50 protein-coding genes and 2 pseudogenes (1 of these 52 only partly in view) are annotated in these 56,934 nt (G+C 71.6%); 15 read left to right on the top strand and 37 right to left on the bottom strand.

The window, feature by feature from the left end:
• Positions 1–1,770 carry the 3' portion of a SpoIIE family protein phosphatase gene (locus QWM81_RS21965; protein WP_290113954.1) on the top strand. Its footprint begins 303 nt before the window's first position, so the window shows 1,770 of its 2,073 coding nt (coding positions 304–2,073); the start codon falls outside the window, past its left edge; it ends in the stop codon at positions 1,768–1,770.
• 115 nt (positions 1,771–1,885) lie between these two features.
• On the opposite strand, the gene QWM81_RS21960 is transcribed toward QWM81_RS21965, so the two are convergent.
• Complete coding sequence (locus tag QWM81_RS21960) at positions 1,886–4,141, bottom strand: transglycosylase domain-containing protein (protein ID WP_290113953.1); 2,256 nt, start codon at positions 4,139–4,141, stop codon at positions 1,886–1,888.
• 205 nt (positions 4,142–4,346) lie between these two features.
• On the opposite strand from QWM81_RS21960, the gene QWM81_RS21955 reads away from it, so the two are divergent.
• Entirely contained in the window at positions 4,347–5,294 is a 948-nt protein-coding gene (locus QWM81_RS21955) for an SPFH domain-containing protein (protein ID WP_290113951.1), read from the top strand.
• Positions 5,240–5,515 (top strand): type II toxin-antitoxin system antitoxin, encoded by a 276-nt coding sequence (locus tag QWM81_RS21950; RefSeq protein WP_435372417.1) that lies wholly within the window; start codon positions 5,240–5,242, stop codon positions 5,513–5,515. The genes QWM81_RS21955 and QWM81_RS21950 overlap by 55 nt, the downstream gene beginning before the upstream one ends.
• Before the next feature lie 100 nt (positions 5,516–5,615).
• Here the strand turns inward: QWM81_RS21950 and QWM81_RS21945 are convergent, their stop codons facing one another.
• On the bottom strand, positions 5,616–6,569 hold the full coding sequence (locus QWM81_RS21945; protein WP_290113948.1) for a hydrogen peroxide-inducible genes activator: 954 nt from the start codon (positions 6,567–6,569) through the stop codon (positions 5,616–5,618).
• A 129-nt stretch (positions 6,570–6,698) separates the two neighbouring features.
• Here QWM81_RS21945 and QWM81_RS21940 point away from each other — a divergent pair, with 129 nt between their 5' ends.
• Complete coding sequence (locus QWM81_RS21940) at positions 6,699–7,253, top strand: peroxiredoxin (protein WP_290113947.1); 555 nt, start codon at positions 6,699–6,701, stop codon at positions 7,251–7,253.
• Between the two features lie 18 nt (positions 7,254–7,271).
• The gene (locus tag QWM81_RS21935) at positions 7,272–7,805 is read left to right on the top strand and encodes an alkyl hydroperoxide reductase (RefSeq protein ID WP_290113946.1); all 534 of its coding nucleotides are present in this window, start codon (positions 7,272–7,274) and stop codon (positions 7,803–7,805) included.
• Between the two features lie 77 nt (positions 7,806–7,882).
• Here QWM81_RS21935 and QWM81_RS21930 read toward each other — a convergent pair whose 3' ends face one another.
• The 4 genes from QWM81_RS21930 to QWM81_RS21915 form a co-directional block, all read right to left on the bottom strand.
• On the bottom strand, positions 7,883–9,199 hold the full coding sequence (locus QWM81_RS21930; protein WP_290113945.1) for an AI-2E family transporter: 1,317 nt from the start codon (positions 9,197–9,199) through the stop codon (positions 7,883–7,885).
• Positions 9,200–9,317: 118 nt separating this feature from the next.
• Positions 9,318–10,025 carry an aggregation-promoting factor C-terminal-like domain-containing protein gene (locus tag QWM81_RS21925; RefSeq protein WP_290113943.1) on the bottom strand — a complete coding sequence of 236 codons (708 nt, stop codon included), beginning with the start codon at positions 10,023–10,025 and terminating at the stop codon, positions 9,318–9,320.
• A 393-nt stretch (positions 10,026–10,418) separates the two neighbouring features.
• Entirely contained in the window at positions 10,419–11,741 is a 1,323-nt protein-coding gene (gene phoH2 / locus QWM81_RS21920) for an RNA 5'-3' helicase PhoH2 (protein ID WP_290113941.1), read from the bottom strand.
• A 317-nt stretch (positions 11,742–12,058) separates the two neighbouring features.
• Entirely contained in the window at positions 12,059–12,820 is a 762-nt protein-coding gene (locus tag QWM81_RS21915) for an isoprenyl transferase (RefSeq protein WP_290113938.1), read from the bottom strand.
• A gap of 175 nt (positions 12,821–12,995) precedes the next feature.
• Here QWM81_RS21915 and mgrA point away from each other — a divergent pair, with 175 nt between their 5' ends.
• Positions 12,996–14,033, top strand: a complete 1,038-nt coding sequence (gene mgrA / locus QWM81_RS21910) for an L-glyceraldehyde 3-phosphate reductase (RefSeq protein WP_290113937.1) — start codon at positions 12,996–12,998, stop codon at positions 14,031–14,033.
• Between the two features lie 204 nt (positions 14,034–14,237).
• On the opposite strand, the gene QWM81_RS21905 is transcribed toward mgrA, so the two are convergent.
• The 3 genes from QWM81_RS21905 to QWM81_RS21895 all read right to left on the bottom strand — a co-directional run bounded on the left by QWM81_RS21905 (position 14,238) and on the right by QWM81_RS21895 (position 17,247).
• Positions 14,238–15,965, bottom strand: coding sequence for a DUF2079 domain-containing protein (locus QWM81_RS21905; RefSeq protein WP_290113935.1), 1,728 nt, complete (start codon positions 15,963–15,965; stop codon positions 14,238–14,240).
• 31 nt (positions 15,966–15,996) lie between these two features.
• On the bottom strand, positions 15,997–16,395 hold the full coding sequence (locus QWM81_RS21900) for a cupin domain-containing protein (RefSeq protein ID WP_290113934.1): 399 nt from the start codon (positions 16,393–16,395) through the stop codon (positions 15,997–15,999).
• A 75-nt stretch (positions 16,396–16,470) separates the two neighbouring features.
• On the bottom strand, positions 16,471–17,247 hold the full coding sequence (locus QWM81_RS21895; protein WP_290113933.1) for a prepilin peptidase: 777 nt from the start codon (positions 17,245–17,247) through the stop codon (positions 16,471–16,473).
• An 89-nt stretch (positions 17,248–17,336) separates the two neighbouring features.
• Between QWM81_RS21895 and QWM81_RS21890 the strand changes: the two genes are divergently transcribed.
• Positions 17,337–17,708: a DUF192 domain-containing protein gene (locus tag QWM81_RS21890; protein WP_290113931.1), complete on the top strand. Its 372-nt coding sequence runs from the start codon at positions 17,337–17,339 to the stop codon at positions 17,706–17,708.
• On the opposite strand, the gene QWM81_RS21885 is transcribed toward QWM81_RS21890, so the two are convergent.
• From QWM81_RS21885 to QWM81_RS21800, 18 genes are all read right to left on the bottom strand, one after another.
• Positions 17,680–18,795 carry a mannosyltransferase family protein gene (locus QWM81_RS21885; protein ID WP_290113928.1) on the bottom strand — a complete coding sequence of 372 codons (1,116 nt, stop codon included), beginning with the start codon at positions 18,793–18,795 and terminating at the stop codon, positions 17,680–17,682. The genes QWM81_RS21890 and QWM81_RS21885 overlap by 29 nt on opposite strands.
• Before the next feature lie 16 nt (positions 18,796–18,811).
• Entirely contained in the window at positions 18,812–19,357 is a 546-nt protein-coding gene (locus QWM81_RS21880) for a hypothetical protein (protein ID WP_290113926.1), read from the bottom strand.
• Entirely contained in the window at positions 19,354–20,112 is a 759-nt protein-coding gene (locus QWM81_RS21875; protein WP_290113924.1) for an Imm52 family immunity protein, read from the bottom strand. The genes QWM81_RS21880 and QWM81_RS21875 overlap by 4 nt, the downstream gene beginning before the upstream one ends.
• Positions 20,113–20,165: 53 nt before the next feature.
• On the bottom strand, positions 20,166–22,394 hold the full coding sequence (locus QWM81_RS21870; protein WP_353938333.1) for a Tox-REase-5 domain-containing protein: 2,229 nt from the start codon (positions 22,392–22,394) through the stop codon (positions 20,166–20,168).
• Positions 22,395–22,691: 297 nt separating this feature from the next.
• Complete coding sequence (locus QWM81_RS21865; protein ID WP_290113922.1) at positions 22,692–23,345, bottom strand: OmpA family protein; 654 nt, start codon at positions 23,343–23,345, stop codon at positions 22,692–22,694.
• Positions 23,345–23,974 carry a hypothetical protein gene (locus QWM81_RS21860; protein WP_353938332.1) on the bottom strand — a complete coding sequence of 210 codons (630 nt, stop codon included), beginning with the start codon at positions 23,972–23,974 and terminating at the stop codon, positions 23,345–23,347. The genes QWM81_RS21865 and QWM81_RS21860 overlap by 1 nt, the downstream gene beginning before the upstream one ends.
• A 2-nt stretch (positions 23,975–23,976) precedes the next feature.
• Positions 23,977–24,555, bottom strand: coding sequence for a pilus assembly protein TadG-related protein (locus QWM81_RS21855; RefSeq protein ID WP_290113976.1), 579 nt, complete (start codon positions 24,553–24,555; stop codon positions 23,977–23,979).
• Positions 24,552–24,788 (bottom strand): hypothetical protein, encoded by a 237-nt coding sequence (locus tag QWM81_RS21850; RefSeq protein ID WP_290113921.1) that lies wholly within the window; start codon positions 24,786–24,788, stop codon positions 24,552–24,554. Before QWM81_RS21850 ends, QWM81_RS21855 begins: the two co-directional genes overlap by 4 nt.
• Before the next feature lie 113 nt (positions 24,789–24,901).
• On the bottom strand, positions 24,902–25,609 hold the full coding sequence (locus tag QWM81_RS21845; RefSeq protein ID WP_435372416.1) for a response regulator: 708 nt from the start codon (positions 25,607–25,609) through the stop codon (positions 24,902–24,904).
• A 10-nt stretch (positions 25,610–25,619) separates the two neighbouring features.
• Complete coding sequence (locus QWM81_RS21840; protein ID WP_290113920.1) at positions 25,620–26,963, bottom strand: sensor histidine kinase; 1,344 nt, start codon at positions 26,961–26,963, stop codon at positions 25,620–25,622.
• Between the two features lie 4 nt (positions 26,964–26,967).
• Entirely contained in the window at positions 26,968–27,855 is an 888-nt protein-coding gene (locus QWM81_RS21835) for a DUF5936 domain-containing protein (RefSeq protein WP_290113918.1), read from the bottom strand.
• Positions 27,856–27,869: 14 nt separating this feature from the next.
• Positions 27,870–28,808: a type II secretion system F family protein gene (locus tag QWM81_RS21830; RefSeq protein WP_290113916.1), complete on the bottom strand. Its 939-nt coding sequence runs from the start codon at positions 28,806–28,808 to the stop codon at positions 27,870–27,872.
• Between the two features lies 1 nt (position 28,809).
• Positions 28,810–30,207 carry a TadA family conjugal transfer-associated ATPase gene (locus QWM81_RS21825; protein ID WP_290113915.1) on the bottom strand — a complete coding sequence of 466 codons (1,398 nt, stop codon included), beginning with the start codon at positions 30,205–30,207 and terminating at the stop codon, positions 28,810–28,812.
• Positions 30,208–30,244: 37 nt separating this feature from the next.
• A complete protein-coding gene (locus QWM81_RS21820) occupies positions 30,245–30,565 on the bottom strand; it encodes a TadE/TadG family type IV pilus assembly protein (RefSeq protein ID WP_290113914.1) in 321 nt (106 codons plus the stop codon).
• 305 nt (positions 30,566–30,870) lie between these two features.
• The gene (locus QWM81_RS21815) at positions 30,871–31,236 is read right to left on the bottom strand and encodes a TadE/TadG family type IV pilus assembly protein (protein ID WP_290113913.1); all 366 of its coding nucleotides are present in this window, start codon (positions 31,234–31,236) and stop codon (positions 30,871–30,873) included.
• Between the two features lie 29 nt (positions 31,237–31,265).
• On the bottom strand, positions 31,266–32,513 hold the full coding sequence (locus QWM81_RS21810; RefSeq protein WP_290113912.1) for a CpaE/TadZ family protein: 1,248 nt from the start codon (positions 32,511–32,513) through the stop codon (positions 31,266–31,268).
• Positions 32,514–32,520: 7 nt separating this feature from the next.
• A complete protein-coding gene (cpaB, locus tag QWM81_RS21805; protein WP_290113911.1) occupies positions 32,521–33,243 on the bottom strand; it encodes a Flp pilus assembly protein CpaB in 723 nt (240 codons plus the stop codon).
• Positions 33,244–33,331: 88 nt separating this feature from the next.
• Complete coding sequence (locus tag QWM81_RS21800) at positions 33,332–34,174, bottom strand: hypothetical protein (RefSeq protein ID WP_290113910.1); 843 nt, start codon at positions 34,172–34,174, stop codon at positions 33,332–33,334.
• A 422-nt stretch (positions 34,175–34,596) separates the two neighbouring features.
• Between QWM81_RS21800 and QWM81_RS21795 the strand changes: the two genes are divergently transcribed.
• A complete protein-coding gene (locus QWM81_RS21795; RefSeq protein WP_435372419.1) occupies positions 34,597–36,213 on the top strand; it encodes a chitinase in 1,617 nt (538 codons plus the stop codon).
• 418 nt (positions 36,214–36,631) lie between these two features.
• Here QWM81_RS21795 and QWM81_RS21790 read toward each other — a convergent pair whose 3' ends face one another.
• On the bottom strand, positions 36,632–37,930 hold the full coding sequence (locus QWM81_RS21790; protein ID WP_290113908.1) for an Nramp family divalent metal transporter: 1,299 nt from the start codon (positions 37,928–37,930) through the stop codon (positions 36,632–36,634).
• A 190-nt stretch (positions 37,931–38,120) separates the two neighbouring features.
• Here QWM81_RS21790 and QWM81_RS21785 point away from each other — a divergent pair, with 190 nt between their 5' ends.
• Positions 38,121–39,470 carry a M14 family metallopeptidase gene (locus QWM81_RS21785; protein ID WP_290113907.1) on the top strand — a complete coding sequence of 450 codons (1,350 nt, stop codon included), beginning with the start codon at positions 38,121–38,123 and terminating at the stop codon, positions 39,468–39,470.
• Positions 39,471–39,579: 109 nt separating this feature from the next.
• On the opposite strand, the gene QWM81_RS21780 is transcribed toward QWM81_RS21785, so the two are convergent.
• A complete protein-coding gene (locus QWM81_RS21780) occupies positions 39,580–40,341 on the bottom strand; it encodes an IclR family transcriptional regulator (RefSeq protein WP_290113905.1) in 762 nt (253 codons plus the stop codon).
• Positions 40,342–40,492: 151 nt separating this feature from the next.
• Positions 40,493–40,617 (bottom strand): annotated as a pseudogene (locus tag QWM81_RS29295) (sugar kinase); the annotation flags it as partial.
• 162 nt (positions 40,618–40,779) lie between these two features.
• Between QWM81_RS29295 and QWM81_RS21775 the strand changes: the two are divergent.
• Positions 40,780–42,045 (top strand): alanine racemase, encoded by a 1,266-nt coding sequence (locus QWM81_RS21775; RefSeq protein WP_290113904.1) that lies wholly within the window; start codon positions 40,780–40,782, stop codon positions 42,043–42,045.
• A gap of 15 nt (positions 42,046–42,060) precedes the next feature.
• On the top strand, positions 42,061–43,659 hold the full coding sequence (locus QWM81_RS21770; protein WP_290113903.1) for an N-acyl-D-amino-acid deacylase family protein: 1,599 nt from the start codon (positions 42,061–42,063) through the stop codon (positions 43,657–43,659).
• Here QWM81_RS21770 and mptB read toward each other — a convergent pair.
• The 3 genes from mptB to QWM81_RS21755 all read right to left on the bottom strand — a co-directional run bounded on the left by mptB (position 43,656) and on the right by QWM81_RS21755 (position 47,303).
• Positions 43,656–45,122, bottom strand: a complete 1,467-nt coding sequence (gene mptB, locus QWM81_RS21765) for a polyprenol phosphomannose-dependent alpha 1,6 mannosyltransferase MptB (RefSeq protein ID WP_290113902.1) — start codon at positions 45,120–45,122, stop codon at positions 43,656–43,658. The genes QWM81_RS21770 and mptB overlap by 4 nt on opposite strands.
• A 37-nt stretch (positions 45,123–45,159) precedes the next feature.
• Complete coding sequence (locus tag QWM81_RS21760; protein ID WP_290113900.1) at positions 45,160–46,008, bottom strand: S1 family peptidase; 849 nt, start codon at positions 46,006–46,008, stop codon at positions 45,160–45,162.
• Positions 46,009–46,520: 512 nt separating this feature from the next.
• Positions 46,521–47,303: an SDR family NAD(P)-dependent oxidoreductase gene (locus QWM81_RS21755; RefSeq protein ID WP_290113899.1), complete on the bottom strand. Its 783-nt coding sequence runs from the start codon at positions 47,301–47,303 to the stop codon at positions 46,521–46,523.
• A gap of 109 nt (positions 47,304–47,412) precedes the next feature.
• Here QWM81_RS21755 and QWM81_RS21750 point away from each other — a divergent pair, with 109 nt between their 5' ends.
• Together QWM81_RS21750 and QWM81_RS21745 are read left to right on the top strand one after the other, a co-directional pair.
• A complete protein-coding gene (locus QWM81_RS21750; protein WP_290113898.1) occupies positions 47,413–48,624 on the top strand; it encodes a pyridoxal phosphate-dependent aminotransferase in 1,212 nt (403 codons plus the stop codon).
• An 81-nt stretch (positions 48,625–48,705) separates the two neighbouring features.
• A complete protein-coding gene (locus tag QWM81_RS21745) occupies positions 48,706–49,116 on the top strand; it encodes an SCO4983 family protein (protein ID WP_290113897.1) in 411 nt (136 codons plus the stop codon).
• A gap of 222 nt (positions 49,117–49,338) precedes the next feature.
• Here the strand turns inward: QWM81_RS21745 and QWM81_RS21740 are convergent, their stop codons facing one another.
• Positions 49,339–51,165, bottom strand: coding sequence for a phosphoenolpyruvate carboxykinase (GTP) (locus QWM81_RS21740; RefSeq protein WP_290113896.1), 1,827 nt, complete (start codon positions 51,163–51,165; stop codon positions 49,339–49,341).
• A gap of 208 nt (positions 51,166–51,373) precedes the next feature.
• On the opposite strand from QWM81_RS21740, the gene trhA reads away from it, so the two are divergent.
• On the top strand, positions 51,374–52,051 hold the full coding sequence (trhA, locus tag QWM81_RS21735) for a PAQR family membrane homeostasis protein TrhA (RefSeq protein WP_290113894.1): 678 nt from the start codon (positions 51,374–51,376) through the stop codon (positions 52,049–52,051).
• A gap of 75 nt (positions 52,052–52,126) precedes the next feature.
• On the top strand, positions 52,127–52,747 hold the full coding sequence (locus QWM81_RS21730) for a TetR/AcrR family transcriptional regulator (RefSeq protein ID WP_290113892.1): 621 nt from the start codon (positions 52,127–52,129) through the stop codon (positions 52,745–52,747).
• Here QWM81_RS21730 and QWM81_RS21725 read toward each other — a convergent pair.
• From QWM81_RS21725 to QWM81_RS21715, 3 genes and pseudogenes are all read right to left on the bottom strand, one after another.
• Positions 52,725–55,124, bottom strand: a complete 2,400-nt coding sequence (locus tag QWM81_RS21725; RefSeq protein WP_290113975.1) for a galactose oxidase early set domain-containing protein — start codon at positions 55,122–55,124, stop codon at positions 52,725–52,727. The genes QWM81_RS21730 and QWM81_RS21725 overlap by 23 nt on opposite strands.
• 50 nt (positions 55,125–55,174) lie before the next feature.
• Positions 55,175–56,425: a glycosyltransferase gene (locus QWM81_RS21720; protein WP_435372415.1), complete on the bottom strand. Its 1,251-nt coding sequence runs from the start codon at positions 56,423–56,425 to the stop codon at positions 55,175–55,177.
• A pseudogene (locus QWM81_RS21715) lies at positions 56,422–56,934 on the bottom strand (glycosyltransferase); the annotation flags it as partial. The gene QWM81_RS21720 and the pseudogene QWM81_RS21715, both read right to left, overlap by 4 nt.

Genomic DNA, 56,934 nt, shown 5'->3' with positions numbered 1-56,934 from the left:
CAGAGCCAGGCCCACAGCCAGGCCCAGGCCATGGCCCAGGGCGGGATCGGGCCCCAGGAACCGGCCGGAGCCGCCCGGCGCGAGGGCGACCGGCTGCGGTTCGTGGGCGCCGCCACGCGCCGGATCGCCCGTGGCATCGACCTGGACGAGATCGTGCTCGGCCTGTGCCGGGCCACCGTGCCGACGTTCTCCGACGCGATCCTCGTCTACCTCCGCGACCCGCTCCCCGTGGGCGACGAGCGGCCCATCGACCCGTTCGTCCTGCGCCTGCGCCGCACGGACCGGCTGCGTTTAACCGACGACGACTACGACCTGGGCCTCTCCCCGGCCGACGCCGACACCGGACTCGGCCCGGCCGCCGAGCTGTGCCGGCTCCAGGCCGGGGGCGCCCTCGCCGAGGTCCTGCGCGGCGTGCGCCCCGTCTTCGGCGACTCCGCCGCGGCCCGCGCCGCGCTGCCCGAACTGCTCGGCGACGGGCGCTCCGTACCGTCCGGGCACCGCGCCATCCTCGCTCCGCTGCGCGGGCGGCGCCGGGTGATCGGCGCGGCCGTGTTCCTGCGCCGCCCGGACCGGCCCGCGTTCGAGCCGAACGACCTGCTGGTGGCGGCGCAGCTGGCCACCCACACCGCGCTCGGCATCGACAAGGCGGTGCTGTACGGGCGCGAGGCCTACATCGCCGACGAGTTGCAGCGCACCATGCTGCCCGAGAACCTGCCGCAGCCCACCGGCGTGAAGCTCGCCTCGCGCTACCTCCCGGCGGCCGAGACGGCCCGCGTCGGCGGCGACTGGTACGACGCGATCCCGCTGCCCGGCAGCCGGGTCGCCCTGGTCGTGGGTGACGTCATGGGGCACTCCATGACCTCCGCGGCGATCATGGGCCAGCTGCGTACCACCGCGCAGACCCTCGCCGGGCTCGACCTGCCGCCGCAGGAGGTGCTGCACCACCTCGACGAGCAGGCCCAGCGGCTCGGCGAGAACCGCATGGCCACCTGCCTGTACGCGGTGTACGACCCGGTCGCGCACCGGATCACCATCGCCAACGCGGGCCACCCGCCACCGATACTGCTCCACCTCGGCGGCCGCGCCGAGGTGCTGCGCGTCCCGCCCGGGGCGCCCATCGGCGTGGGCGGCGTGGACTTCGAGGCGGTCGAGCTGGACGCGCCGGCCGGGGCGACCCTGCTCCTCTACACCGACGGGCTGGTCGAGTCGCGGCTGCGCGACGTGTGGACCGGGATAGAGCAGCTGCGCGAGCGGCTCGCCGCGACCGCCCAGCTGACCGGCCCGGACCACTCGCCGCCGCTGGAGGCACTCTGCGACGACGTACTGGACATGCTCGGCCCGGGCGACCGGGACGACGACATCGCGCTGCTCGCCGCCCGCTTCGACGGGATCGCGCCGAGCGATGTCGCCTACTGGTTCCTGGAGCCGGAGGAGCAGGCGCCCGGCCGCGCTCGGCGCCTGGCCCGGCGGGCGCTGGCCCGCTGGGGCCTGGAGGAGCTGTCGGACAGCGTGGAACTGCTGGTCAGCGAGGTGGTCACCAATGCCGTGCGGTACGCGGAGCGGCCGGTGACACTGCGGCTGCTGCGGACCGACGTACTGCGCTGCGAGGTGGGTGACGACTCGCCGCAGCTGCCGCGCCAGCGGCGGGCCCGTGACACCGACGAGGGCGGGCGGGGGCTGTTCCTGGTGAACCGGCTGGCCAGGCGGTGGGGGGCGACGCGGCTGTCGACCGGCAAGGTGGTCTGGTTCGAGCTGCCGACCCGCGTGTGACAGCACTTCCGTAAAGACCGCTCCCGTATATGGCGCTCCCCGTGGGACGACGGTGGCCGAGCCCCCGGTGAGGGCCCGGCCACCGTCGTCCTGTCATGTCGCCCCGGGGCTCACCTCAGGGCTTGGGCGGTTTCTCATCGCCGCCGCCACCGTTGCCGTTGCCGCCCGGCTCGCCGGTCGGCTCACCGCTCCCACCGCCGATGACCTCACCGGTCGGGTCGTCGGTCGGCGTGGGAGTGGGGGTCGGGGTCGTCGGCGTACGCGTGGGGGTGGGGGTACGCGTCGGGGTGGGGGTGGGGGTGGGGCTCTGGGTCCGCGTCGGCTCGCCGGTGGGCGACTCGGTCCTGGTCGGCTCGTCGGTGGGCGTCGGCGTCGCCGTGGGGATGGGCGCGGCGGTCTCGGCGATGTCCAGGTCGAACCGGGCGTCGGAGCCGCCGCCGAGGGCGCGCAGCGTGTAGTCGGCCCAGATGCGGGCCGGGAAGCCACCGCCGTTGGCGCGGCCGGAGTTGGCAGTGCCGGTCAGGGTGACCTGCTTGCCCTTCTGGGCGTCCTCGCCGAACAGGGCGACGACCGTGGTCAGTTCGGGCGTGTAGCCGGCGAACCAGGCCGACTTGTTGTTCTCCGACGTACCGGTCTTGCCGGCCGCCTGGTACGCGGAGGTGTTGGCCTCGTGGCCGGAGCCGTTCTTGACGACGCCGGTCAGGGCGGCGGTGACGGTGTCGGCGCTCTCGCGGCTGATGACCTGGGCGCCGACGGACTCCCCGGGCTCGATCACGCGGTCCTTGTGCTCGGCGGACTTCACGATCGTCGGGGTGACCTTCTTGCCGTGGTTGTCGAAGGTGGCGTACACCGCGGCCATGTCCCAGGTGGAGGCTCCCATGGTGCCGAGTGTCATCGCGGGCGTCTCGACGAAGCCGTCGCTGTCCTTCATACCGAGGGCGAGGGCGGTCTCCTTGGCCTTGGCCGGGGTGACGTCCACGATCATCTGGGCGAAGACGGAGTTGATGGACTTGTTCATGGCCTGCTGCACGGTGACGGGGCCGTAGCTGCGGTCGTCCTCGTTCTGCGGCGCGAAGGGGGTGTCGCTGCCCTGGACGGGGCGGCGGCTGGTGCCGTCGTAGACGGTGTTGAGGCCGATCTCGTTGCCGTCCTGCGTCCGCGAGCCGTTCTCCAGGGCGGAGGCGAAGACGATGGGCTTGAAGGTGGAGGCGGGCTGGTAGTCGCGGCGGGTGGCGTTGGACAGCCAGTGCTCGGTGGCGCCGACGCCTCCGTACAGAGCCACGACGTGACCGTTCTCGGGGTCGACGGAGGTGGCACCGGCCTGGACCGTCGCGTCGACCTTGTTGGTCTTGCGGTCGAGGTGGTCCTCCAGCTGCCGCTTGACCGCCTTGACGAGCTGCTTCTGCTTCTTCTCGTCGATGTTGAGGGTGATGGTCCAGCCGCCGGCGTTGATGTCCTTCTCGCTGATGTCGTTGCGGTCCATCAGCTCCTGCTTGGCGGCCTCCACCAGGTAGCCGGTCTGCCCCTCCATGCCGGGCGCGGCCTTCGGCTCCTGCGGCACCGGGAACGTCTGCCCGGCGCGCTGCGACGCCGGCAGCCAGCCCTCCTCGACCATGTTGTCGAGTACGTAGTTCCAGCGCTCCTTGACGAGTTCGCGGCCGGTGGCGCCGGCGACGGACCAGTCGTACTGGCTGGGGGCCTGGAGGAGGGCGGCGAGGTAGGCGCCCTGCGAGACGGTCAGCTTCTCGGCGTCGACGCCGTAGTACGCCTGGGCGGCGGCCTGGATGCCGTAGGCGCCGCGGCCGTAGTAGCTGGTGTTGATGTATCCCGCGAGGATGGCCGGCTTCTTCATGCGCTGGTCTACCTTGAGGGAGATCACCAGCTCCTTGAGCTTGCGGGTGACCGTCTGGTCCTGGTTCAGGTAGTAGTTCTTGACGTACTGCTGGGTGATGGTCGAGCCGCCCTGCTTGCCCTTGCCGGCGAGGGTGTTGAGCACACCGCGGGCGGTGCCCTTGATGTCGATGCCGGAGTCCTCGTAGAAGGTCTTGTTCTCCGCGGCGACGAATGCCTTCTCCACCTCGTCCGGGATCTTGTCGAGGCCGACGATCTCGCGGTTGATCTCACCGGTACGGGCCAGGATCTTGCCGTTGCTGTACTTGTAGACGTTGCTCTGCATCGTCGCCTGCTCGTTGGGGTCCGGCACGGGAACGAGCAGGTAGATCACATAGAAGGCGCCCATCGCGAACAGGCAGCACCCGAAGAACGTGCCCAGCAATCTCTTCCAGGTGAAGAAGCGGCGTATGCCCGCGCCCCCGGTCTCCGCCCTGCGCGCCCCGCGCTGCCGCGCCCGTCGCGCTTCCGCTCGACCCATCGCTCCGTCGCTCCGCTCTGCTCTTCCGCTGCGAATCAGCTCAGCAAACTAACACCAGGGGTACTGACAAAGTTCAACGGATCCGGCCTTTTCCGGACGTGACAATGAGCACCCATCTCCAAGGAACCGACTCCTCAGGGGTGCGCAGGGTTGCGAAGCACGATAAAGTGTTATCACTTTGATAGCGGACCGACGGGGGGACATCATGTCCACGACCAGTAAGAACACGGCGGCCGGGCGCACGGACGACCTGCCGCAGATGCCCGAGCCCCGGGTACGGGAATTCGCCGCGCGCAGCATCGGCGGCGGGCTGGCCCTGCTGCTCGGGCTGCTGGGACTCGCGGCCGGCGTCTGCCTCGTGGTGGCGGGCGCGACGATGGGCTCGACAGGTGCCAAGGTCACGCTGATCGTGGCCGGCGTCCTGGTGGCGTTCGCCGCCTTCCTCGCGATGTGCGGGCTGAACATGGTGGCGCCGGGCGAGGCGCGGGTGGTGCAGCTCTTCGGGCGGTACCGGGGCACGATCCGTGACGACGGGCTGCGCTGGGTCAATCCGCTCACGTCCCGCGCGAAGATCTCCACGCGGGTGCGGAACCACGAGACGGCGGTCCTGAAGGTCAACGACGCGTACGGCAACCCGATCGAGCTCGCCGCGGTGGTGGTGTGGAAGGTCGAGGACACGGCGCAGGCCATGTTCGAGGTCGACGACTTCCTGGAGTTCGTCTCCACGCAGACGGAGGCGGCGGTGCGGCACATCGCGATCGAGTACCCCTACGACGCCCACGACGAGGGCGGGCTGTCGCTGCGCGGCAACGCGGAGGAGATCACCGAGAAGCTGGCCGTCGAGCTCCACGCGCGCGTGGAGGCGGCGGGCGTGCGCATCATCGAGTCGCGGTTCACCCACCTCGCGTACGCACCGGAGATCGCCTCCGCGATGCTCCAGCGCCAGCAGGCGGGCGCGGTGGTGGCGGCGCGCCGGCAGATCGTGGACGGCGCGGTCGGCATGGTGGAGGCGGCCCTCGCCCGCATCCAGGAGCAGGACATCGTCGAGCTGGACTCCGAGCGCAAGGCGGCGATGGTGTCCAACTTGATGGTGGTGCTGTGCGGGGACCGCTCGGCACAGCCGGTTTTGAACACGGGCACCCTGTACCAGTGACCCCCACGCCCGAGCGCCGGCCGCGCAAGCAGGTTCTGCTCCGTCTCGACCCGGCGGTGTACGAGGCGCTGGCGCGCTGGGCCGGGGACGAGCTGCGCAGCGCCAACTCCCAGATCGAGTTCCTGCTGCGCAAGGCGCTCGCGGACGCGGGCCGGCTCCCCCCGGCCGCCGGGCCCCTGCCCCGCCGCGGCCGGCCCCCGAAGGCCCCGCCCCCGGACTGACCGCGTCACCCCCTCGGCCCGGGCACGCGCGGCGCTGTGCCGTGCCCGAGTGACACGCGGCGGGGGGGGTTCCGCCGCGCGGGGTCTATGTGTCCGGGCCCTATGTGTCCGGGCCGAGCACCCGCACCGGGAGCGCGGCCATCGCCTCGCGCAGCGCGGCGGCGAGCTCCTCGAACTCGGCCTGCCGCGCCGCGCCCGTGCGCATCGCCAGCGCGATCCGCCGCGAGGGCGCCGGATCGGCGAACCAGCCCGTCACCAGCCGCTCGTTGCGCCCCGTCTCGACCGTGACCGCCGTACGCGGCAGCAGCGTCACGCCCAGCCCGCCCGCGACCAGCTGCACCAGCGTGGACAGACCGGCCGCGGTGGTGGTGACCGCGGCGCCGTCCTCGCGGCCCGCCTCGCGGCAGATGTCGAGCGCCTGGTCGCGCAGGCAGTGACCCTCGTCCAGGAGCAGCAGCCGCAGCTCGCGCAGGGCGTCGCGCGGAATGTCGGTGCGGCCGCCCAGCCAGTGGCCCTCGGGCGTGACGAGCACGAAGTCCTCGTCGAAGAGCGGCAGTTCGGTGACGCCGGGCACGCCCAGCGGGACGGCGAGCAGCAGCAGGTCCAGCCGCCCGGCCGCCAGCCCCTCCAGCAGCGACGAGGTCTGCTCCTCGTGGACCTGGAGGTCCAGCTCCGGGTACCGCTCGTGGACGAGCTTCAGCACGGTCGGCAGCAGGTAGGGCGCGACGGTCGGGATGACCCCGAGCCGCAGCACACCGGTGAACGGCGCGTGCGCCGCCTCCGCCTCCTCCATCAGCTCACTCACCGCGTCCAGCACGGCCCTGGCCCGTACCGCGAGCCGCTCACCCGCGGGCGAGAGCAGCACTCTGCGTGTCGTACGCTCCAGCAACTGGACACCGAGTGCCTCTTCGAGCGCCGAAACCGCGCCCGACAGCGCCGGCTGGCTCATCCCGATCGCCGCTGCCGCGTCCCGGAAGTGCAGGTGCTCGGCCACCGCCACGAAGGCACGGAGTTGGGCCAGACTGGGCTGCTTACCCTTATATAGGGACAACACTGATAACCACCTTCGATCAACACGAGCCAGTCTAGCTATTTCACTGATCAATGCACTGCGTGCCATGCTGGGGCTCCGTCCAACCCCCACGGAAGCCTCACGAGGGCTTCCCAGCAGCAAGGAGAGCGCGTGCTCACTGTCGGTGACCAGTTCCCCACGTACGACCTGACCGCCTGTGTGTCGCTCGAGAGCGGCAAGGAGTTCGAGCAGATCAACCACAAGTCCCACGAGGGCAAGTGGCGCGTGGTGTTCTTCTGGCCGAAGGACTTCACCTTCGTGTGCCCCACCGAGATCGCCGCCTTCGGCAAGCTGAACGACGAGTTCGCCGACCGCGACGCCCAGATCCTCGGTGTCTCCGGCGACTCCGAGTTCGTGCACCACGCCTGGCGCAAGGACCACGCCGACCTGCGTGACCTGCCCTTCCCGATGCTCGCGGACTCCAAGCACGAGCTGATGCGCGACTGCGGCGTCGAGGGCGAGGACGGCTTCGCGCAGCGTGCCGTCTTCATCGTCGACCCGAACAACGAGATCCAGTTCTGCATGGTGACCGCCGGCTCCGTGGGCCGTAACCCCAAGGAGGTCCTGCGGGTGCTGGACGCCCTGCAGACCGACGAGCTGTGCCCGTGCAACTGGACCAAGGGCGAGGACACCCTCGACCCGGTCAAGCTCCTGTCGGGCGAGTGACGAGGCGACTGATCTGACATGGCTCTCGACGAACTGAAGTCCGCGATCCCGGACTACGCCAAGGACCTGAAGCTGAACCTCGGCTCGGTCATCGGCAACAGCGAACTCCCCCAGCAGCAGCTGTGGGGCACGGTCCTGGCCTGCGCGATCGCCTCGCGCTCGCCGAAGGTCCTGCGCGAGCTGGAGCCGGAGGCCAAGGCGAACCTCACGCCCGAGGCGTACCAGGCGGCCAAGTCCGCCGCCGCGATCATGGCGATGAACAACGTCTTCTACCGCACGCGTCACCTGCTCTCCGACCCGGAGTACGGGACGATGCGCGCCGGTCTGCGGATGAACGTCATCGGCAACCCGGGCGTGGAGAAGGTCGACTTCGAGCTGTGGTCGCTCGCCGTCTCCGCGATCAACGGCTGCGGTATGTGCCTCGACTCGCACGAGCAGGTGCTCCGCAAGGCCGGCGTGGACCGCGACACGATCCAGGAGGCGTTCAAGATCGCCTCGGTGATCCAGGCGGTCGGAGCGACGCTCGACGCCGAGGCCGTGCTGGCCGAGTAATCGGCACGCGTATACGCCTGCGCGTCATATGCGAAGGGGCCCACCGACATCCGTGTCGGTGGGCCCCTTGGCGTAGGTCACTCCCCTTCGCGCGGCGCCTGCGGCGGCGGCGTGGGCGCCGTCTCGACGGCCGTCGCCCCGTGCGGTGGCGGCGCGGCCCGCAACGCCTGCTCCTCGCTGTACGCCCGCAGGTAGCCGACGACCGTGTTGGTGACCGCCACCAGCGGGACCGCCACCACCGCACCGCCGATGCCGGCGACCAGACCGCCCGTCGCGACGGCGAGGACGACCGCCAGCGGATGCACCCGTACCGCGCGCCCCAGGATGAACGGCTGGAGCACATGGCCCTCGATCTGCTGCACCGCGAGCACCACCGCGAGCACCATCAGCGCGGTGAACACGCCCTGCGTGACCAGCGCGACGATCACCGCCAGCGCACCCGAGACCACCGCGCCGACCAGCGGGATGAAGGAGAAGAGGAAGATGAAGACGCCGAGCGGCACCGCCAGCGGCACGTCCAGGAAGTAGATGCCGAGGCCGATGAAGATGGCGTCGATCATCGCGACCACCACCGTGCCGCGCACATAGGCGGTGAGAGTGCGCCACGCGCGCGGACCGGCGCCCGCGACTCCGGGCCTGGCCAGCGAGGGCACCAGCTTCAGCACCCACAGCCAGACCTTCTTCCCGTCGTACAGCAGGAAGAGCGTGGAGAACATCGCGAGCAGGATGCCGGTCAGCAGCTCCATCATGACCGTGACGCCCTGGAGACCGGCCGAGGTGATCTCCTGGGTGTTGGTGCCGATCGTGTCGCTGAGGTTCTTGGCGATGTCGTTGATCTGCTGCTCGGTGACGTGGAACGGGCTGGCCAGCAGCCAGCGCTTGAGTTCCTCGATGCCGTCCCTGACCCGGTCGGAGATGTCGCCGAGGTTGTCCATCACCTGCCAGACGACGAACCACCCGACCAGGCCCATGACGACGAAGCCGGTGATGGCGGTGACGGCGGTGGCCAGTCCGCGCGGCAGACCCCACCGCGTCAGCCGGCCGACGGTCGGCTGGAGCAGGGCGGTGATCAGCAGCGCGGCGACGAAGGCGAGGACCACCAGCTGGACGGCGCTGATGATCTTCATCAGCACCCACAGGGTGCCCGCGAGGATCAGCAGCCGCCAGCCCGCCTCGGCCGCGACGCGCATGCCCCACGGGATGGCGGCGGCGGGATCGGGCCGGGCGGCGACGGCGGGGGCGTACGCGGGAGGCGGCGGCACGCTCTCCGGTACGGGCGCGGCCTCGTCACCGCCCTCGCCGGACTCCTCTTCCGCTCGGCGCTCGTCCAACCGCTTGCCCATCCGGGTCAGCCCGGCGCCCAGTTTCCCGAGCCACCCTGGCACTTTGGTCATGATCTTCCCTCTTCCCCCCACCGCTCCCCCGGGAGTGACGGGCCTGACGCTACACGCACGGAGCCCCTCACCGTAGGACGGCGAGGGGCTCCGGAACGTTGAGCCTGCGGGGTACGGGCTAGTACCAGTTGTTGGCCTGCCAGAAGTCCCAGGCGCCGCACGGGCTGCCGTAGCGCTCGTTCATGTAGTTCAGGCCCCACTTGATCTGGGTGGCCGGGTTGGTCCGCCAGTCGGCGCCGGCGGAGGCCATCTTGGAGCCCGGGAGCGCCTGGACCAGACCGTACGCACCGGACGAGGCGTTGGTGGCGCGGTAGTTCCAGCTGGACTCGTGGTCCACGATGTTGCTGAAGCACTGGAACTGGTCGCCGGGGATCATCTGGCGGGCCATCGCCTGGACCTCGGCGACGCTGTAGGAGGACTGCGGCGCGAAGGCGGTGGCGCTGCGCACCTCGGTGCGGCTGGCGCGCTCGGCCTCTTCGCGCTCCTTGCGCTCCTGCTCGGCCTTCTCGGCCTCCTCGTCGGCGGCGGCCTTCTTGGCCAGCGCGTCCTTGGCGGCCTGGATGCGGGCTGCTTCCTCGGCGGACTTCTGCGCGGCGAGGTCGGCCGCGGCGGCCTGGGCCTCGGCCTGCTGCGTCAGCGAGGAGACCTGTACCTGGGCCTGCTGGCCTACGGGGATGTCCGCCAGGAGCGTCGTGTTGGCGGACGCGGCCTCGAAGTTGTCGTTCGAGGGCTGGGTGTTGCCCGAGGCAACGCCCACGACGGCGCCGACAGTGGTGACCGCAGTGGCCGAGGCCACCGCGAATCCCCGGACCGAGATCCGGCTCACACGGTTTTCCTTCCAGCATCGCCCGCTTAGGTGACCTCGCGGGCGAAATCGTGCCCCTGGCGCTGGTCCCCCCACGTCTGGGTCACGGGGGACACGGGCCCGGTGGGCAACTCCCTTGCGGGAGTGCCGCGTGGTGCTGCGGGCGGCATACGGCGAACGGCTCTTGAGTTGTGACAGGTGTGCCGTATGCGGGGCCTGACGGAAGCAAGACTCTGCCCGAAGGCGACGGCGCAAGGCAATTCTTCGTTGCGTGTGAAAGCTCACACGCCTCTCACCGCGGGAGTTTTACGTGTTTGGTCGCGCAGCACGGCGCCGCCCGGCTAGGCTCTCGGGCTTTGCCGGACGGCGCCAACTCCATGTCGCCTTTGCGGTATTACACCGCCTCAGACCTGCTCAGATCTGCCCATCCTCCAGCATTTCGGTCACGAGCGCGGCGATCTGCGAACGCTCCGAGCGGGTCAGGGTCACATGCGCGAAGAGCGGATGCCCCTTCAGTTTCTCGACGACGGCCACGACTCCGTCGTACCGGCCGACCCTGAGGTTGTCGCGCTGGGCCACGTCGTGGGTCAGCACAACCCGGGAATTGGCCCCGATACGGGACAGCACGGTCAGCAGGACGTTGCGTTCGAGGGACTGGGCCTCGTCCACGATGACGAACGCGTCGTGCAGTGAACGGCCGCGGATGTGCGTGAGCGGCAGGACCTCCAGCATCCCCCGGCTCAGCACCTCCTCGATGACCTCGCGGCCTGCCACCGCCGAGAGCGTGTCGAAGACCGCCTGCGCCCAGGGGCTCATCTTCTCGGCCTCCGTGCCGGGGAGATAGCCGAGCTCCTGGCCGCCGACCGCGTACAGCGGCCGGAAGACCATCACCTTCTGGTGCTGGCGCCGCTCCAGGACCGCCTCCAGACCGGCGCACAGCGCGAGCGCCGACTTGCCCGTGCCGGCCCGGCCGCCCATCGAGACGATGCCCACGTCCGGGTCGAGGAGCAGATCGAGCGCGATGCGCTGCTCGGCGCTGCGCCCCCGGATGCCGAACGCCTCACGGTCCCCCCGCACCAGGCGCACACTGCCGTCCGCGGTGACCCTGCCGAGCGCCTTGCCGCGCTCGGACTGCAGGACCAGACCGGTGTGTACGGGGAGCTCGGCGGCCTGAGGCACATACAGCCGCTCCTCCGCGTACAGCAGGTCCACCTGCTCCGCCGAGAGGGGCAGCTCGGACATGCCGGTCCAGCCGGAGTCCGTGATGGCGAGCTCCGCCCGGTACTCCTCGGCGAGCAGGCCCACGGAGGAGGCCTTGATACGCAGCGGCAGGTCCTTGGACACGACGGTGACGTCGTACCCCTCGGCCTGGAGGTTGCGCGCCACGGCGAGGATCCGCGAGTCGTTGTCACCGAGGCGGTAGCCGGCCGGGAGGACGCCGGGATCCGAGTGGTTGAGCTCCACGCGCAGGGTCCCGCCCAGCTCCCCGATCGGGAGGGGGTCGTCGAGACGGCCGTACCGGATCCGGAAGTCGTCCAGCAGGCGCAGCGCCTGGCGGGCGAAGTAGCCGAGCTCCGGGTGGTGTCTCTTGGCCTCCAGCTCCGTGACCACGACGATCGGAAGCACGACTTCATGCTCCTCGAAGCGGGCCATGGCGCCGGGGTCGGCCAGCAGGACGCTGGTGTCGAGAACGTAGGTGCGCCTGTCGTTGAGGCGGCGCTTTGCACTGGTCACCACGGAAGGACAGACCCCCTCTTATAGAGGTGCATGAGGTCGGGGTGCGACGGCGACGGCGTCGCGGTGGGATGGGTCCGGGTGCGGGCCACGATGCGCGGACCGGACACCGGTCCTCCGCGTCGTCCGTACACCTGCACGGTCGTCCTGCTGCAAAGGGCCTCCCGGGTGAGCGGGCTTGCCTGCCGCTCACTCTGCAGGGGGTATTCCCTCCAACGCGCCGCGCCATGCCATGGCATATGACGACGCGTCGGTGAACGGGTGGTGACGCGAGCTCCCCCGACGTGCCGTCAGGAGCGCCGTCGGTCTGTCGGGTGGTGTCAGGTGCCGTAGCGGCGGTGGCGGGCGGCGTAGTCGCGCAGCGCCCGCAGGAAGTCGACCTTGCGGAAGGCCGGCCAGTGCACCTCGCAGAAGTAATACTCCGAATGGGCGCTCTGCCAGAGCATGAAACCCGACAGCCGCTGTTCACCGCTCGTGCGGATCACCAGGTCCGGGTCGGGCTGGCCGCGCGTGTACAGGTGTTCGGAGATGTGCTCGACGTCCACGATCTCGGCGAGCTCCTCGAAGCTCGTCCCCTTCCGCGCGTGCTCCAGCAGCAGCGAGCGGACCGCGTCGGCGATCTCCTGGCGGCCGCCGTACCCCACGGCGACGTTCACGAGTATCCCGGTGTGGTCGCGGGTGGACTCCTCGGCCTCCTTCAGGACGGCCTGGGTGCGGGCGGGCAGCAGGTCGAGCGTGCCCACGTGGTGCACGCGCCAGCGGCCGTCGGCGGCGAGGTCGCGGACCGCGTTCTCGATGATGCCGAGCAGCGGCACCAGCTGCTCCTCCGGCCGGTTGAGGTTGTCGGTGGACAGCATCCAGAGGGTGACGACCTCGACGTCCGTCTCGGCGCACCAGCCCAGCAGCTCCTGGATCTTGCTCGCGCCGGCCTTGTGCCCCTGCTCGGGCGTACCGCCGGACGCCTTCGCCCAGCGACGGTTGCCGTCGAGGATGACGCCGATGTGCTTGGGCACCTGGGCGTGGTCGAGGCGGCCCTCCACCCGGCGTGCGTAGAGCCTGTACACCAGGTCGCGCAAGTTCACCGACATCACCTCTCGATTGCGTACGGCCCGCCACGGCGTCGGCCCAGGGAGACAGGGGGAAGCGGCACCGCTCGATCCCGGCGCACCGCGGCTGTCCCCGAAGCCGCCACATTACTGCGCGGGGGTCACGGCGGCCCAACCCGGCCTGTCACAGGTCCGTGATAAGGAGGGAGACGTGACTGATACCCGCGCATACCGACCCGCCGACGACCGTTACGACTCGATGGAGTACCGCCGTACCGGCCGCAGCGGCCTCAAGCTGCCCGCCATTTCCCTGGGCCTGTGGCACAACTTCGGTGATGACCGGACCCTCGCCTCCCAGCGGGCGATCCTGCGCCGCGCCTTCGACCTCGGTGTCACACACTTCGACCTGGCGAACAACTACGGGCCGCCGCCCGGCTCCGCCGAGCTGAACTTCGGCAAGATCTTCGCCCAGGACTTCGCCCCGTACCGCGATGAGCTGGTCATCTCCACCAAGGCCGGGTATCTGATGCACCCCGGTCCGTACGGCGAGTGGGGCTCGCGCAAGTATCTGCTGTCGTCGCTCGACGCCTCGCTCAGGCGGATGGGCCTGGATTACGTCGACATCTTCTACTCCCACCGCTTCGACCGGAACACCCCGCTCGAGGAGACGATGGGTGCCCTCGCCTCCGCCGTCCAGCAGGGCAAGGCGCTGTACGCCGGCGTCTCCTCGTACAACAGCGAGCAGACCGCCGAGGCGGCCCGGCTGCTGAGGGAGATGGGCGTACCGGCCCTGATCCACCAGCCGTCGTACTCGATGATCAACCGCTGGACCGAGGAGGACGGCCTCCTCGACACCCTGGAGGCGGCCGGCATGGGCTGCATCTCCTTCGCGCCGCTCGCGCAGGGCCTGCTCACCGACAAGTACCTCCAGGGCATCCCGGAGGGCTCGCGGGCCAGCCAGGGCAAGTCCCTCGACCCGAACCTCCTGTCGGAGGACGTCGTGCGCCGGCTGCGCGGCCTGGACGAGATCGCCCGCCGCCGCGGCCAGTCGCTGGCGCAGCTGGCCCTGACGTGGGTGCTGCGGGACGAGCGGATGACGTCGGCGCTGATCGGCGCGTCGAGTGTGACGCAGCTGGAGGAGAACATCGCCGCGCTGTCCGGGGCGCCGCTGAGCGACGAGGAGCTGAAGGAGATCGACTCGTACGCGGTCGACACCGCCGGCACCAACATCTGGGCGGCCCGGGGCTGACACCGCCCGCTTCGGGCGGGGCGGGAAGCAGGGCACAGAAAACGGGCCGGTCCGTGGGGGGGATACGGACCGGCCCGAGGGGGGGTTTCCACCATAACCCTTCGTAAGTCGTGCTGGATGCCACGACAGGCCGCAACTACGCTCCGGACACGCGGGACCACGCTGTGAGCACGGAATCCGGCCCGTTTCCCGGCTCCGCGGGGGTCACCCCGTCGGCGAGGCGCCGGGTTGACGGCCGGGGAGGCTGCCGCGGAAACGGTCCGGTCGATGCGGGTCGGACCGGCCGTGGGTGCCATGCGTCGCGCTCAGCCGTACGCGCCGGAGCAGGGTGAGGCCGTCGCGCTCGGCGACCTTCCGGTAGCCGTGCCGTTTCTGCGCGGCGGCCAGTTCCGCCTGCTGCCGCTTCAGGGGGTAGGGCCAGTGGCCCGTCCTGTACGGCCAGGCCTCGGGGGGCCGGCGGTCGTGGACGATCCACTCCGCGGTGGGCGGCGGGAGGCGCCTCCTGTCGTACGCGTACAGCCGCCCCTGGACCGGGAAGGCCGGGAAGAGGACGACCGTGCAGCGTGAGGTGAGCTGCGGTACCAGGCGGTTGGAGGCGGCGACGGTCGCGCCGTCCGGGATCCTCGCCAGCAGCGCCCGGGCCGCCTCGACGTGCGCGGGAGTACGCCAGGTGGCGCGCTGGAGCAGCTGGGCCAGCGGGAAGGACGGCAGCATCACCAGCGTGACGGCGAGGACGGTGGCCAGCGAGGCGCGGAGGTGGCGGCCGGCGAGCGGGTGGTCGGTGCGGCGCCAGACGGTCAGCGCGTCGATCAGCCCGGCGGAGACGACCGGCATCAGTACGGCGCTGTAGTGGAAGGCCGTGCCCCAGTGGAAGCCGTTGTCCGACATCATCCGCCAGGCCAGCGTGGGCACGGCGATCAGCGAGAGCGGTGAGCGCAGCGCGAGCAGCGCGGACGGGGCGAAGACCAGGACGAGGGTCATGGCCTTGATGTCGGGGCGCAGCGCGTCGAGCGGGGCGTGGGCGAGGGTGCTGAGCAGCGAGCCGTAGCCCTCGGCGAGGTTGCCGCCGTGCGCGTAGCCCCCGTCCGGGTGGAAGGCGGGCATCAGCAGCGTGATCTCGACGGCCGAGCCGACGAGCCCGGTCACGGCGGTGGCGGCGCCCAGGCGGCGCGGGCCCCTGAACGCGATGTACGCGCCCACGGCGGCGAGCGTCAGGCCCAGGTCCTCCTTGACCAGCAGCAGGGGCGCGGCCCAGGCGACGGCCGCCCGCCAGCGGCGGTGGGCCAGGGCTTCGAGGGCGAAGGCGAGCAGCGGTACGGCGAGGGCGACCTCGTGGAAGTCGAAGGCGGCGGCCGACGCGATGCCCCAGCTCAGCCCGTACGCGGCGGCGACGGCGTGCGCGGGCCCGCGACCCAGCGCGCGGGCGGCCCAGCGGGCGAGCGGGACGACGGAGACGGCGAGCAGCGCCGACTGGGCGGTGAGCAGGCAGAGCGGGGAGGGCCACAGCCGGTAGAGCGGGGCGAGGGCGGCGAGGAGGGGGTGGAAGTGGTCGCCGAGGATGTGGAAGCCCGCACCGCGCAACGGCACGACGGGGGCGCGCAGTTCGGCGTACGCGCGCACCGCCTGCTCGAAGATGCCGAGGTCGTAGCCGGTGGTCCGCAGGAGGAGGTGACGGCGCACGGCGACGGTGGCGTACAGCCCGAACAGCGCCGCGGCCCACCCCCACGGAACCAGGGCCGCGAGCGACCGGCGGCGGGCGGGGGGCGGTTGGGGGCGGGGCGCGCAGGGGGGAGCGGGGACGGGCGCGCCGGGGGCGGGCGCGCCGGAGGCGGGCGCATGGCCGGCAGGTGCCCCGGCGGCGGGCACGGTGGCGGGGGCCGGTGGGGGGACGGCGCGACCGGGCCGGGGCTTGTTGTCGGGGAATGTCCGCATATGGCCGCATGCTAGGCGGCGGTCTGGTCGCTCAGGTCAGCTCGTGGCCCGTGGTGCCGTCGACGTTTTCCGGAATCTCCCCCTCATGGCGGTCACCGGTCGACAGCGTCCCCGACGGTTCGAACATCAGGATTGACGCCCCCTCAGGCGCGGACGGCTTGTGCTCGGTGCCCTTCGGTACGACGAAGGTGTCGCCGCGCCGCAGCTCGACCGTCCGCTCGGTGCCGTCGGCGGCGCGCAGCGCGATGCTGAACCGTCCGTCCAGGACCAGGAAGAACTCGTCCGTGTCGTCGTGGACGTGCCATACGTGGTCACCAGCGGCGTGCGCGATCTTCACGTCGTAGTCGTTCATACGGGCGACGATGCGCGGGCTGTAGATGTCGTCGAAGGTGGCGAGGGTTTCGGTGAGGTTCACCGGCTTCGTATCCATGACAGGAAATCTTGCCCGCTGCGGAGCGGGCCTGTCTTGCGAGTGGGCTTGTCACTGGTCTTGTCAGTGGGCTTGTCACTGGGTGCCCGCCGGGCCCGCCGCGAGCGCCCCCAGCAGCACGCCCGCCAGCGCCCCGCCGATCATGAACGGCCCGAACGGGATGGTGCTCTTGCGGCTCGCCCGCCGCTGCGCGACCAGCCCGAACCCGTACACCGCCCCGAACAGGAACCCGGCGAAGGCGCCCATGAACAGCACGCCCCAGCCGTACCAGCCCAGCACGACGCCCAGCGCGAGCGCCAGCTTCACGTCACCGAAGCCCATGCCGCTGGGGTTGACCAGGAACAGCACGAGGTAGCCCGCGCCCAGCGCGAGCCCGCCGAGCAGCGCGGTCGGCCACGCCCCCGCGCTCCCCGGCAGCAGCGCGGCGCCGCCCAGCAGGGCGGCCGCCCCGGCGGCGAGCGGCAGTGTCAGCCGGTCCGGCAGCCGGCGCACGGCCCGGTCGACCAGGGCCAGCACCACCGCGACCGGCGCGATCAGCAGCCACACCGCCAGCTCGGGCCGCGCGCCGGTCGCCGCCGCGAGCGCCCCGCAGGCGAGCGCGGTGACGACGGACACGGCGGGCACGGCGGTGACGACGGGCACGGCGGCCGCGGGGGACGTGCCGGGGCCGCACGGCGCGCAGCGGGCGGGGCCGAGCCAGCCGCCCGCCGGGCCCGTGAACGGGTGCCCTTCCGGGCAGGCGTCGCGCCACGGCCGGCCGGGCGCGACGGACAGGCGGTACGCGGCGCGCGGTACGAGCAGGCCGGTGGCGGCGCCCCACAGGACGGCGACGGCGATCAGCGTGGCGTACACGCACCCGACCCTAGGACCGGGCGGGCGGCCGGTCATGGGCCCACGGGCCCACTCCCGCCGGGGCGGGGCCCACGCTACGGTCGTCGCCCATGGGCCAATGGCGTAACGGCACCGGTGTGTTGACCGCCCCGGACCACGGCGTACCGATACCGGTCGAGATCGCCGCCTCCTACCGCACCCGGCGGCGCGGCCTGCTGGGCCGGGACGGCATCGACGGGGCGCTGCTGCTGAGCCCCTGCAACAGCGTGCACACCTTCCGGATGCGGTTCGCCATCGACGTGGCGTACCTCGACCGGCGGTTGAGGGTCGTCGACGTGGTCACCATGGAGCCCGGCCGCCTCGGCCTGCCCCGCCCGCGCGCCCGGCACGTCCTGGAGGCCGAGGCCGGGGCGATGGCACGCTGGGGCATCCGGCCCGGCACCCGCCTGGCCATCACGGCGGACCCGGCCCCAGCAGCGTGAACGCCCCGTACACCCCCGACGCCAGCGCCAGCGCGGCCAGCACCAGCGCCACGCCGCGGTCGCGCAGCCGCGCCAGGGCCACCGCAGCCGGGAGCAGCAGCGGGAACGCGGGCATCATCAGGCGCGGCCGGGAGCCGAAGTACGCGGCGCCGACCAGGGAGATGACGACCACCGCGATGCCGTACACAAGGACCGGCAGCGGCTGGCGCTGCCTGACGCACAGCCACACCGCCCAGCCGACCAGCGCCAGCGCCGCGCACAGGCCGACACCGGCGAGCGGCGCCGGACCGGTCAGGTTCTGCCACACGAAGCGGGCGAGCGCCACGCCCCCGTCGATACTGTTGCCCCACGCGGCCTGCACCTCGAAGTACGCGGTCGCGCTGCCCTCGCGCACGGCGACGAAGACCACGTACCCCAGCCAGCCCAGCGGTGCCAGCAGCACCCCGGCGGCCATCCGGGCCGTCACCCGCCGCTCCCTCACCACCGTCACGACGGCGGTGATACCGAGCGCCGCGATGAGCGCGGCGGCTGACGGCCGGGTGAGCCCGGCGAGGACGCACAAGGCGCCCGCCCAGACCCACCGGCCGCGCAGCACCGCGTACAGCGACCAGGCGGCGAGCGCGGTGAACAGCGCCTCGGTGTACGCCATCGACTGCACGAACGCGGTCGGGTACACGCCCCACAGCACCGCCAGCACCACCCCGGCGCGCCGCCCGGCGACCTGTGCCCCGACCGCGTGGATGCCCCACGCGGCGGCGAGCGAGGCCGCCCACGACACGAGCAGCCCGGCGGTCGCGGCGTCGATCGGCAGCACCTCCGACAGGCCCCGCTCCAGGGCGGGCAGCAGCGGGAAGAACGCCAGGTCGGAGTGGACGCCGCCGTGGGGGAGTGTGACCTCGTGACCGTAGCCGTGCTCGGCGATCCGCACGTACCAGACGGAGTCCCAGCGCCCCTTGAGCCGGTGCAGTACGTCCTCACCGGCCACGGCGGCGGCCACCGCGAGGACCGCCAGCCCCACCACCCGTACCGCCACATACCCCCACAGGGCGAGCGCGGCCGAGGTCCGGCGATCTTGTTGCGGGAACATGCGGTCGATTATCGCGTCAGCCGGTGGGCAGTTCCCCGATCGGTACGTCCTCGATCGGTACGTCCTGGATCGGTACGTCAGTGACTGCGGCCACCATCATGTGCGGGGCGTCCTCGTCGCACTGGCCCACGCTCACCGCCACCCAGCGCGGCCCGTGCGGGGAGCCGACCGGGCCCCACACCATCAGCTCGCCGTAGAGGCCGAAGGCGCGCAGCTCCGCGAAGAGCGGCGGCACCGACTCGTCGTCCGCGTCGCCCAGCAGCAACGCGCGCATGCCGACCTCCCGGTGCGGCCCCCAGCGCTCGTCCAGCGCGCCCGTCAGCTCCGCGAAGTACCTCTCCGCCTCCTCCTGCGCGGTGTCCCACTCGGGCCCCGGCACGCCGACGTAGGCGCGGCTCTCCCACAGCGGGGCCAGCCGGAACCCGGCGCCGTAGCTGCCGCTCCAGCTCTCCGAGCCCGGCTCCCACCGGGTCGGGCCGTCCTCCGGGAGCGGCCTCGCGAGCAGGGCGTCGACGGCGGCCACGGCCTCGGTGACGTCGAACGGGGTGCCCGTCGCCTTCACAGCTTGGCCCTGTCCATCGGCCGGGGCAGCGCCTCCAGGGCGCCGGTGGCGCGGACCTCGCGGTTGACGGCGACGAGGTCCTCGACGCCGCCGGCACCGGAGAGGTCCAGCAGCAGCCCGCCGTGCTCGGTCGGCTCCGTCTTCCCGGGCAGGCCGGGTGCCTTGCCGGGCACGTCGGGCGCCTTGCCGGCGCCGGCAAGGAGGGCGGCGTCGGCACCGGCACCGGCACCGGCACCGGTGAGGAGGGCGGCGCGTCGCTCGGACAGGTAACCCGCCCAGCCGACACACGCCTGACCGGGCTCCCGGCCGTCGTCCTCCAGGGCGAGCTGGAGCTCGGTCTGCGTCACCTCGCCCCAGTCGACGTCCCATGTCTCGGCGACGGCACGGAGGATCTCGGCGTACGGCAGGGCGGCGCCGTCGTCGTCGGGGGCAGTGATCGTGAGCACCACGCTCATGGGAAGGTGCTCCGACACCCCTCCCCCGGTGCCGCTGACGCTCACCTTGACCGGGTTGGCGGCGGGCGTGGACAGCGCCATCGCGTACCCCTTGCGGTCCGACCAGTCGTCACCCGCGTTGCGCTCACGCAGGCGGGCGGCGAGCGCGTCGGTGTTCGTCGCGTCCGGGACCTCCTGCCAGGTGCCGAAGACGGCCGGGTCGATGTCCCGCAGCCGCGTCAGCAGCGCGCTCCAGCGGGCGGCGAGCTCCCGTTCCGACTCGGGCCTCGGCCCCCAGAAGCCCCGTACGACTCGCCTCATGGTCTGTCCTCCTCTGTAGGCTCCCCCCCTCGCCGCATCCTAGGGAACGGTTTTCACCCACCGGGCCTCATCGGGCCGGAGACCGGTCGTTTCTGAGGCGTGTGGACCACCTTGATCGGCAGGTCCTCGTCGAGGAACGCCAGCCGCGCCGCCCGCGCCACCATCGGGTCCGAGAAATGCCACTCGATCGCCCGGCCACCGGACGCGGCCACCTGCCCGCGCGCCTCCTCCAGGAACCTCGCCTTCCCGCTCTCCGTCAGCCGGGCGACCGGCTTGCCGTCCTCGTTGGCCAGATAGCCGGTGTAGCCGAGCTTGGCCTCCAGGAACGTCTGCCGGTCGGCGTCCCAGCCGTCGTACTCGACCGGCCGCCTGCCCGCGTCCGGATGCGGTACGACGTACTCCTTGCCGCGCACGGTGCCGCTGACCTGCTCCTGGTAGCGCAGCCACGCCTCGTTGGCCCAGGTCGGCTCGGGGTTGCGATTGCGGCTGCGCCACGCGCCGTCGCCCTTGTCGGCGTCGCCGAGCTCGGGGTCCTCCAAGCCCTTGGCCCACTCCGGCGGTTCGTAGTTGCGCGGGTCGTTCTTGTCGCCGGGCGTGGGCGGCGGCCACTCCTTGGGGCCGTTGCGCTTCTTCTTGGCGTCCGCGACGGCCTGTTCGGCCGCGTCCGCGTCGCGGTCCGCCTGCCGGGCGGCCTCCGTCCTCGCCGGGTCGTCACCCTCGCCGCAGGCCGGCTCGGCGAGCAGCTGTACGGGGACGGCGGCGGGGGCGCGCGCCGCGAGGAGCCCGGTGCCGGGGCCTTCGACGCCTGCCGCGTACGGGATTCCGGTAGGGCCGCCTTCGGTACGGCCGCCTTCGGTAGGGCCGTCTTCGGGACGGCCGCCCCAGCTGAACGTGCAGCCCGTGAGGCCCGCCTTCTCGGCGGCCTCGTCGGCGTGCCGGCGCGCCTCGCGGGCGGCCGCCTCCGCGGCGTCCAGGTCTCCGGCGTCGGCGGCTTTACGGGCCTTGGCCGCCGCCTCGGACGCCTTCTGTGCCAGCTCCCCGACCGCGCCCAGCTTTCCGAGCTTGCCCAGTCTGCCGAGCTTTCCCACGAGCTTGGCCTCGCCGTAGCCGGGGATGAACAGGGACCCGACGTTCCACAGCACGGTGCCGATGGCCTGGCCCTGGTCGCCGCGGTTCCACATGCCGCGCACGTCGTCGCCGACGAACACGTCGTCGAGGACGGTCACGCCGGTGCCCAGGGACGCGGTGCCCCAGTCCCACAGGGCGCCCAGGTAGTCGCCCTCCTGCCACTTGTCGAGGGCGCCCCCGGCGTCCTTCAGCCACTGCTCGCCGAGGCTCTTGCCGTACTCCTTGATGCCCTCCCAGGCCTTGATGGGGTGCAGGATCGTGTCGAAGGTGCCGGTGATGTCACCCCACAGCCCGTCCTTGAAGACGCCCTCGAAGAACCCGCCGACTTGGCGGGCGCCGCAGGAGAGGAAGGCGCCGACTCCCGAGGTACAGCTCTCCCCGTCGTCGCCGCCGCCCTCCCGGGGTGCGGCGGTGTCGTCCGGCTCACCAGCACCGTCCTGCGAGCCGGGACCGTCCTGACCGGTGCCGTCCTGCCAGACGGGACCGTCCTGACCCGTGTCGTCCTGTCCCGTGTCGCCCTGCGAGCCGGGACCGTCACCGTCGCCGGCCCGCCCCGGCCGCACCCCGTCCCCGGCGTCGACCCCTCCCCCACCGCTGCCGCCGGCCTCGCACCCGGTACCCACCACCGCGCACACCGCGGCCCGGAGCCCGCCGACGACCTGGCCCCCGACGCCCGACACCACCAGCGCGCCGATGATCGCCGCGACGAGCAGGACGAGCCCGACGTACTCCGTGGTCGTCTGCCCGCCCTGCGTACGCCACTTGATCATGCGAGCCAACCGGAACGGCCGGTGCGGCGACGCCCGCTCGCCGCCCGGCAGCAGGAACCACTCGCGCGAGGACCGCCGGCACAGCAGCACGGCGACGACGACGGGGATCACCAACTGCGGTACCCCACGGGCGTCACCGTCCGCCAACGTCCCCAGGGCGCCCGCGATGAACCAGCCCTGCACGGCAAGCAGTCCGCGCCGTACCCACGCCCCGCCCGTCCACACCCGCCGCCCGAGCAGGAACCCCGCCGTACCGGGCATGGCCCCGTACAGGACCCAGGCGATCAGCTCCCCGTCCACCCCGCCCAGCGACGCGGCCAGCAGCAACACCCCGAGCGCGCCGAGCAGCGTGACGCCGAACACCAGCCGCACCAGAACCAGCACGGCGTGAACCGCACGCGGCAACGGCCGCCGTCGCGGCACAACTCCCCCACCACCGGCCCCTGTTGCAGACATGCCCCGACGCTAAGGCGACCCCCGCCCCACGTCTTGGGCCCCAGGGCCCAACCTTCCCGTCTGCCGGCCCTTTCCCTATCCGGGCGTAACGGGACCGGCGAAGGCAGCGGCACCCCAGGAACCGGGTAATGGAGTGCTTCGATCACCGTGCTCGTGCTGGTCAAGGCCGGGAAGGCGGACCACCTGCTGTAGGGGCGGTCCGCCCACCCGGCCTGAGAGCGCGCATCAGCCGCGCGGGAAGGAGACCTCCACGCGGCGGTTCTTCTTGCGGCCTTCCTCCGTGCTGTTGTCCGCGATCGGGTACTGCTCGCCGTAGCCCCGGATCTCGTAGGTGATCCCGCCGGAGGCGAGCATGGGTGACAGCACCTTGTGCACGGCGTCCGCGCGCTGCTTGGAGAGCACGTCGCCGTGGGCCGAGGAGCCGAGGTTGTCGGTGAAGCCGAAGACGCGGACCTTGGTGGCGTTCTGCTTCTTGATCTCCTCGGCGATGGCGGCGATACGGGCGTTGGCCTCGGGGGTCAGCTTGGCGCTGTCCTTGCCGAAGAGGACTTCCGCCTGGAGCGCGAACTTCAGGTTCTGACTGGTCTCCTCGCGCCGCTCCTCGCCGCCCTCGGACTCGACGATCGAAATGAGGGGCAGCACCTTCGCCGGGGCGAGGGTCGCGCCGTCACGCATCTTGAGGCCGGGTGAATTGCCGTCGACTTCCGGTGGCGGCAGCGTCGACTCCGTGCCCGGTGGCGTACTCGGGACGTCATCGGCGTATGCCCCGGAGGCGCCGCCGCTCATCTGGACGCCGGCGAACAGCACCACGGCAGCGAGCACGGACGCTGCGGGTCGGCGTACGGAGGTCCTGCGCGCGCAGGGCGTGGCGGTGCGCATCAGGAGATCTCGATCGTCGCGACCGGCATCTGCGGGATCTGGATGTCCACCTGGGTGGTGTTCGCGGGCGGCGCGGGAAACTGGGCGAACATCGAAATGGTCTCACCCGGCTTCACCGTCGTGACACCCGTCGTCGTCAACGGGTAGCCGTCCGTGTCGCGGAGTACGTAATAGCGCTTCTTCTCTGTCTTGTCCAAGAGTGTGATGCCGGCAAAGGACGGACCTGTCTGCTTCACGTTGACCTCCTGACCGCTCCACTGAGGAGGCGCGATCAGCATCTTGGGCGACGTGTTTTTCACACTGCCCGTGACGGTCAGAAAGCCGCCCTGGTCCCTCACAGCGGTATGGATCAAGATCTGAAATCCGGTGCTGCCGTTGATGGTCGCCAAGGTGGTACTGGTGTCGGGCACAGTAGGTCCGGTCTCACCCTTGCGTGTTTCCTGACCAGTCGGCGCCGACGAAGCGCTACCCGCCTTCTCCGGCTCCTTGCCCTCATCCTTGCTACCACCGTCGCCGCCGCATGCGGTCAACAGCACAGCCAGTGTTACGACAGTCGCCCCGGTCGCCGCTCTGAGTGCCGCCGTTCGATACCGATTACTCATGAGTGCCATTCCTTTGCGTTCCTTCACGGTCAGTCCTCGGCGAGCCGGACTTCGAAGAGGTCGGACATGTCCGGGAGCTTGGCCGGGTCCAGGTCCAGGAGGTCACCTTCGCATTCCAGCGCCCCTGGAGACGGCGAATCGTCGTCATCGGCAGGCTCAAAACTACATACAGGGACGACCACGGCTGTTGCGGTGGACTTGGCGTACCGGTCCTCGGTCCCAGGGAGCACGGTGTCCCCGACCGGGTTCAAGGAGGTCACCTGCACTGTGAACCCCCAGCGGCCGTCAAACAGCGGCGTGCAACTGTCGACCTCGGCGTCGTTCTGACCGGCGTAGTAGTGGCTCGCACCGCACCCGTACAGCGTGGGGATCAGCGCTCCGTCCAATAGGTCAGCCAGATTGCCGATGGTCAGGTCGACGTTGTCCCGTGACTCCCGAGCCGCTGCCAGTGCGGCGGCATCCGCTGCTGATTGGGCACCGTTACGCGTCGCTCCCGCCTGGCCTACCGCGAAGAACGCAAGCGCGAGAAAGAGCAGGCTCGCCACTACGAATACGTAGAGAGGCGACGCCTGCCCTGCCTCGCGAGTTCTGCGCGTACAGGCCGTCAGCCACCACCGACGATCGCCGTGACGCGCGCCAGCAGCCCGGCGGCGATCGTGTCTCCCACGCCCGACCCCACCACCGCCGCGATGATCACCCCCACCAGGATGATGATCCCGACGTACTCGACTGCCCCCTGCCCGCTGTCCCCCCGCCGCTTGAGGGCCGCACTCGCGGTTTTCGCCCACGTACCCACGTACACCTTCGCCTGGGTCGCGGGCTTCAGCGTGATGTTCGGCATGGCGGTCTCCTCCGGGCTCGTGCGGGTCGAGGTGACGAACGTACGGCGGAGCAAGGCGCCTCGGCATGGGCCTGGGGGCCCAAGTCGGGGCCCAATCGGGGGTGTGGGGGTGGTCAGGCATGGGTGGTCGGGTCCCCCTTGGACTGGCCGTGCCAGATCGCGATGGCCTGGCCGCGGCTTTCGGCGTTGAGCTTGGCGAAGATGCGGTTGATGTGGTTCTTGACGGTCTTGTGGCTGATGAAGCACGTGGCGGCAATCTGCTGATTGGTCATGCCCGACGCGATCAGGTCCATCACCTCCACCTCCCGCTGGCTCAGCAACGAATGTGCCACATTCGGTTGCCGTTGCGAAGGGGGTTGGGGAAAGTCGAGCTCCTGCACGGGGGTTGATGCAGGCAGCGGCATTGCAGACGCACACCCATCCCGCACCGACGCCAGCAGTGCGTTCGAGGCCGTGTGGGTGAAGTGGGCGCGGCCGCGGCTCATGTCGCGTACCGCGTCGACGAGTTGGTCGGCCGTGAACTCGCCGTGGACCAGGTAGCCGCTCGCGCCGAGGCGCAGGGCCTCGTGGACGATGGCCGTTTCGCGGCTGTAGGTGGTCATCAGGACCGGGGCGAGCCGGACCAGGTGCGGGAGGGCCGCGATGCCGTCGACGCCCGGCATGCGGACGTCCAGGAGGATCACGTCCGGGCGGTGGCGGACCGCTTCCTCGTAGGCCTGGCGGCCGTCGGAGGCCTCGGCGGCGACCTCGATGTCCTCGCGGCCGGAGAGCAGCGCGGTCAGGCCCGCCCGGACGACGGGGTTGTCGTCGGCGACGATCACTCGCAGGTGCTCAGGCATGGTGGTGCACCCTCCTGTCGAAGGAACGCGGGCCGGGCTGTCGCGGCATGGCCGGCAAGGGCGGCAGGGGCGGTTCCGAGGCCCGTACGGGCAGTTCCAGGGCCCGTACGGGCAGTTCCAGGCGGACTTCCGTGCCCCTGGTCGCCGGGCCCCGCCCGATGCGGATACGGGCGCCGATCGACGCGGCGCGCTCGACCATGCCGACGAGCCCGAAGTGGCCGGACCGTTTCAGGCCGTCGAGTGTCGTGCCGGCGGGCAGGCCACGGCCGTCGTCGTAGACGCTCAGGCGCAGGACGTCGCCGACGACGCCCGCCGATACGTCGATGTACGTGGGCCCGCCGTGCCGGTGGGCGTTCTCCATGGCCTCCGCGGCGATGGTGAGGAGCTGGCGGGCGACCGCGTGCGGGAGGCGGGGAGGGGCCGCCCCGCCATCCAGCAGGCGGTAGGTGGTCCGTACCCGGTGCCGGCGCCCGAAGTCCGCCGCGCGGGCGGCAAGATCCGCGGCGACGTCCACCCCGCCGTCCAGGCCCGACTCCCGGCGCAGGTCCGCCAGCAACTCGCGCGACTCGGCGGCGGCGCGGCGGGCGGACCGGGCGAGGAGTTCCGCCTGCCGCCGCACCGACGAGGGGTCACGGCGGTGCGCGGTCTCGGCCAGCCCGTCCGCGGCCAGCGCCAGGCCGTGCAGGGTCTTGGCGACCGAGTCGTGCATCTCCCGGGCGAGCCGCGCCCGTTCCGCCTCCACCGCGCCGTTGACGGCGAGGCGGGCCCGCGCCTCGGTCAGGGCCTGGCTCGCGGCCCCGAAGTCGAGGATGAGGTTGCGCAGGGTGGAGCCGACCGCCCCGGCGATGACGCACAGGCCCGGGAAGAGGAGCGAGGAGGGCTCCACCGCCACCTCCCTGCTCACCCCGTACGACAGCAGGAGCAGCAGCGACTGGAGGACGGCGAAGAAGGCGGCGCCGCGCCAGCCGTACAGCAGGCCCGCCAGCAGCGGCGTACAGATGGTGACGTACGCGAGCGTCGACTCGGGTGACGCGGTGGCCAGCAGCAGCGCGCCGAACAGCATGTCGCAGGTGAGCACGGCGGGGTGGCGGAGCAGGATGCGGCCGAAGCGCTCCCAGTCGCGCAGCACGACGTAGGACACCATGAAGGTGATGAGGACGGCGGCGCCCACCAGCCAGGTCCCGACGCCCGGCGCGGCGCCGTCGAGGGCGAACGGCGCCGCCAGCACGATCATCGCCAGCCGGAAGCCGAACACCTGGCGGCACAGCGCCTGGAGGGCGTTGATCTGGAGCGGGAGGGAGGGTTCGGCCCGCGCCGCCGGCTTCTTCAGGGTCATGACGTCACCCGCCGATGATGTCCGCGAAGTCGACCCCGGAGCCGTAGTAGAAGCTCAGGGCGATCAGGATCATGGTCGCGGGCAGCATCACCATCGTCACGACGAGCGTGGTCTTGGGTACGGCCTTGGCGGCGCTGCGCCGCGCGTTCTGCGCGTCCGTGCGCCGCATGTCGTTGGCGATCTGGATCAGCGTGTCCACGATCGGCGCGCCCAGCTCCTCGCCCTGCTGGAGAGCGGTGACGAACATGGAGACCTGCTCGGAGGCGTTGCGCTTGCGGAGTTGGTCGAAGGCCTCGCGGCGGCTGACGCCCATGTCGAGCTGGCGCAGGGTGATGCGCAGTTCGTCGGCCCACGGCCCGGAGTACTTCTCGGCGACGCGCTCCAGCGCCTGGCGGAAGCCGAGTCCGGCGGAGACGACGACGGCGAGGACGTCGAGGAAGTCGGGCAGGGTGCGCTCGATGTCGTCCTTGCGGCGGCGGATGGCGAGCCGCAGCAGGACGTCGGTCCAGGTCAGCCCGTACAGCAGGACGATGACGGCGACGACCGCCTGGCCGCGCGCCAGCATGGCGAGGGCGGCGCACACGCCGAGGAAGCCGTAGACGGCGCGGCGGGCGGCGTAGCGGTCGACGGTCATGCCGCCGGGGTTGCCGGCCATGTCGAGGCGGCGGCGCAGCGCGTCGACCCGTTTGGGGCCCATCACGCCCAGCACGGCGGGGGCGTAGCGCATGCCGAGCCGGTCGACGCCGGAGCCGACGGCGGTGGTGCGGGTGGCGCCGACTTCGAGGGCGAGGACGAGGTCGCCGGGGAGTTTGGCGTCGGCCCGGTACATGCGGACGCCGTGGAAGACGCCGTATACGGACAGGCCGATGACGGCGGCGTACAACAGGCCCATGACGTGTCACCTCCTCAGACTCGGATGCGGGACAGGCGGCGGATGAGGACGAAGCCGAGGGCGTACAGGCCGAAGGCGAGGACGGAGCCGACCTGGCCGGCGACGGAGCCGGTCATCTTGTCCAGGGCGCCGGGGGACATACCGTTGATCATGAGCAGGAAGCCCAGGCCCAGGAGGGGCAGGGCGAAGGCCGTCACCTTGACCTGGGAGAGGAGGGTGGTGACCTCCCGCCGGGTCTCCTTGCGCTCGTCGAGGGTGCCGGTGAGGTTGCGCAGCGAGGTGACGACCTGGCCGCCGGCGCGGTTGGACAGGACGAGGGTGGAGACGAGGACGACCAGTTCGCGCGAGGGCAGCCGGTCGGCGAGGTCGCCCAGCGCGTCGTCCAGGCTGTGGCCCACGGCGAGCTGGTCGGCGACCTTGCGCAGCTCCTCGCCCGCCGGGTCGTCCAGCTCCTCGGCGGCCATGGCGATCGCGGTCCGCAGGGCCAGGCCGGCCTGGGTGGCGTTGGCGAGGACGCGGGTGAGTTCGGGCAGCTGGTTGATGAACGCCTCGGTGCGCTTGTGGCGCTGCCAGTTGAGGAACGCGTGGGCGCCCCACAACCCGGCGAGGGCGGCGAGGACGCCGAAGAACGGGGCGAAGACGGCGCCGATGGTGAGGTGGACGCCGAGCAGCGCGGCCACCGCGTACACGGCATACTCGCCGGGCGTGAGGTCGAGCCCGGTGGCGGCGATCTTGCGCTCGATGCGGTGGCCGATGGCGGTGGCGCGCAGCCTCCGGTCGAGGCGTACGAAGCGGCGGCGCCGGCCATCGAGGGCGGTGTGCCCGCTGTGGGTCATGCGGGCGACCAGGGCCTGGCGCCGGGCGTTGCCGGAGGCGTAGACGTGCACGCCGGCGACGCCCAGCGCGCCGGCGAGGACGGTGGCACCGAGCGTCAGCAGCGGGAGGTTCGCCATGTCACTTCCAGGAGTTCCAGGTCGGTTCGGTGTCGATGGGCAGGCCCAGGGGCGGGGCGGTGGTGCCGTGGCGCAGGGCGAGCTGTTCGTCGGACCGGGCGACGCCGAAGGCAGGGGGGATGGCCTCGCTGTTCATGTAGAGGCGTTCGGCGACGCGGCGCGGGAGGGGGGAATATTCGAAGGTGCCGTGGATTCGCCCGTCGGCGGCCATGGGGCGGGACGCGAAGCGGCAGACCGTCACGATCCGGTACTCCTCGCGGCCGTGGGAGTCGACAATGGCGATCTCGGTGATCTTGCGGCTGCCGTCCGCGTGCCGGGTGAGCTGGACGATGACGTCGACCGCGCTGTTGATCTGGTCCTTGATCGCGACGAACGGGACCTCGACCTCCGACATGGAGCCGAGCGTCTGGAGGCGCATCAGGGCGTCCTCGGCGCTGTTGGCATGGACGGTGGCGAGCGAGCCGTCGTGGCCGGTGGACATCGCCTGGAGCATGTCGAGGGTCTCGCCGCCACGGACCTCGCCGACGATGATCCGGTCGGGGCGCATGCGCAGCGAGTTGCGTACGAGGTCGCGGATGGTGACCCGGCCCTTGCCCTCGACGTTGGGCGGGCGCGCTTCGAGGGTGATGACGTGGGACTGCTGGAGCTGGAGCTCGGCGGAGTCCTCGATGGTGACGATGCGCTCGCCGTCGGGGATGAGGCCGGACAGCGCGTTGAGGAGGGTGGTCTTGCCGGTGCCGGTGGCGCCGGAGACGATCACGTTGAACTTGGCGCGGACGAGTCCGGCGAGCAGCATCACCATGTGCTCGTCGAGCGAGCCGAGGGCGACCATCTCCTGGAGCGTGAAGGCGCGGGGGAAGCGGCGGATGGTGAGGATGGGACCGCTGAGGGAGAGCGGCGGGATGATGACGTTGACGCGCTCACCGGACGGCAGGCGGGCGTCGACCATCGGGTTGGACTCGTCCACGCGGCGGTTGACGGTGGAGACGATGCGCTCGATGGTCTGCATCAGCTGCTCGGTGGAGGAGAACCGCATCGGCAGTTGCTCCAGCCGGCCGCGGCGCTCCACGAACACCTGCTCCGGGCCGTTGACCATGATCTCGCTGATGGAGGCGTCTTCGAGGAGCGGTTCGAGGATGCCCAGGCCGAGGGCCTCGTCCACGACGCGGCGGATGAGCTGCGAGCGCTCGGTGGAGGAGAGGACGGGGCCTTCGCGGCTGATGATGTGGCCGAGCACCCGCTCCAGGCGGGCGCGGCGCTCCGCGGCGGCCAGGGCGGACATCTCCGCGAGGTCGATCTCCTCCAGGAGCTTGACGCGGTAGACGCCGACGAGGTGGTTCTCCTCGCCCTTGCCGCCGTTGACCGGCTCGGGACTGGTGATGCGCGCCCGCAGGCTCATGTCTCTTCCCTCCCCATGGGTGCGTTACGTGGAACGGTCAGTCGGCGGGCGTGGTGACGGGCATGGTGGTGGATCTCGTGGCGGCCGGGAAGGTGAACACGGGCAGGAGGGAGGGGATGGGTACGGTGGCGGTCGCGGTCACCTCGTCGCCGCCGGCCCCGGGGACCTGGACTCGGGCGTTCAGCCAGCCGCTGGCGGCGCCCTCACCGGCCGACACGCCGTCGCCGCCCTGCGCTGCGACCCGCGCCGCCGCGCGGGACGCCGTACCCGCCTGCTGCACCGCGTATGCCACCAGCCCGAGCTGGACGGCGGCCAGAGCCGTGAACAGCAGCAGCGCCACCCAGCCGGTGAACTCCACCGCCGCCTGGCCGGATTCGCCGCGGCGACGCCCTGTCCTCGCGTGGCGTCCCCTGCTCCACGCCTGGCGCGCTGTCTCCGCCTGGCGCCCTGTCCCCGCGTGGCGCCAGCCCCACGCTTCGCGCGCTGTCTCCGCATGGCGCCTGTCCCACGCTTCGCGCCCCGTCCCCGCGTGGCGCCTGTCCCACGCTTCGCGCCCCGTCCCCGCGTGGCGCCAGCCCCACGCCTGGCGCCCGCGCCCTCCGTAGCGCCGGCTCCACGCGTCGCGCGTTCTTTCCGCGTGGCGCCCTGTCCCTGCGTACGGCGTCATCGCTCGCCCTCCCACGCCACCGCGGCATGGCCCTCGACCTGGACCGGGATGTCGAGGCCGGGGAACAGCACGGGGACGTTCAGCGTCACCGACGCGGTGTACAAGTCGGCGCCGCCACCGCCGCAGGAGGCGGTCACCGTCCACGCCCCCGACACGCTCCCCCGCGCGGCGGCCTGGCACGCGCCGTCGCCCGACACCGTGCCCACCCGGGCGCCCACGTCCGCCGCGTTGCCCGCGAGCGCGTACGTGTAGCCGACGAGGGCCGCCTGCCACAGCAGGATCACCGTGCCGAGAACGACCGGAACCATCCCGGTGAACTCGACCGCGACCTGCCCCCGGTCACTTCCGTAACGGCGTTTCATGACGCATCCTGCCCCCTCGGTCCCTCGGTCTACGTGCCGCGCGTACGGCGCAGGCCCACCGAGCCGCGGTCGCCGCGGAACTTCCCCTGCCTGCTTTCCCCTTCCGGGGCGTTGACGATCCCCAGTTCGCCGGCCAGTGCCCACAGCGCCCGCTTCACCGACGACTTGGCCTCCAGGTCCTGCATCCGGCCCGCGTCGACCACCGACTGCAGTTCCCGGAAGTTCGCGGGTACGGAGGTCCGCGCGACCCGCGTACCGGTGATCTTGCCGACCAGCGGCGGCTGGATCTCGGTGTTGCGGATGTGCCGGTTGACCACCGTCACGGTCTCCTCCGCCTTGCGGATCTGGAGCCGGTCCCAGAGCCTGATGAGGCGTTTGGCGGCGCGTATGGCGACCACGTCGGGGGTGACGACGAGCAGGGTGGTGTCGGCCATCTCGATGGCGGCGGCGTTGGCGGTGTTCATGTGCGTACCGCAGTCGATGACGACGACCTCGTACCGGTTGCGGAGCGCGCTGACGATCTGGCGCACCGCGCGGTCGCTGACGTCCTCGCCCCGCTCGCCCTCCCCCGGCGCCAGGAGCAGGCCGAGGCCGGAGGGGTGGGCGAACAGGGCGTCCTGGAGCACCCGGGGCGATATGTCCTGGATGGCCGCGAGGTCCACGATGGACCGCCGGAACTGCACGTCCAGGTAGGAGGCGACGTCGCCGGCCTGCAGGTCCAGGTCGGCGAGCGCGACGGTCCGGCCGGAGGCGCGCGCGGCGAGGGCGAGCTGGACGGCCGTGACGGTGGTGCCGACGCCGCCCTTGGCGCCGCTGACGGTCACGACCGTGCCGCCGGGACCCGTGAAGACGTCGCCGCCCTGCCCGAGGTGGCGCCGGACGCCCACGGACCAGGCGGCCGCGGACTGGACGCGCTGGGCGAGCTCCTCGTACGACAGGGGCAGCCCGACCAGGCCGCGGGCGCCGGAGTCCATGGCGGCCGAGTAGAGGGCGGGGCCGGCGTCGGTGGTGACGAGGACGACGCCGACCGCGGGGAAGCGCAGGGCGACCTCCCGGATCAGTTCGAGTGCGGGGACGGGCCCGATCCGCTCGTGGACCAGGACCACCTCGGGCAGTTCGTCGAGGGACTCGGCGGCGAGCCGCGCGAGGGCGTCGATCAGCGAGGTCGAGTCGCCGAGGGGGGCGGCCGGTTCGGCGTCGGGGAGCTGGCTGAGGAGGGTGGTGACGGAGCGGGCGGCGTCGGCGTCACCGACGGCCGGGAGGATGCGTGTGGTCATCCGGCCCTCACTTGTTCCTGTCTTCGTCGAGCGTGTAGCTGCCCTCACCGGGCCGGAGGACGGTGGGGCTGTTCCGGGGCAGCAGGGCGAGGCGTACGTGTTCGGCGAACGACTCGGCGTAGGCGACGCGCTGGGCGTCGGTGGTGCTGAGCGCGAAGGTGATGGGCACGGCTTCCCGGACGCCGACGCCCCGGTTGCCGTCGCGCTTGCCGTCCAGGGGGGTCAGCTTGCCGACGTCGATGACACGGGCGTTGGCGACGATGACGCGGGACTCGGCGACGGCGCCCTTTTCCCGGTTGTCGTCGTCGAACGTGGCGAAGATGTTCACCAGGGAGCCGGCGGTGATCTTTCCGGCGACGCCGGTGGCCGCGTCGATCATGATGGCGATCTCCTGCTGGCCGCTCTCCAGCGCGGGCCGTCTGGCGATCATGTCCTCCTGGAGCAGTGAGCCCTTTCTGAGATCGGTGACGGCGATCTTGTCCTTGACGACGGTGAGGTCGGTGACGGCATTGGCGGAGAGCCAGCGCCTGGGCATGGTGATCTTCTTGAACTGACCCGGCTGGAGGGCCGTGTAGGCGGCGACATCCGATTTCAGCTCGTACGCCTCGACTTCCGGGCCCACTTGGGAATTCACGTCGCCGATCACCGTGACCACACCGGCGAACGCGGCGAAGGCGCACAGGACCGACAGGAGCAGGAGAATGACACCGCGGCGCTGACGTGAATTCATGGGCGGGGCGACCTCGTGGGGAGACGTAGGCGGTGGCTGGCGTGAAGCGCGTGCTGAAGCGTGGCCACCCGGCGGTGGCGGCGGCGGTTCACGTGGCGCCCTGGATCGGCTCGGGCGGTACCAGCGGGGCCGAGCAGAATCCGCAGCGGTCGCCTATGAGCTCGATACCGCACCAGGAGCACACTTCCCGCCGTACCGACGCGACCAGTTGGTAGAGCACCGAGATATCGGGGAGAAAGGCGGCGAACTCCACCATCTTCGCCGTCCCCCACCACGCCGGGGAACCGGCGGGCAGGGCGCTCTCCACCACGCCTTGGACCTGCCAGGCGGGCGCGAGGGTCTCGGTGACCCAGTCGGAGGCCAGCTGCCCGCGCGCCACCATCAAGTGCGTACCGAACGACGGTCCCGCAAGGCGCTCTTCCGTGCCGACTTTGACGAGCTGCGGGGAAGGGTTGGCCAGGACGCCGAATTGTGAGCCCGGTACCCACGACGTGGCATGGGACTTCAGGCTCACCGGTACGCGGTCGAGCCGGGTGACGGTGTTGAGCAGGGCCCCCGCGTAGATGTAGTGGGCCAGCAGCCGGGCGGCCGAGGCGATGACGCCGGCGCCGAAGTCGCAGAGGGACAGCTGGCGCAGCTGGCGTACGAGTACGGCGACACCCAGCGGGGGGAGGTCCAGTTTGAGCAGCGCGACGCGGTCGGTCTCCAGGACGGACCGGACGGTGTGCAGCCGGCGTTCGTGCTCGGCGGGCAGGGAGGCGGGGTACAGGGCGATGACGTAGCCGTGCTGCTCGACCAGAACCTGCATGTCGGCGATGGCGGCGTCCAGCGGCTGCGCGTCCGGCGACTGCAGGAGGGCCGCTGTGGGTGTCTGGTGGTCCGTCGGCGGCAGCACCAGATCGGCGCTGGTGACGGCGATTGCGGTCGGCACGCTGGTTCCCCGTTCCGCTCCGGCCGCCGGGGTTCCGGCGAACCGCAGATACCTGCCCTACCTGCTCCTGCTGCTTTTCCCGCTCCTCCACGCTCACTTCTGCCCACCCGCACTTTAGCCAGGTCTCAGGGGCCAGAGAACAGCTTTCAGATCGCTTGGTGACAACGCGTGGACGACGTCTGGGTGAGCAAACCGGACGAAGGCGTCAGCAGTTAACTCCCGTTTCTTTTCACAGGTCTTGACAAGTCGATTGGTCTGGACCAGCTTTACGGAAAAGCGGTGGCCACCGTTCGCCCGCAGCTCCCCCAACCCCCCACCGGAGGCAGCAAGTGGACCGCTCACGCACACATCACCGAAACGCAAGAGGGCTCCCAGGAGGTCTGGCGGTGGCCGTGGCCGCCGGACTCGTCCTGGCCGGCGGGATGACCGGTACCGCGCAGGCCGCCGACGTCAACGTCGCCAAGAACGCCGGTTTCGAGGCCGGGCTCGCCAACTGGACCTGCTCGGCGGGCAGCGGCGCCACCGTCTCCTCCCCCGTGCACGGCGGGGCCGCCGCGCTCAGGGCCACGCCCGGCGGGCAGGACAACGCCCGCTGCGCGCAGACCGTGGCGGTCAAGCCCAACTCCACGTACACGCTGAGCGCCTGGGTGCAGGGCGGGTACGCGTACCTGGGCGCGAGCGGCACCGGGACGACGGACGTGTCGACGTGGACACCGGACTCGGCGGGCTGGAAGCAGCTGACGACCCGCTTCACGACCGGCGCGAGCACGACGTCCGTCACGGTGTACACGCACGGGTGGTACGGGCAGGCCGCCTACTACGCCGACGACATCTCGGTCTTCGGGCCCGACGGGGGCGGCGGGAGCGACCCCGACCCCGTGGTGCCCGCCACGCCGGCCGGCCTCACCACCGGCGCGGTGACGTCATCCTCCATCGCCCTGAGCTGGAACGGGGTCTCCGGCGCGAGCGGCTACCACGTCTACCGGGACGGCGCCAAGGTCCAGTCGGTCACCGGCACGTCGGCGACCGTGACCGGGCTGGCCGCGAACACCTCGTACGCCTTCCAGGTCAGCGCGGTCAACGCGGCGGGCGAGTCCGCGAAGTCGGCGGCGGTGACCGGGCGGACGTCCGGCGGCACGACGGACCCCAACCCGGCCGTGCCGAGGCACGCGGTGACCGGCTACTGGCAGAACTTCAACAACGGCGCCGCCGTGCAGAAACTGCGGGACGTGCAGGCGCAGTACGACATCATCGCGGTGTCGTTCGCCGACTCCACCGCCACGCCCGGCGAGATCGTCTTCAACCTCGACCCGGCCGTCGGGTACGCCTCGGTCGCCGACTTCAGGGCGGACATCGCCGCGAAGAAGGCCGCCGGCAAGTCGGTGATCATTTCGGTGGGCGGCGAGAAGGGCAACGTCACCATCAACAGCGACGCGTCGGCGACGGCCTTCGCGAACAGCGCGTACGCCCTGATGCGGGAGTACGGCTTCAGCGGGGTCGACATCGACCTGGAGCACGGCATCAACTCCACCTACCTGACGAAGGCGCTGCGCCGGCTGTCGGCGCAGGCCGGGCCGTCCATGGTGCTGACGATGGCGCCGCAGACCATCGACATGCAGAACACCGGGACCGAATACTTCAAGACCGCCCTGGCCGTGAAGGACATCCTGACGGTGGTCAACACGCAGTTCTACAACAGCGGGTCGATGCTCGGCTGCGACGGCAAGGTGTACGCGCAGGGGTCGGTCGACTTCCTGACGGCGCTGGCCTGCATCCAGCTGGAGGGCGGCCTGGACGCCTCCCAGGTCGGCCTCGGGGTGCCCGCCTCCCCGCGAGGGGCGGGCAGCGGGTACGTCGACCCGTCCGTGGTGAAGAGCGCGCTGGACTGCCTGACGCGCGGGACGGGCTGCGGCTCCTTCAAGCCGGCCAAGACCTACCCGGCGCTGCGCGGGGCGATGACCTGGTCCACGAACTGGGACGCCACGGCCGGGAACGCCTGGTCCAACGCGGTCGGCCCGCACGTCCACAATCTGCCGTAGGCGTCAGGCCCGGTTCGCCAGGCAGTGGTGCAGCACGGGGCCCAGCTCGGCCGGCCACTGGTGGAGCTGGGCCTCTCGGCGGGCGACGCGGCACTCGTACAGCATGCCGCCGTGGTGGGCGACGGGCCACCACGAGAGCCTCGCTCCACGGGGCCGGGGCGACGTACACGGTGGCGATCGCGGCCCACGGGACGTCCATGGTGTGGCCGTCGACCTCCAGGGCCACGCCCGAAGGGTCGGCGATCACGGAGTTGCGGCGGTCGTGCGCGGCGAACTCGGGCCCATCCGGGGCCGGGCGCCATGGGCGGGTGGCGGGCCGCCGTACGGCGACGCCGGGGGCGGGCCGTACGGCGGCCGCACCGGTATCGGAGGGCCGAATCCGTGGGGTGTGGTCATGTCCGCCAGTATGGGCGGGTGCCTACCAGGGCAGTTCGCGCACCTGCTGCACGCACAGCACGATGAACAGCAGCCCGGCCGCGCCCAGGACGCCGTTGCTGAGCCAGCCGTTGCGCCACTCCCGCGGCGTACGGGAGGAGTTGAGCAGCCACACCAGGGTCAGCGCCAGGAACGGCATGAAGAACGCGCCGACCACGCCGTACACGATGACCAGCCCGAACGGCTGGTCCAGGAAGAGCAGCGCCATCGGCGGGAAGGTCAGCCACAGCAGGTAGGCGCGGAAGGGCAGCGACTTCTCGCGGGTTCCGGCCGCGACCGCCTCGCCGGTCGCCGCCTCGCCCCGGCCGCGGTAGTGCGCCACGAAGTCCGCGAACATCAGGCTCACGCCGTGCCAGACGCCGATCAGGGAGGTGATGGAGGTGGCGAAGAAGCCGATGAGGAACAGCTTGGAGGTGGCCGTCCCGTACTGGTCCTCAAGGACCTTGCCGAGGTCGAGCAGTCCCTTGTCACCCTTGGCGAGCGCGACGCCGGAGGAGTGCAGCAGCTCGGCGCCGACGAAGAGCATGGCGACGACGAAGATGCCGGTGGTGATGTACGCGACGCGGTTGTCCAGGCGCATCACCTTCATCCAGCTCGTGTCGGTCCAGCCCTTGGCGTTGACCCAGTAGCCGTACGCGGCCAGCGTGATCGTGCCGCCGACGCCGCCGATCAGGCCCAGGGTGTAGATCAGGGAGCCGTCCGGCAGGACGGGCGCGAGCCCGGCGAACGCCTTGCCCAGGTGCGGGGTGACCCGTAGGGCGAGGTAGACGGTGACCACGAACATGACGCCGACGAGGACGGTCATGACCTTCTCGAAGACGGCGTACCGGTTGAACCAGACGAAGACCAGGCCGCCGACCCCGCACAGGACGGCCCACCACTTCAGGTCCATCACGCCGGGGAAGAGCACCTGGAGGGGCAGGGCGCTGGAGGACATGGCGGCCGCGCCGTACACGAAGCCCCAGACGGCGACGTAGACGGCGAAGTAGCCGGTGGTCCACGCGCCGAGGCTGCGCCAGCCGTCGAAGAGGGTGCGGCCGGTGGCCAGATGCCAGCGCCCGGCGGCCTCGGCGAGCGAGATCTTGACGAGGCAGCCGGCGACGGCCGCCCACAGCAGCGTGTAGCCGAACTTGCTGCCCGCGATGAGCGTCGCGACGAGGTCACCGGCACCGACGCCGGTCGCGGCCACGACGATGCCGGGCCCGATGAAGCGCCAACTCGCCCTGCGGAGCCGGGACCCGGCCCCTTCCGTCCCTTCGCTCTGCCGCACGGTGTCCGCCATGCCCTGCCCGCCTTTCGCTCGTCGCCTGGTCAGGTGAGGTGACGTCACCAAAGCGCGGGGCGCGGTGATCGCGCAAGGGGTGGGCCGCCGCGACCGTGACCAAAGGCGCACCCTTGACGCGCTCATGCCATGGCCTCACGATGCCTCGCACGGGGAGACCCACCCCGTACCCCCCACCGCAGGAGACAGCATGCGACTTCGCATACGCGGGATACCCGGCAGAAGGTCCGCCACCCTCACGGCCCTGCTGGCGCTCGCCGTCGCGGCACCGCTCACCGCCACCGCCACCACCACGGCGCCCACGGATCTGCCGGCCGCCTCCGCCGCCACCACGGAGGAGGTCATCCGGCAGTACGAGATCCACGGCCCGTCCACCCCGGCCGAACGCTCCGCCATCGCCGCCACCGGCGTCGCCATCGACGAGGCCGACGGCCACGCGGTCGTCGTCAGCGCCAACACCGAGCAGGCGCGCAAGCTGCGCGCCCTCGGGCACAAGCTGGAGGCGCTGCCCGGCCCGCCCGACCGGACCGGTGGCAAGACCGTGGGCGCCATGGACTTCCCCTCCGCCGACTCCCGCTACCACAACTACGCCGAGATGAACGCGGAGATCGGCCAGCGGCTCCAGCAGTACCCGACCATCATGAGCCGCCGCGTCATCGGCAAGTCCTACCAGGGCCGCGACATCGTCGCCATCAAGATCAGCGACAACGTGGCCACGGACGAGAACGAGCCCGAGATCCTCTTCACCCACCACCAGCACGCCCGCGAACACCTGACCGTGGAGATGGCGCTGTACCTGCTGCGCGAGCTCGGCGCCGGGTACGGCTCGGACTCGCGCATCACCAACGCCGTCAACAACCGCGAGATCTGGATCGTGCCCGACCTCAATCCGGACGGCGGCGAGTACGACATCGCCTCCGGCTCCTACCGCAGCTGGCGCAAGAACCGCCAGCCCAACTCCGGCTCGACGTACATCGGCACGGACATGAACCGCAACTGGAACTACCAGTGGGGCTGCTGCGGCGGTTCCTCGGGCTCCCCGAGCTCCGACACCTACCGCGGCCGCGCCGCCGAGTCCGCCCCCGAGGTCAAGGTCGTCGCCGACTTCGTCCGCTCCCGGGTGATCGGCGGCAAGCAGCAGATCACGGCGGGCATCGACTTCCACACGTACAGCGAACTGGTGCTGTGGCCCTACGGCTACACCTACAGCGATACGGCACCCGGGATGACGGCCGACGACCGCGACGCCTTCGCGACCGTGGGCCGCAAGATGGCCGCGAGCAACGGCTACACCGCCCAGCAGTCGAGCGACCTCTACATCACGGACGGGTCGATCGACGACTACCTGTGGGGCGCGCACAAGATCTTCGGATACACCTTCGAGCTGTACCCGCGCTCGTCCTCCGGTGGCGGCTTCTACCCGCCGGACGAGGTCATCGAGCGTGAGACGAGCCGCAACCGCGACGCGGTGCTCCAGTTGGTCGAGAACGCGGACTGCATGTACCGGTCGATCGGCAAGGAGCAGCAGTACTGCGCGTAGCGCCTGAGGACCGTCGCGGTACGGGTTCGCCGTACCGCGACGGTCGCGACGGCCGCGACGGCCGCGACGGCCGGGGCCCCGGTGGCCGGGGTGAGGGCGGTCCTGTCGGTCAGGCGGTGTCCTCCTCGGGGGTCGTGCCGCAGTAGTCCCGGGTGATGGCGTCGGCGGTGCGGCGGACCAGCGGGAGGAGGGCGAGCAGTTCCTCGGCGGTGACGACCACGTTCGGGGCCGAGAGGGACATGGCGGCCACGACCCGGCCGTCCACGCCCCGGATGGGGGCCGCCACGCAGTTGATGGACTCCTCGTGGCCGCCGAGGTCAGTGGCCCAGCCCTGTTCGCGCACGGTCGCCAGCTCCTTCAGGAAGGCGGCGGCGTCCGGGATCGAACGGGGCGTGTACATCGGGTAGTCGAGCTTCGCGGCGAGCGCGTGCCGCTCGGGCTCGGGGAGATCGGCGAGCAGCAGCTTGGCGACGGCGGCGACCGTGATGGCGACGGGCCTGCCGATCCGCGAGTACATCCGTACCGGGTAGCGGCTGTCGACCTTGTCGATGTAGAGCACCTCGCCCTCCTCGTGCACGGCGAGGTGGACGGTGTGTCCGGTGCGCTCGTTGAGCTGTACGAGGTGGGGGTGGGCGATCTCGCGGACGTCGAGGTGCTCGACGGCTTCCTGGGCGAGGGCGAACAGGCGGGCGCCGAGGCGGTAGCGCTGGTCCCGCTGGCGGTGGACGAGGCCGTGTTCGTGGAGGGTGCGCAGCAGCCGGAGCGCCGTGGACTTGTGTACGCCGAGGGCGTCGGCGACCCGTCCGAGGTCGGCGGGCCCCCGCGCGAGGAGCGGCAGGATGCTGAGCGCGCGGTCGACGGTCTGGCTCATGGCGTACGTACCTCCGTGTCTTCCCCGGTCCGCGTCCAGGCGGGGCCGAGGTGCAGTCTCCCCCGGGCGTCGTCGACCAGGGCGGCGAGGCGGTCGGCGTGCGCGGGGGCGACCGGGGCGGCGACGTCCCCGGGGACGGTGAGCGCGGCGGCGGCCCTGAGGTGCCCGGCGGCGGCCGGCGCGCGGGCGACGTGGGACTCGGCGCGGCCGATGGCGCGGGCGTAAGGACGGGACGTCGGCGAGGCGGCCCGGCCGGGTGGGCAGGAAGGTGACCATGGACTCGCCGGGACACTCGACCTCGGTTCCGGTCACGCTGGGGGCTCCTCACGGGGTCCGGGCGGATCCATTGACCCGGCGTGCGCCGGATGTTAGACACCAGCGAGCGACATACGCAATGGGTGTTGCGGACAGTGCAACGCCAGGGAAAGGGAGGGCCTGATGGCCGCCGAGCACCTCAGGGACGAGCGCGTCGACCACCGCTTCAAGGGGCTCCCGATGGACGCGGACGGGCTCACGGTCGGCGAGCTGGCCGCCCAGCGCCGCAATCTGTTCACCGGCGGCTTCACCACCCCGGTTCTCGCCCTCTCCGCCGAGCGGGTCGAGCACAACCTGGCCGTCCTGGAGGCGTACTCCGAGCGCCACGGCCTCGCCTTCGCCCCGCACGGCAAGACCTCCATGGCACCGCAGCTCTTCGACCGCCAACTGGCGTACGGGGCGTGGGGCATCACGGCGGCCGTGCCCCACCAGGCCCGGGTCTACCGGGCGTTCGGCATCCGGCGGATCTTCCTCGCGAACGAGGTCGTGGACGCAGCCGCCCTGCGCTGGGTCGCGGCCGAGCTCGCCGCCGATCCCGACTTCCGCTTCATCTGCTACGTGGACTCGGTGCGCGGCGTGGAGCTGATGGACCAGGCGCTGAAGGGCTCCGCCCGCCCCGTCGACGTCGTGGTCGAGCTGGGGGCGGGCGCCGGCGCGCGCACCGGGGCGCGTACGGAAGCCGACTGCGCAGCCGTCGCGGACGCGGTCGCCGCCACGGACACCCTCCGGCTCGTGGGCGTCGCCGGGTACGAGGGTGAGGTGCCGGACGCGACGCCCGGGACCGTACGGGCCTGGCTGCTCCGGCTGACCGGCCTCGCCGTCGCCTTCGACAAGGAGGGCCGTTTCGCGCCGGACCTGGACGAGATCGTCGTCAGCGCGGGCGGCAGCGCCTGGTTCGACACCGTCGCCGAGGTGTTCGCCGAGCTGCCGGCACTGTCCCGGCCGGTGCTGAAGCTGCTGCGCTCGGGCGCGTACGTGTCGCACGACGACGGCCAGTACCGGGACCTGACCCCCTTCAACCGGATTCCCGACGAGGGGCAACTCCAGCCCGCCTTCCGCCTGTGGGCCCAGGTGGTGTCCCGGCCCACGGCGGAGCAGGCGTTCGTCAACGCGGGCAAGCGGGACGCCGCGTACGACCTCCACCTCCCCGAGGCGCAGGTCGTCCGCTCGGCGCGCGACGGGTCCGTCCGGCCCGCCACCGGGATCACGGTGACCCGCCTGTCGGACCAGCACGCCTGGCTGGACACGAGCGACGGGGCGGAGCTGGAGGTGGGCGACTGGGTCGGCATGGGCCTGTCGCACCCGTGCACGTCGTTCGACAAGTGGCAGCTGATCCCGCTGGTGGAGGCGGACGGCACCGTCACCGACTACATCCGTACGTTCTTCTAGGCGCCGCCACCGGCCATGGACCTCGTCATCCGTGACGTACGCGTCATCGATGGCACCGGCGGTGCGTCCTACCGCGCTGACGTCGGCGTCACCGGCGGCCGGATCGCCGCGATACGGAGGAAGGGCGAGCCGTCCCTGCGCGGTGCCCGCGTCCTCGACGCGCACGGGCTGGCCCTGTGCCCCGGCTTCATCGACATGCACGCCCACAGCGACCTCGCACTGCTCCGGGACCCCGACCACAGTGCCAAGGCCGCACAGGGCGTCACCCTCGAAGTGCTGGGCCAGGACGGCCTGTCGTACGCGCCGGCCGACGACCGCACCCTTGACGAGGTCCGCACGGCCATCGCCGGCTGGAACGGCGACGGCTCCGACGTCCACGCCGACTGGCGCACGGTCGGCGGATACCTGGACCGCCTGGACCGTCAGGGCATCGCGGTCAACGCCGCGTACCTCATCCCGCAGGGCACGGTCCGCGCGTACGCCATGGGCTGGGACGACCGCCCGCCGACCGGCGCCGAGCTGACCCGGATGACGCAGCTGGTGGCGGACGGCCTGGAGCAGGGCGCGGTCGGCATGTCGTCCGGCCTCACCTACACGCCCGGCAGGTACGCGGGCGACGCCGAACTGACCGAGCTGTGCCGGGTCGTGGCGGCGTACGGCGGCTACTACTGCCCCCATCACCGCAGTTACGGCGCGGGCGCGCTCCGGGCGTACGAGGAGATGGTCGCCCTCACCCGGCGGGCGGGCTGCGCGCTGCACCTGGCCCACGCCACCATGAACTTCGGCGTCAACAGGGGCAGGGCGCCCGAGCTGCTGGCACTGCTGGACACGGCGCTCGACGCGGGCGCGGACATCACGCTCGACACCTACCCGTACACCCCCGGCTGCACGACACTCCTCGCGCTACTGCCGAGCTGGGCGAGCGAGGGCGGGCCGGACGCGGTCCTGGCCCGGCTCGGCGACGACGCCACGGCGGAGAGGATCCGCCACCACCTGGAGGTGATCGGCTCGGACGGCTGTCACGGCGTACCCGTCGCGTGGGACACCATCGAGATCTCGGGCGTCCGCGATCCACGTCTGGCGGGCTGCGTCGGAAGGACGGTCCGGCAGTCGGCGGACGCGCGCGGCGAGGCCCCGTGGGTGACCGCCCGGCGGCTGCTGATCGACGACCGGCTCGGCACGACGATCCTCCAGCACGTGGGCCACGAGGAGAACGTCCGGGCGACCATGCGCCACCGGGTGCACACGGGCGGCTCGGACGGCATCCTCCAGGGCGCGAAGCCGCACCCGCGCGCCTACGGCACGTTCCCGCACTACCTGGGGCGGTACGCGCGTGAGCTGGGCGTCCTGTCACTGGAGGAGATGGTCGCGCACCTCACCTCCCGCCCGGCCGCCCGCCTGCGCCTGCCCGACCGGGGCCTGGTCCGCGAGGGCTACCGCGCCGACCTGGTCCTCTTCGACCCGGACACGGTCGCGGCGGGCGCCACCTTCGACGCCCCGCGCACACTCCCCGCCGGCATCCCGTACGTCCTGATCGACGGCCGCTTCGTGATCGAGGACGGCCGGCGCACGGACGTCCTGGCGGGGCGGGCGATCCGCCGTACGGCCCTCTAGGTACGGGTCCGGGACGGGTCCCGCTCCGCCCGGCGCGGGCCCGGCACACGGGTCCCGTCCGGCGGGCCGGTGTCCCGGCGTACGAGCACCGCCCCGACGACGCACGCGACGCCCGCCAGGGCGAAGCCGTACGCCGGGGTGTGGCCGGAGGGAGCCGTCTCGTACACCAGAGCCGCCGACAGCACCGCCAGGACGCGGCCGGTGCGGGCGCCCGGGGCGGTGGCGGCGATGACCGTCATGCCCCACAGCAGGTACCAGGGCTGGACCATCGGCGAGAGCGCCACCAGGACGAGCAGGGCGAGGCCGAGGGCGTGTACGGGGTCCAGGCGGTTTTGTGCGGCGCGCCACGCCAGGCAGGCGATGACGGTCAGCGCGGCCACCAGCCCCAGGCTCTGGACGGCGGCCTTGACGGGCTCCGGGTCCGTGCCGAGGAACAGCCGCAGCGCCTCGCCCAGAGCCAGGCCGAGGTCGCTGGTGGCCGACAGCGCGGTGTGGATGGACCCGGCGACGCTCTGGGTGCGCAGCCAGCCGAAGCCGGTGCCGGCGAGCAGCGTCGCGCCGGCGGCGACCGCCCCGGCGACCAGGCCGGGCCCCAGCAGGCCCGTGGCGACGCGGCGCGGGAGCCCTCGCCGGCCGGTCGCCGCCCGGGCGGCCATCACGCCGATGAACGGCAGCGCCAGGGCGGCGGGTGACTTGACCATCATGGCGAGGCCCACCAGCGCGGCTCCCGCGATCCACCGGCCGCGCAGGGCGAGCACCCCGCCCGCCAGCATGAGGGCGATCATCAGCCCGTCGTTGTGCATGCCGCCGACCACGTGCGTGAGCAGCAGCGGATTGAGCGCACCCAGCCACAGAGCACCGCCCTCGCCGGTGCCGCAGGAGCGCGCGAGGCGGCGCAGCGCCCAGACGATGAGAACGAGCGCGGCCACGGCGACCAGCCGCATCCCGAGGACGGCGGGCACGATCGTCCCGCCGGTCGCCCAGGTGACGGCCCGGGCGAGGACCAGGAAGACCGGCCCATACGGGGCGGGCGTGTCCGTCCAGTGCCCGCCGACGCTCGCGGCGGCGTCCCCGCCGAGGCCGTCCGGGTCGAGCACGGACGGCCCGGCGCGGTAGACGTCATGCCCTTCGAGGACCATCGCGCCCTGAGCGATGTAGCTGTACACGTCGGCGCTGTAGAGGGGCGGGGCGAGGAGCAGCGGGGCGGCCCACCAGCCGAGCGTCACCAGGGTCTCGCGCACGGACGCCGCCGTGCGCCCGTACCCCCACCAGGCGACGACCAGGAGCGTCAGCCCGGCGTACGCGAGGACGGCGGCCGCGGCCGTGACGGCCGCCTCGTGGGGGACCCAGATCCCCCACGGGTCACGGGCCGGGAGCGTCCCGGCGGCCCAGCCGCCGGCGGCGGCCGCGGCCGACCCGGCCGCCCCCAGCCGGCGGTACCCGGCAGCGCTCATTGCCCACATGACCCGCCAACCTATCGGGCGGGCCGTGCGCGCTCGGCTAGGGCTTGGGCAGCGTGCAGCCCGGCCGGCCGAGGTCGATCTTGTTGCCGGTGCCGACGCAGGCGACGATCGCGTACGTCTGCTGGGCGTAGTTGATGCCCTGCCGCACCGTCACGGTGCCGTTCTCGTCCACCTCGCACGGGTTGTTCATCGTGCAGCGCTGCCCGTCCTCGTTGCCGGTGTTGTTGACGGCGACGACCTTGCCGGTGGCGGTGTCCACGACGGGCGAGCCGGAGGTGCCGCCGATGGTGTCGCAGGCGGCGGTGTAGCGGACGGAGTCCTTCATGGTCCAGCCGGCTTCCTTCAGGCGGTAGGCGAAGCCGTCGATGGAGCAGCTGTAGATCCGCTTCCAGTAGCCGGAGACCACCTTGATGGCGGTGCCCTGCGCGGGCCGGGAAGCGTTCAGTTCCAGCGCGTTGATGCCGTACCGGCTCTGTATCTGGGCGTAGGTGCTGGTCAGCTCGTAGAGGGAGACGTCGGTGTCGGTCATGGTCGCGTACGCGATCTTGGCTGCGCGCAGGGTGGCGACCTTGGAACCGGCGGAGTTGAGGAGGCTGAAGGTGCGGGTGGAGGGCTTGTCGACGACGACGGTGCCGGGACCGGGCATGCCGCTCTCCAGACAGTGGCCGTTCGACAGCACGAGCGCGGGATCGGTGGGCTGCGAGCCGGGCACGCGGACGACGGAACCGGAGCAGTTGCTGAGAGCGACGGTGCCGGCGAAGTCGACGGCCTTGGTGGTGGGAGCCGGAGCCGGGGCTGGGGCCGGTGCCGGGGCTGCGGTGGCGCTTGTGGCACCGGCTCCGAGGAGCGCGAGTGCGAGCAGCGCGCCGGCGAGAGGCTTTCGCATGTGGGGGGTCCCCTCTGGCGATGACTTTTGTCATGCGCATTCTGAGGGGTGGGGCGGGTGCGGGAGGAGAGCGTTTCCGGCCGTGCGCCCGGGTGCGGCCCCTGCCGGTGGGTGGGGGCGTGGCCCTCCGGGCTCACCTCCTCGAGGCCGGCGGCCTTGGGTTTGTCCAATGGGAAGCCCTCCCGTGGCCGCCAACCTCTGCGGGGGCGACCCTGCACGGCCACACCCCGGTCGTACGCCGTCTGCGGGCCGGATGTCCGGGCCAGGGCGCGTGCGGATGCTCGTGTTGCGCCGGGTGCGGGCCTTTCGGCCACGGCGCGGAGGGGCCGTGCAGGGTCGCCCCGCTGGGGGCGCCCCCACGCCTCCCGGGCGTAGGGGGACCGATTGGCGGCGAGAAACGGCCACGAGACCGGCTCGCGCCCCGCCGACCGCGAGGAGATGAGCCCGGAGGGGCCCCGACCCTGGCCCACCGGCAGCAACCACCCCGGCCGCGCCCACGGCGGGCCGTCTGCCTATGCGGGGTCCGCGAGGACCTGCGCGAAGCCCGTGTTCACCGCCAGGAGGCCGCCGTCGACGCGGAGGGTGGTGCCGGTGATCCAGGAGGCGTCCCGGGAGGCCAGGAAGGCCACCGCCGCCGCGATGTCCTCCGGCTCACCCACTCGGCCCAGCGGGTAGACCCGGTCGGCCAGGGCCTCCAGCTCGCGCTCGCGGCCCTCCCAGGCGCGGGTGCGGATCGTTCCGGGGTTGACCTGGTTGACGCGGACGCCGCGCGGGGCGGCGTCGGCCGCCAGGGTGCGGGTGAGCGAGGCGAGCCCGGCTTTGGCAGCGCTGTACGCGTGGCCGCCGAAGGCCTGCTCGGCGTTGACCGACCCGATGTTCACGATCGCGCCGCGCCCCGACGCCGCCAGGTGCGGCAGGGCGGCCCGCGCACACCGGAGCGCGCCGACCAGTGTGACGTCCAGGGACCGCTGCCAGGTCTGGTCGGCCTCGTCCTCCAAGCGTGGGGCGTCGGGGGTGCGGGCGAGGGCGTTGTTGACGAGGACGTCCAGCCGGCCGAAGGTCTCCACGGCGTACGCCACCGCCGCCTCGACGGCCGCCCGGTCGGCCACGTCGCATCCGTACGCCGCCGCCTCCGGGATGGTGCCGGCCACCTCGTGCGCGAGGTCTTCGTCGATGTCGGCGACCAGCACCCGGGCGCCCTCGGCCGCGAGCCGGCGGGCGGTCGCCTCGCCGATCCCGCGTGCCGCGCCGGTGATCAGTACGCCGTACCCGTCGAAACGTCCCGGATTGCCCATCCGGCGATGATCCCGCGCGGTTGCTGGGCGATCAAGGGCGCCCTTCGCCGCGGGCGAAGTGGCACAAAACACGAGGCGCCCGGCGTGAGGCCGCCGTAAGCTCGCGAGCATGCAGGTGATCCAGTCCACGAAGCTCGCCAACGTCTGTTACGAAATCCGGGGCCCGGTGCTCGAGGAGGCGATGCGGCTGGAGGCTGCGGGTCACCGGATCCTCAAGCTCAACACCGGCAACCCCGCCGCCTTCGGCTTCGAGTGCCCGCCCGCGATCCTGGAGGACGTCCTCCGCAACCTGGGCGAGTCGCACGGGTACGGGGACGCCAAGGGCCTGCTGTCGGCGCGGCGCGCGGTGATGAGCCACTACGAGACCAAGGGCATTCCGCTCTCGGTCGAGGACATCTACCTGGGCAACGGCGTCTCGGAGCTGATCCAGATGTCGATGCAGGCCCTGCTCGACGACGGCGACGAGGTGCTCGTGCCGGCGCCGGACTATCCGCTGTGGACGGCGTCCGTGTCCCTCGCCGGCGGTACGGCGGTGCACTACCGCTGCGACGAGCAGGCCGACTGGATGCCGGACCTCGCCGACATCGAGCGCAAGGTCACCGACCGCACCAAGGCCATCGTCATCATCAACCCGAACAATCCGACGGGTGCGGTCTACGACGACGAGATGCTGCGCGGGCTGACCGAGATCGCCCGCCGCCACAACCTGGTGGTCTGCTCGGACGAGATCTACGACAAGATCCTCTACGACGGGGTCACGCACACCCCGACCGCCGCGATCGCCCCCGACCTGCTGGTGCTGACCTTCAACGGCATGTCGAAGAACTACCGGGTGGCCGGCTACCGCAGCGGCTGGCTGGCGGTGTGCGGGCCGAAGGCGCACGCGACCTCGTACATCGAGGGGCTGACGATCCTCGCCAATATGCGGCTGTGCGCCAATATGCCGGCACAGCACGCCATCGCCGCCGCGCTCCAGGGCCGGCAGTCGATCGAGGCGCTGGTGCGGCCGGGCGGGCGGCTGCTGGAGCAGCGGGACGCGGCGTACGACCTGCTGGTGCGGATTCCGGGTGTGACCTGTGTGAAGCCCAAGGGCGCGCTGTATCTGTTCCCGCGGCTCGACCCGGACGTCTACAAGATCAAGGACGACCGGCAGATGGTCCTGGACCTGCTGCGGGCCGAGAAGATCATGGTGGTGCACGGTACCGGCTTCAACTGGCACGAGCCGGACCACTTCCGGATCGTCACCCTGCCCAACACGACGGATCTGGTGGACGCGGTGACGCGGATCGGGAACTTCCTCGACGGCTACAGCCAGCACTGATCCCCCCACTTGGGGCCAGCTCAACTTTAGACAGAATCTAAGCTAGGATGGTCTCCTGTCCCAGAGCAGGAGGCCGTCCCCATGTATGAACCGATCCGCACCAAGTCGGTCCACCGGATGGCCGACGACGCCCAGGGCCAGTTCCCGCACCGCTCCCGCGAGGAGGAGCTGGACATCCAGCTCGCCGGGCACCTCGCCGCACTGCTGGCCGTCACCGACGAACTCGGCGACGACGCCGCCGCCGAGCGCATCGCCCAGCAGGTGGCCCGGCTGCGCGGCGCCCCGCCCGCCCGGCACGCCGGCCTGAGCGGCGCCGACCCGGCGGACCTGCACCGCCGTGCCCACGCCCTCGCGGGCCGCGCCCTGGTCGTCGCCGCCTCCCGTGCCGACACGGCCGCCGCGATCCTCGCCGCCGAGCGGATGGACGCGCACACCGCCGCCCTCGACGCACCGCGTCACGACGAACCGCGCCGCCCGGTCGGCGCCCTCTGACGGCCCCGGTCCACGGGCCGGGAAGGCGCGTGGACCGGGTGCCAACCACCCGCGCGCGAGGGGCACGGGGCGCAGCGCCTCGTGGGCCGGTATGCGTACGAAATGGGGTCGGCCCCCGGAGCTGAAGGAAGCTCCGGGGGCCGTGTGCACGCGACGGGTCAGGGATGACCCCACAGGTCAGGGCGGTTGTCGGCTGACCCGCCACGAGGTCTCAGCGGGGCATCAGCCCAGGCGCTCGACCAGCGCGCGGTACTCGTCCCACAGCTCCTTCGGCGTGTGGTCGCCGAAGGTGTTGAGGTGCTCGGGGATGAGCGCGGCCTCCTCGCGCCACACCTCGGCGTCGACCTTCAGCAGGAAGTCGAGGTCCTCCTCCGGCAGGTCGAGGCCGTCGGTGTCGAGGGCCTCGCGCGTCGGCAGGATGCCGATCGGCGTCTCGACGCCCTCGGCCTTGCCCTCCAGGCGCTCGACGATCCACTTCAGTACGCGGCTGTTCTCGCCGAAGCCGGGCCAGACGAACGTGCCCGTGTCGTTCTTGCGGAACCAGTTGACGTAGTAGATCTTCGGCAGCTTGGACTGGTCGGTGGCGTTCTTGCCGACCTTGATCCAGTGCGCCATGTAGTCGCCCATGTTGTAGCCGCAGAACGGCAGCATGGCGAACGGGTCGCGGCGCAGCTCGCCGACCTTGCCCTCGGCGGCGGCGGTCTTCTCGGACGCCACGTTGGCGCCGAGGAACACGCCGTGCTGCCAGTCGAAGGACTCGGTGACCAGCGGGACGGCGGTGGCGCGGCGGCCGCCGAAGAGGATGGCCGAGATCGGCACGCCCTTGGGGTCCTCCCACTCGGGCGCGATGATCGGGCACTGGGAGGCGGGCACGGTGAAGCGGGCGTTGGGGTGGGCGGCCGGCGTCCCGGAGTCCGGCGTCCAGTCGTTGCCCTTCCAGTCGATGAGGTGCCCCGGCGCCTCCTCGGTCATGCCCTCCCACCACACGTCGTTGTCGTCGGTGAGGGCGACGTTGGTGAAGACCGCGTTGCCCCACAGGGTCTTCATGGCGTTGGCGTTGGTGTGCTCGCCGGTGCCGGGCGCGACGCCGAAGAAGCCGGCCTCGGGGTTGATCGCGTACAGCCGCCCGTCCTCGCCGAACCGCATCCACGCGATGTCGTCGCCGACCGTCTCGACCGTCCAGCCGGAGATCGTGGGCTCCAGCATGGCGAGGTTGGTCTTGCCGCAGGCGGACGGGAATGCGGCGGCGACGTACTTCGGCTCGCCCTGCGGCGGGGTGAGCTTGAGGATCAGCATGTGCTCGGCGAGCCAGCCCTCGTCACGGGCCATGACGGACGCGATGCGCAGGGCGTAGCACTTCTTGCCGAGGAGGGCGTTGCCGCCGTAGCCGGAGCCGTACGACCAGATCTCGCGCGACTCGGGGAAGTGGGAGATGTACTTGGTGGAGTTGCAGGGCCAGGGGACGTCCTCCTGGCCTTCCTCCAGCGGGGCGCCGAGGGTGTGGACGGCCTTGACGAAGAAGCCGTCGTCGCCGAGCTCGTCGAGGACGGCCTGTCCCATGCGGGTCATGGTGCGCATGGAGACGGCGACGTACGCGGAGTCGGTGATCTCGACGCCGATGGCGGAGAGCGGCGAGCCGAGCGGGCCCATGCAGAAGGGCACGACGTACATCGTGCGGCCCTTCATGGAGCCGCGGAAGATGCCCTGGTCACCGGTGAAGATCTCCCGCATCTCGGCGGGGGCCTTCCAGTGGTTGGTCGGGCCCGCGTCCTCCTCCTTCTCGGAGCAGATGAAGGTGCGGTCCTCGACGCGCGCCACGTCGGAGGGGTCCGACGCGGCGTAGTACGAGTTCGGGCGCTTGACCGGGTCCAGTTTGCGGAAGGTGCCCTTGGCGACGAGCTCCTCGCACAGACGCTCGTACTCGGCTTCGGAACCGTCACACCAGACGACGTTGTCCGGCTGCGTGATTGCTGCGATCTCGTCGACCCAGGAGATGAGTTCCTGGTGGTTGGTCGGGACGGTGCTGGGAGCCGCATTACCGCGCGCCACGATTGCTCCTTGTTGGGGGTTTTGGGTTGTCTGCCCCGTGGGGGCTGCGACCCGGATGCTTCACTGCGTGGATCTCTTGGCGCTCATCCGGTGCCGACCGCACTCATCTGATCATCCGTGTCCAGTGCCCATATGTCCAGGGGACCTCTCACGTGAGCATTGCCACTCCCGTCCGCCGCATGCGGGGGCGTCGGTAGCATTCCTTGCCATGACCGCAGCCGAATCCGAAGTGACCGAAATAGATCCCCCACCGGTGAAGCCGAGGCTGCGCGGCTGGCTGCACGCCGGCATGTTCCCCGCCGTCCTGATCGCGGGCGTCGTCCTCACGGCACTCGCCGACTCCCCGCGCGCCCGGATCGCCTGTGGTGTGTACGCCCTGACCGCCTGCCTGCTCTTCGGCGTGAGCGCCCTCTACCACCGGGGAAACTGGGGGCCGCGCGCGACTGCCGTACTGCGCCGGCTGGATCACGCCAATATCTTCCTGATCATCGCGGGCACCTATACCCCGCTCACGCTGTTGCTGCTCCCCCCGTCCACCGGGCGGGTGCTCTTGTGGGCGGTCTGGGCCGCCGCGGTGGCGGGAATCGCCTTCCGGGTGTTCTGGGTCGGCGCACCGCGCTGGCTGTACACCCCCTGCTACATCGCGATGGGCTGGGCGGCCGTCTTCTTCCTGCCGGACTTCCTGCGCGCGGGCGGCACCGCCGTGCTCGTCTGTGTGGTCGCCGGCGGCCTGCTCTACAGCGCGGGGGGCGTGGTCTACGGGCTCAAGCGCCCGAACCCCTCGCCGCGCTGGTTCGGCTTCCACGAGGTGTTCCACTCCCTCACGCTGGCGGCCTTCGTCATCCACTACGTCGGCATCTCCCTGGTGGCCTACCGGCACGCCTGACGCCCGCTCCCCGTCGCAGGACGGCCGTGGCGCCCGCTCGCCACGGCCGTCTCCCGTATCCCTGGGTGACCGACAATGAGCCCCATGGCCGACTCCCCCGCCGACACGCATCCCCCCATGGGGCTGCGCGAGCGCAAGAAGCTCAAGACGCGCGTCGCGATCCGCCGGGCCGCCCACCTGCTGATCGCCGAGCGCGGGTACGAGGCGACCACCGTCGAACAGATCGCGGAGGCGGCCGAGGTGTCGCCCAGCACCGTCTTCCGCTACTTCCCCACCAAGGAGGACATCGTCCTCACCGACGAGTCCGACCTGTTCACGGAGTCGGTACTGCGCTCCCGGCCCCCCGGTGAGGAGCCGCTGGAGTCGCTGCGTTTCCTGATGACCCGGGCCGTCGCCGCCCTGCTGGAACACGAGCCCGAGGTGATGCGGCAGCGCGCCCGGCTGCTGGTGGAGGTCCCTGCCGTACGGGCCCGGATGACCGAGACCATGGCCGAGACCTCCCAGCTGCTGTCGCGCGTCCTCGCCGACCGCACCGGCCGGGCGGCGGACGACCTGGAGATACGGGTCCTCACCGCCGCCGTGATGGGCGCCCTGCGCGAGGCGACGCTCTACTGGGCCGAGCGCGACCAGAAGGACGACCTGGTCGCGCTCGTCCACCGCGCGCTCGACACGCTCAAGGGCGGGCCTTGCCCGTAGCGCGCGCCGGGATGTCCCCCTTTCCGCAGGCCAGGCCGTCCCGGTTCGGGTCGAGCCGCAGTGGGTCGTCCTTGCCGTTGACCTTCAGGCGGCCGTAGTCGTGGGCCGCCAGCCAGTCGCAGCGGGCCTTTGTCGTCGCCTTCACGGCCGGCGGGAACGCCGTGGGTACGCAGACCCCGGCCGTGCCGTAGTGCCGGTCGCAGCCCGCGACACCCGGGCTGACCGGCGCCGAGTCCCGCTTCGGCTGCGCCTTCCTCGGCTCCTCGGCGAGCGAGCCGGCGAAGTCGTGGACGTGCGCCGACTTCTCCGCCTCCGCCGCCATCGCGGCCGGTCCGCCCAGATGCACCCACTGGGCGATGGACGGGATGCCGTTGGCGTCGACCGCGAAGAGCATGTACCAGCCGGGCGGGGCGAGGTTCGGGTTGCCGGTGACGTTCAGGTCGACCGTCGTGTCGTCGATGACGCTCAGGGGCAGGTCCACGAACCGCTGGTTGGGGTCGGAGGAGTGGGTGACGGCGGCCGGGCGGATCAGCTCCGCCTTGGCGATCGGCCGGTCCACCGTGATCCGCTGGGTGTCACCGTAGTTCCAGCGGCCGTCGATCACGGAGGTGATCTGCGGGCGCGGGCCCTTCAGCAGGTACGGCGGGGTGTAGATCGACACGTCGTGGTTGTACGACCCGTTGCCCGGGTTGTCGCCGACGGCCATCACCCGGCCGTCGGGCAGCAGGAACGCCGACGAGTGGTAGCCGCGCGGGACGGGGTCGGCGGCCATGCCCGCCTGGTACGTGTCGGTGGCCGGGTCGAAGATCGACGCCTCGAACACCGGGTCGGCCCGGTCGTGCAGCGCGCCGCCGGTCTCCAGGACCTTGCCGTCCGGCAGCAGCACCGCCGATACGTACATCTTTCCCTCGTCGCCGGTCTGCGGGCGCTTGACGCCGCCCTGGTCGACCAGGCCCTGCGGGATGGGCGGGCCCGCCACGTACTGGGGGCTGGGCTGCTTGAGGTCGATGATGTCGGTGAGGCGGCCGGCGGGCGGGTTCTTCTCGTTGTTGCCGCCGCCGATGGTCAGGACGCGCTGGTCCTGGGCCGGGGGCAGCAGCACGCTCGCCGACTGGTCGCGCTCGTCCTTGTTCCGCAGGCCGGGCACGTCGGTGATGGTGTTCGCCGCGTAGTCGTAGATCGAGGCGCCGGTGCCGGGGGTGCCGTTGCCGAAGGTGTGGCTGCCGGTGTAGAAGAGCCGCCCGTCCTGCATGAGGATCATGGACGGGTACAGGCCCCAGAACGACCAGGTCTGCTTGACCTCGTTGATCGGCAGCCACTTGTTCTGCGCGGCCGAGAACTTCTCCGCCGTGACATTGCCGGTCGAGTCCTGCTTCAGCCCGCCGAAGGAGATCACGTCACCGTTGCCGAGGATCGTCGCCGAGGGGTACCAGTGACCGTCGTGCATGTCGTTGGTCCTGGTGTACGTCTCGGTGGTGGGGTCGAAGATGTACGAGTCCTTCAGGCCCTGGTAGCCGAGCTTGCCATCGGCGGACGGATAGCCCTTGTTGCCGCTCATCACCAGCACCCGGCCGTCGGACAGCTGCACATGGCCGGCGCAGAACATGTCGACGGGGGTGGGGATCGTCGTGAAGGTGCCGTTGGCCGGGTCGTACACGGCGGAGGTGAAGGTCCCCGCCGCGAACATGTTCGGGTCGTTGCCGGAGCCGGCGATGAGCAGCACCTTGCCGTTGTGGAGCACGACCGAGTGCATGGAGCGGACCGGGTTCTTGGTGGGCAGCACCTGCCACGTGCCCTTGGCGCACTCCTCCGCCGTGCCGGTGCACAGCGGGTCGGGCGCGGGCGGGGCGACCTCCTCCATCACGTAGTCGTCGGTGGTCACGCTGCCCGTGCCGAAGACGGAGACGCCCCAGGCGATCCGGTCCGTGCCCGGCGGCACGACCGGCGTGCGGACCTCGGCGCGGGTGTAGGCGCCGGTCATCGGGAGGGTCTTGAGGTCGGTCCAGTACTGCCAGCCGGCGGTGGTGTCACGCCGGAACAGCGTGATCGCCGTGTCGGGGGTCGTCGACTTGTACCAGAGGGACAGGTCGTACTGCCGGTCGGCGACGACGGTCGGCGCGCAGGCGTCCGACTCGGTGATCAGGGCCTTGCGGTCGCCGCTGACCCGCCGGGTCAGCTCCACCTTCATGGCGCTGGTGCCGGTGTGGGCGTCGGTGGTGGTTGTGTAGGTGACGTCGTTGTCGCCCCAGCCCGACTTGGACCAGCACGACGGCATGCTGGTGTGGTCCGTTCCGGCGGTCTCGAAACCGGGGTTCTTGATGAGGTTGATCCCGGCGGCGGCCGGCGGCTGGGCGGCCAGGAGCAGGCCGGAGGTCATGGCGCCGATGGCCAGCAGCGCGGCGGTACGTCGTCTGCGTCCGGACGGTTTCACGGAAGGTCCCTTCCTGTGCGGGGCGGGCGTGCTGCGCGTGGACCGCGTGCTGCGCGGGGCAGGCGTCCTGTGCGGAGCGGGCGTGGACCGCGTGCTGCGCGAGGCAGGTAGACCAGCGCTTCGGTCCCGGCGAAGCGCAGGACGAAGGTGGTCAGCAGAGCGAGGGCGGTCGCGGGCAGCACCGCCAGGTGGAGCTGCCCGACGAACAGGGCGATCAGCGGGATACGGAGGACGAGGTCGGCGTTGGCGAGGAGCGCGAAGCGCCCCACCCGGTCGGCCCAGTGCCGGTGGTGGCGGCGGTCGCGGAACAGCAGCACCTCGATGAGGAGGAAGTTCCACGCGACCCCGAGCTGGTTGGCGAGGACTTCGGCGGGCAGGTAGTGCAGCCCCGCACCGGTGAGGACGTACAGGGCGGCCAGGTTCGGTACGAAGCCGGTCAGGCCGATCAGCCCGAACACGACCATCCGGGCGAGCGGGGACGCCGTGCGCAGCTCGACCAGGTGGCGGAGGAACCGCAGCCCTTCCCGCGCCGTCGACTTGGACTGCCCGGCGAACCGGTCCTGGAAGACGAACGGCACCTCGGCGACCCGGCGGGGGCGGCAGCGCACGGCCAGTTCCAGCAGGATCTTGTAGCCCAGCGGCTTGAGGGTGTCGCTGGTGACGGCCGCGCGCCGCACGGCGAAGAACCCGCTCATCGGGTCGCTGATACCGCGCAGGGCGCGCGGGAAGAGCGCTTTGGCGAGCCCGGTCGCGCCGCGCGAGACGGCGACGCGGTAGCCGCCGGCGAGTCCGGCGCGGCTGCCGCCGGGCAGGTACCGGCTGGCGACGACGAGGTCGGCGTCGTGCGTGTCGCCGATGGCGACGAGGTCGGGGACGAGGGCGGGCGGGTGCTGGAGGTCGGCGTCCATGACGACGACCCAGTCCGCGGTGGCGGCCGCGATGCCCTCGACGACAGCGCCGCCGAGGCCGCCGGCGGGCGTCTCGCGGTGGATCACCGAGACGGGGAAGGGGCAGTCCCGCGCGGCGTCGGTGATCACGGCGGGGGTGTCGTCGGTGGAGTCGTCCACGAAGACGATTTCGCACGGGATACGGGCGGGTACCGACTCGGCGATGCGCCGCAGTAACTCCCGTACGTTCGCGGACTCGTTGTAGGTCGGGATGACGACGGTGACGGCGCCCGGCTCGGCCACGTCCTCCGGGTCGATGCCGGGAAGGACGTGTTCGGCACCGGTGGGCTGGATGGTCAAGAGGCCTCCGCTCCGGTGGTCCGGGCTCCGGTGATCTTCCGGATCTCGATCCGTTCCTCGCCCTCGCCGAAGGTGGCGACCGGCGTCGAGTGCTCCAGCGCCCCCTTGACGGTGGGCAGGTCGCGCGCGTCGCGCCGTACGGTCGGGGAGGCGACGACGTAGTCCAGGTCCCGCCAGCCGCGCGGCAGGGTCTTGGCCACCGCCGGGTCGAGGTCGGCCTTGTAGAACCAGATGGCGCCGAGCCCGGGTTCGTACCCGGAGTGGACCAGGTCCAGCCAGAGCGCGTCGTCGACCAGCACGCGCGCGTCGGCCGGGTCGGCGATCTCCCGGCCGAGCCAGGAAGCGGCGGCCCGGTAGGGGGCGTTGGCGTCGGCGGTCATGGCGGTGCGATCGCCCTCGTACCAGCGCGGGACGACATACGCGAGGGCGCTGGCCGCCAGCAGGACGGCGACGGCCCGGCGGGCGGCGGTGACGAGCGCGGCCGCCACGGCCCATGGCCCGCGACGGGC

This window comes from Streptomyces ficellus, from assembly GCF_030406405.1.
Taxonomy (GTDB): domain Bacteria; phylum Actinomycetota; class Actinomycetes; order Streptomycetales; family Streptomycetaceae; genus Streptomyces; species Streptomyces ficellus_B.
Note: the sequence above shows the minus strand (reverse complement) of the source record. Positions and strands in the feature narration are given on the sequence as shown.

Excerpts from the sequence above, each read along its gene's own strand:
- QWM81_RS21885 (WP_290113928.1), bottom strand. The coding sequence starts at position 18,795 with ATGTTCCCGCAACAAGATCGCCGGACCTCGGCCGCGCTCGCCCTGTGG.
- QWM81_RS21825 (WP_290113915.1), bottom strand. The coding sequence starts at position 30,207 with ATGAGCCTGCGGGCGCGCATCACCAGTCCCGAGCCGGTCAACGGCGGC.
- QWM81_RS21790 (WP_290113908.1), bottom strand. The coding sequence starts at position 37,930 with ATGGCGGACACCGTGCGGCAGAGCGAAGGGACGGAAGGGGCCGGGTCC.
- QWM81_RS21815 (WP_290113913.1), bottom strand. The coding sequence starts at position 31,236 with ATGAAACGCCGTTACGGAAGTGACCGGGGGCAGGTCGCGGTCGAGTTC.
- QWM81_RS21840 (WP_290113920.1), bottom strand. The coding sequence starts at position 26,963 with ATGACCCTGAAGAAGCCGGCGGCGCGGGCCGAACCCTCCCTCCCGCTC.
- QWM81_RS21785 (WP_290113907.1), top strand. The coding sequence starts at position 38,121 with ATGCGACTTCGCATACGCGGGATACCCGGCAGAAGGTCCGCCACCCTC.
- QWM81_RS21955 (WP_290113951.1), top strand. The coding sequence starts at position 4,347 with ATGTCCACGACCAGTAAGAACACGGCGGCCGGGCGCACGGACGACCTG.
- QWM81_RS21850 (WP_290113921.1), bottom strand. The coding sequence starts at position 24,788 with ATGCCGAACATCACGCTGAAGCCCGCGACCCAGGCGAAGGTGTACGTG.
- QWM81_RS21725 (WP_290113975.1), bottom strand. The coding sequence starts at position 55,124 with ATGACCTCCGGCCTGCTCCTGGCCGCCCAGCCGCCGGCCGCCGCCGGG.
- mptB (WP_290113902.1), bottom strand. The coding sequence starts at position 45,122 with ATGTGGGCAATGAGCGCTGCCGGGTACCGCCGGCTGGGGGCGGCCGGG.
- QWM81_RS21835 (WP_290113918.1), bottom strand. The coding sequence starts at position 27,855 with ATGGGCCTGTTGTACGCCGCCGTCATCGGCCTGTCCGTATACGGCGTC.
- QWM81_RS21730 (WP_290113892.1), top strand. The coding sequence starts at position 52,127 with ATGAGCCCCATGGCCGACTCCCCCGCCGACACGCATCCCCCCATGGGG.
- QWM81_RS21780 (WP_290113905.1), bottom strand. The coding sequence starts at position 40,341 with ATGAGCCAGACCGTCGACCGCGCGCTCAGCATCCTGCCGCTCCTCGCG.
- QWM81_RS21810 (WP_290113912.1), bottom strand. The coding sequence starts at position 32,513 with ATGACCACACGCATCCTCCCGGCCGTCGGTGACGCCGACGCCGCCCGC.
- QWM81_RS21900 (WP_290113934.1), bottom strand. The coding sequence starts at position 16,395 with ATGGATACGAAGCCGGTGAACCTCACCGAAACCCTCGCCACCTTCGAC.
- QWM81_RS21830 (WP_290113916.1), bottom strand. The coding sequence starts at position 28,808 with ATGGCGAACCTCCCGCTGCTGACGCTCGGTGCCACCGTCCTCGCCGGC.
- QWM81_RS21930 (WP_290113945.1), bottom strand. The coding sequence starts at position 9,199 with ATGACCAAAGTGCCAGGGTGGCTCGGGAAACTGGGCGCCGGGCTGACC.
- QWM81_RS21875 (WP_290113924.1), bottom strand. The coding sequence starts at position 20,112 with ATGAGGCGAGTCGTACGGGGCTTCTGGGGGCCGAGGCCCGAGTCGGAA.
- QWM81_RS21770 (WP_290113903.1), top strand. The coding sequence starts at position 42,061 with ATGGACCTCGTCATCCGTGACGTACGCGTCATCGATGGCACCGGCGGT.
- QWM81_RS21890 (WP_290113931.1), top strand. The coding sequence starts at position 17,337 with ATGGGCCAATGGCGTAACGGCACCGGTGTGTTGACCGCCCCGGACCAC.
- QWM81_RS21960 (WP_290113953.1), bottom strand. The coding sequence starts at position 4,141 with ATGGGTCGAGCGGAAGCGCGACGGGCGCGGCAGCGCGGGGCGCGCAGG.
- QWM81_RS21760 (WP_290113900.1), bottom strand. The coding sequence starts at position 46,008 with ATGCGAAAGCCTCTCGCCGGCGCGCTGCTCGCACTCGCGCTCCTCGGA.
- cpaB (WP_290113911.1), bottom strand. The coding sequence starts at position 33,243 with ATGAATTCACGTCAGCGCCGCGGTGTCATTCTCCTGCTCCTGTCGGTC.
- QWM81_RS21935 (WP_290113946.1), top strand. The coding sequence starts at position 7,272 with ATGGCTCTCGACGAACTGAAGTCCGCGATCCCGGACTACGCCAAGGAC.
- QWM81_RS21775 (WP_290113904.1), top strand. The coding sequence starts at position 40,780 with ATGGCCGCCGAGCACCTCAGGGACGAGCGCGTCGACCACCGCTTCAAG.
- QWM81_RS21865 (WP_290113922.1), bottom strand. The coding sequence starts at position 23,345 with ATGCGCACCGCCACGCCCTGCGCGCGCAGGACCTCCGTACGCCGACCC.
- QWM81_RS21755 (WP_290113899.1), bottom strand. The coding sequence starts at position 47,303 with ATGGGCAATCCGGGACGTTTCGACGGGTACGGCGTACTGATCACCGGC.
- QWM81_RS21750 (WP_290113898.1), top strand. The coding sequence starts at position 47,413 with ATGCAGGTGATCCAGTCCACGAAGCTCGCCAACGTCTGTTACGAAATC.
- trhA (WP_290113894.1), top strand. The coding sequence starts at position 51,374 with ATGACCGCAGCCGAATCCGAAGTGACCGAAATAGATCCCCCACCGGTG.
- QWM81_RS21905 (WP_290113935.1), bottom strand. The coding sequence starts at position 15,965 with ATGCGGACATTCCCCGACAACAAGCCCCGGCCCGGTCGCGCCGTCCCC.
- QWM81_RS21745 (WP_290113897.1), top strand. The coding sequence starts at position 48,706 with ATGTATGAACCGATCCGCACCAAGTCGGTCCACCGGATGGCCGACGAC.
- QWM81_RS21795 (WP_435372419.1), top strand. The coding sequence starts at position 34,597 with ATGACCGGTACCGCGCAGGCCGCCGACGTCAACGTCGCCAAGAACGCC.